The organism is Paenibacillus sp. S-38, assembly GCF_049942825.1.
GTDB lineage: Bacteria > Bacillota > Bacilli > Paenibacillales > NBRC-103111 > Paenibacillus_G.
The window spans coordinates 3,492,764-3,550,434 of the sequence record NZ_CP187970.1 but is presented as its reverse complement, the minus strand read 5'-3'; the positions used below and the strand labels follow the sequence as shown (position 1 = coordinate 3,550,434).

26 protein-coding genes and 1 riboswitch (2 of these 27 running past the window's edge) are annotated in these 57,671 nt (G+C 59.8%); of the genes, 5 read left to right on the top strand and 21 right to left on the bottom strand.

All coding sequences use genetic code 11. The features are described 5' to 3' along the window. From ACP26L_RS16300 to fumC, 13 genes are all read right to left on the bottom strand, one after another. A protein-coding gene (locus tag ACP26L_RS16300; RefSeq protein WP_426454054.1) for a CpaF family protein crosses the window boundary here: on the bottom strand, nt 1-200 show its 5' portion. 1,225 nt of this gene lie to the left of the window's left edge; 200 of the gene's 1,425 nt are visible here — the first part of the coding sequence; it begins with the start codon at nt 198-200; its stop codon lies off the left edge, out of view. A gap of 70 nt (nt 201-270) precedes the next feature. Further along, nucleotides 271-1,131 (bottom strand): AAA family ATPase, encoded by an 861-nt coding sequence (locus ACP26L_RS16295; RefSeq protein ID WP_426454052.1) that lies wholly within the window; start codon nt 1,129-1,131, stop codon nt 271-273. A 77-nt stretch (nt 1,132-1,208) separates the two neighbouring features. After that, nucleotides 1,209-1,880, bottom strand: coding sequence for a Flp pilus assembly protein CpaB (gene cpaB, locus ACP26L_RS16290; RefSeq protein ID WP_426454050.1), 672 nt, complete (start codon nt 1,878-1,880; stop codon nt 1,209-1,211). 54 nt (nt 1,881-1,934) lie between these two features. Then, complete coding sequence (locus ACP26L_RS16285; RefSeq protein ID WP_426454048.1) at nt 1,935-2,843, bottom strand: pilus assembly protein TadG-related protein; 909 nt, start codon at nt 2,841-2,843, stop codon at nt 1,935-1,937. A gap of 29 nt (nt 2,844-2,872) precedes the next feature. After that, nucleotides 2,873-3,226, bottom strand: coding sequence for a TadE/TadG family type IV pilus assembly protein (locus tag ACP26L_RS16280; RefSeq protein WP_426454046.1), 354 nt, complete (start codon nt 3,224-3,226; stop codon nt 2,873-2,875). Nucleotides 3,227-3,330: 104 nt separating this feature from the next. Next, the gene (locus ACP26L_RS16275; RefSeq protein WP_426454044.1) at nt 3,331-3,855 is read right to left on the bottom strand and encodes an A24 family peptidase; all 525 of its coding nucleotides are present in this window, start codon (nt 3,853-3,855) and stop codon (nt 3,331-3,333) included. Nucleotides 3,856-3,955: 100 nt separating this feature from the next. Then, nucleotides 3,956-4,138 carry a Flp family type IVb pilin gene (locus tag ACP26L_RS16270; protein WP_426454042.1) on the bottom strand — a complete coding sequence of 61 codons (183 nt, stop codon included), beginning with the start codon at nt 4,136-4,138 and terminating at the stop codon, nt 3,956-3,958. Between the two features lie 91 nt (nt 4,139-4,229). After that, complete coding sequence (locus ACP26L_RS16265) at nt 4,230-4,412, bottom strand: Flp family type IVb pilin (RefSeq protein WP_426454040.1); 183 nt, start codon at nt 4,410-4,412, stop codon at nt 4,230-4,232. A gap of 92 nt (nt 4,413-4,504) precedes the next feature. After that, nucleotides 4,505-4,687, bottom strand: coding sequence for a Flp family type IVb pilin (locus ACP26L_RS16260; RefSeq protein WP_013916754.1), 183 nt, complete (start codon nt 4,685-4,687; stop codon nt 4,505-4,507). 92 nt (nt 4,688-4,779) lie between these two features. Then, entirely contained in the window at nt 4,780-4,962 is a 183-nt protein-coding gene (locus tag ACP26L_RS16255) for a Flp family type IVb pilin (RefSeq protein WP_426454040.1), read from the bottom strand. A 157-nt stretch (nt 4,963-5,119) separates the two neighbouring features. Beyond that, complete coding sequence (locus ACP26L_RS16250; protein WP_426454038.1) at nt 5,120-5,302, bottom strand: Flp family type IVb pilin; 183 nt, start codon at nt 5,300-5,302, stop codon at nt 5,120-5,122. Between the two features lie 57 nt (nt 5,303-5,359). After that, on the bottom strand, nt 5,360-5,701 hold the full coding sequence (locus tag ACP26L_RS16245; RefSeq protein WP_426454036.1) for a DUF192 domain-containing protein: 342 nt from the start codon (nt 5,699-5,701) through the stop codon (nt 5,360-5,362). A gap of 86 nt (nt 5,702-5,787) precedes the next feature. Further along, a riboswitch (cyclic di-GMP riboswitch) is annotated at nt 5,788-5,876 on the bottom strand. Between the two features lie 616 nt (nt 5,877-6,492). Beyond that, a complete protein-coding gene (gene fumC, locus ACP26L_RS16240; RefSeq protein ID WP_426454034.1) occupies nt 6,493-7,887 on the bottom strand; it encodes a class II fumarate hydratase in 1,395 nt (464 codons plus the stop codon). Nucleotides 7,888-8,135: 248 nt separating this feature from the next. Between fumC and ACP26L_RS16235 the strand changes: the two genes are divergently transcribed. Genes ACP26L_RS16235 through ACP26L_RS16220 form a run of 4 tightly spaced genes read left to right on the top strand, consistent with a single transcriptional unit; the run spans nt 8,136 to nt 9,375 of the window. After that, a complete protein-coding gene (locus tag ACP26L_RS16235) occupies nt 8,136-8,333 on the top strand; it encodes a helix-turn-helix transcriptional regulator (protein ID WP_426454032.1) in 198 nt (65 codons plus the stop codon). A gap of 11 nt (nt 8,334-8,344) precedes the next feature. Then, nucleotides 8,345-8,779 carry a hypothetical protein gene (locus tag ACP26L_RS16230; protein ID WP_426454031.1) on the top strand — a complete coding sequence of 145 codons (435 nt, stop codon included), beginning with the start codon at nt 8,345-8,347 and terminating at the stop codon, nt 8,777-8,779. Beyond that, the gene (locus tag ACP26L_RS16225) at nt 8,776-8,931 is read left to right on the top strand and encodes a hypothetical protein (RefSeq protein ID WP_426454029.1); all 156 of its coding nucleotides are present in this window, start codon (nt 8,776-8,778) and stop codon (nt 8,929-8,931) included. Before ACP26L_RS16230 ends, ACP26L_RS16225 begins: the two co-directional genes overlap by 4 nt. 51 nt (nt 8,932-8,982) lie before the next feature. Continuing rightward, on the top strand, nt 8,983-9,375 hold the full coding sequence (locus ACP26L_RS16220) for a hypothetical protein (protein ID WP_426454027.1): 393 nt from the start codon (nt 8,983-8,985) through the stop codon (nt 9,373-9,375). Between the two features lie 1,563 nt (nt 9,376-10,938). Here ACP26L_RS16220 and ACP26L_RS16215 read toward each other — a convergent pair. Continuing rightward, nucleotides 10,939-11,394, bottom strand: a complete 456-nt coding sequence (locus tag ACP26L_RS16215) for an Lrp/AsnC family transcriptional regulator (protein ID WP_426454025.1) — start codon at nt 11,392-11,394, stop codon at nt 10,939-10,941. A gap of 265 nt (nt 11,395-11,659) precedes the next feature. Between ACP26L_RS16215 and ACP26L_RS16210 the strand changes: the two genes are divergently transcribed. Next, nucleotides 11,660-13,828 carry a HelD family protein gene (locus ACP26L_RS16210; protein ID WP_426454024.1) on the top strand — a complete coding sequence of 723 codons (2,169 nt, stop codon included), beginning with the start codon at nt 11,660-11,662 and terminating at the stop codon, nt 13,826-13,828. Nucleotides 13,829-13,975: 147 nt separating this feature from the next. Here the strand turns inward: ACP26L_RS16210 and ACP26L_RS16205 are convergent, their stop codons facing one another. From ACP26L_RS16205 to ACP26L_RS16175, 7 genes are all read right to left on the bottom strand, one after another. After that, a complete protein-coding gene (locus tag ACP26L_RS16205) occupies nt 13,976-14,143 on the bottom strand; it encodes a hypothetical protein (RefSeq protein ID WP_426454022.1) in 168 nt (55 codons plus the stop codon). 189 nt (nt 14,144-14,332) lie between these two features. Continuing rightward, on the bottom strand, nt 14,333-14,887 hold the full coding sequence (locus tag ACP26L_RS16200; RefSeq protein ID WP_426454021.1) for a TetR/AcrR family transcriptional regulator: 555 nt from the start codon (nt 14,885-14,887) through the stop codon (nt 14,333-14,335). Nucleotides 14,888-15,073: 186 nt separating this feature from the next. After that, nucleotides 15,074-16,135 carry a sensor histidine kinase gene (locus tag ACP26L_RS16195; protein ID WP_426454019.1) on the bottom strand — a complete coding sequence of 354 codons (1,062 nt, stop codon included), beginning with the start codon at nt 16,133-16,135 and terminating at the stop codon, nt 15,074-15,076. Further along, nucleotides 16,132-16,809 carry a response regulator transcription factor gene (locus ACP26L_RS16190; protein WP_426454017.1) on the bottom strand — a complete coding sequence of 226 codons (678 nt, stop codon included), beginning with the start codon at nt 16,807-16,809 and terminating at the stop codon, nt 16,132-16,134. Before ACP26L_RS16190 ends, ACP26L_RS16195 begins: the two co-directional genes overlap by 4 nt. A gap of 240 nt (nt 16,810-17,049) precedes the next feature. After that, a complete protein-coding gene (locus ACP26L_RS16185; RefSeq protein ID WP_426454015.1) occupies nt 17,050-29,745 on the bottom strand; it encodes an amino acid adenylation domain-containing protein in 12,696 nt (4,231 codons plus the stop codon). Nucleotides 29,746-29,850: 105 nt separating this feature from the next. Beyond that, complete coding sequence (locus tag ACP26L_RS16180) at nt 29,851-42,936, bottom strand: amino acid adenylation domain-containing protein (RefSeq protein ID WP_426454014.1); 13,086 nt, start codon at nt 42,934-42,936, stop codon at nt 29,851-29,853. 192 nt (nt 42,937-43,128) lie between these two features. Beyond that, nucleotides 43,129-57,671, bottom strand: the 3' portion of a protein-coding gene (locus ACP26L_RS16175) for a non-ribosomal peptide synthase/polyketide synthase (RefSeq protein ID WP_426454011.1). It continues 5,656 nt past the right edge of the window; only the last 14,543 of its 20,199 coding nucleotides appear in the window; its start codon lies beyond the right edge, outside the window; its stop codon occupies nt 43,129-43,131.

Here is a 57,671-nt window from a genome sequence, read left to right as displayed (position 1 = left end):
TTCTTGAGCTCCTGGTGCTTGGTCGGCTGCGACCGCTGTTCGCGGCTCTGGCTGCTTTCACCCGGCCGGCGGGTCTCGCGGAATGCCGCAATGGGATCTTTCCTCGGCGGCTTTGGCGGCTGCGGCTCGAGAAGCTCCTCCGGGGCCCCTTCCCCCTGGACCTGCGACGCCTTGGCCTGTATCCGGTCCATCAAACTCATCACACAGCCTCCTTATCATGGATATAATAGGTATACCGATTGATTTTTTTGAAGAAACATCTATTTATGCTCAAAAGAAAGACGCCGGTCCTTTCGTTTTCTGCAGCAGCGACTGGAGCAGCGACTGCGGCTTCGGCTTGAAATGCGCGATCTCACGCCGGGCGATGAGCTGCTCGGCCATTTTGTATACCGCCTTGGCCAGCTCGCTCTTGGTCTGGTTCAGGACGAACGGAATCCCTAGATTAAGCGACTGGGATACCATGCCGAAGTCATTGGGCACATAGTATGCCGTCTCCACCCCGAGAATGTCCGGCACGTCCCCGGCCTTGATTACACTCTCCATCGTCGCCCGGTTAACGACGACCTGCACCTTGTCGCGCAGCCCCAGTACCTCCATCGTCTCGAGCATCAGCCTCGTATTCTTGATCGCCACCATCTCGAGCGTCGTCAGGACGAACACTTGATCCGCCCTCTCCATCAGCTGAAGGGTCTGCTCCTGCAGGCCCACTCCTGTGTCCACGAGCAGGTAATCGTGCTGCGCGGCCAGCATCCCGCAGATCCGCTCGACCGCCTCCGGCGTGACGAGGTCCGCCTGCTCCGGCCGCTCCGGCGCAGCCATGACGCGCACTCCGCTGCCGTGCCGGCTGAGGTAGCTGGCGAGCGTGAAGCCGTCCATCGTAGCCAGCCCCTCCGCCACATCCTTGATCGTGAAGGTCGGCTGCAGGTCCATCGCCAGTCCCACATCCCCGAACTGCAGATCCCCATCCAATACGGCCACCTGCAGCCGGGTATTCTTTGCCAGAGCCGCGGCGAGGTTCACCGTCATGACCGTCCGTCCGATGCCCCCTTTGGCTCCGGCCACGGCGATGATCTCTCCCCGCTTCGTTACCGGTGCCGGGTCCGCAGCAGACCCGTTTTCCCGCTGTTCCATCCTTACTCCCCCTTCCAATTACCCTTCCATCCTTCTATCGTGTAGGACACCGGGACATGCCCGGTGTCCCGGCTTTCTTATGGCGTGGCAGCCTTCACGGCCCGGCTCCGCAGGACCAGCGATACCGTTCCGAGCTCATCGGCATTGACCAGCTTGACCGTATCCTCCGCCTTGACTTCCAGTGTCACCGCGCTGTATTCCGCATAAGGCGTTTCCTTGTCGGCCTCGACCATCCGACGGCCCACCGCCAGCACGCGCACATTCTCGAGGAGCGTGACGGAGACCGCCGGGCCCGTGCCTTTGTCTGCCGGCGTGAATACGACGTCCACCAGGTCTTCCGGCTCGATGAGGTTCGAGACCGACTGGACGAAGTTCACACCGACCGAAACCCCGCGGTAGCCGTCCTGCACCTTGCGGGAGACGAACAGCGATTCTTCCCTTCCCCCGGTCAGATGATGCGTCAGCAGCACTTCTCCTGCGGCCAGCTCTCCTCCGGCCAGCTTTCCTTCCGCTTCAGCGATGGACCGCACCGCCTGCGGATGCAGTCCGAGCTCCGGCACCTGCACGAGCTGCAGCACCGATGCATCCAGCACCTGGTTCTTTTTGACGGCGGTCTTGGCGGCCACCACCTCGACCATGGAAGCCTGAACGGCGGAGGCGGTATCGTATTTCTTCATATAATTAAAAAACAAGAATGTGGTACACAGTCCCATGACGAGTGCTGCGGCCATGATCAGTTTGGATCTCATGTTGTCTGTCCTCTCCTCTGTCTGTTCGATTCATGCCGACCGCAGCCGGACTGCTTATTCCGTCAAGCGGATCGCATAGGCTCCCTTGGATACGGCTCCCGGTCTTACAATGCCTGTCCCGGTCCGCTGGATGAAGATCCCGTCAATATAGGTGTCCTTCGAAGCCATCGGTTTCGTGATATAAAAGTATGCGAATCCCTTGATTTCCACCCTTTTCAACTGGTTGGAGGACTGGGCGTAGGGCTTATACACCGGGATTAAGATGATCCGGGTGCAGTCCCGGTGGGAGTAATCCCCTTCCGGGTAGGGACAGCTGTCGATTCGCTCGTTGACGCCGTTTCGTGTTTTGTCCGCGATATTGCCTGTCTGGGTCTCAATGATATCCCCGACCTTGAGCACATTCTTATAGCCGTGCTTCAGATTGTCTTCATAGGTCGCCGCCCCTGTGCCTCCAAGCGCCAGCACCCCGAAATTGCCGTAGCTCACTTCCGTTTGGTCCACCTTCAGCCGGTACTGCCTTCCGAATTCGAGCGGAATGCTCTCATCGATCCCGAGCGGCGCGGCGCCGGCCGCCTCTCCCATCGTCAGGATCTCGGCTGCCGCCCGGGCTTCCACAGGGGCGGCAGCTCTGCCGAACAGCCCGGAGAAGCCGAGCTTCACCTCCCGGCTGAGCGTCACCGTTACTTTGCGGCCGGGCTCCACCTGTGCCGCCACCAGGGACTGCTCCTCCCCATGCCGGAGCAGCACCTCCTGCACTACACCGATCACCTTGTTGTGGTCGGCGGTCAGCTCCTGAGCCCCCGACAGCGCCGCCGCATTGGCGGCTTTCTGCAGCCGGCTCTTCTGTACGTAGACCGTCCCCCCGTCGATGACCAAGCCCGCTGCGCTGAGCAGCACGGCGAGCATCACGGCTGCGAGGATCAGGGCGCTGCCCTGCTGCTCCCCGAGGAAACGTCTTCCCATGACTCTTCCCCCTTTCCGTCGCTGTTTTCTCACTCTACCCTTATGGTCGAATCCGCCGCCACAACCGGCGCCGGCAGCAGCCCTCCCACCAGCGGTGTAATGTACCCTACCGGATACCGCAATGTTACCTTGACATACTCGCCGGACTTGCGCCGGGCCTCCAGAGGATCGATCGTCACCACGAGCGACTCCGCCTTGCCCAGATGCACGTAATTGCGGGCGAATGCGGTAATGTCCGCATCGCTGCGTCCCAGCCCTCCGAGGCGGACCGTTTCCTGCGCCGCCAGATTCAGGTGCAGGTACGCATACAGCACGCGGCCGAAGTCTACGATGCCGCAGACCAGAAACAGCAGCAGAGGCAGCATCAGCGCTAACTCCGTCAAGGACTGTCCTTTCTCCTCACGGAGCAGCCGAATCCTTCGTCGCAAGGAGGAGGTACCCGGCTGACCCGCCGCTCCCCCGTGCCCCTTCCTATCTTCTATCCGTCTCATCCCATTCCCCATCCTTTCGCCAGGTAGCAGAGGAGGCAGCCGCCCGCGATCGCCGGACCGTAAGGGTACGTGAGCGGTGCCGTTCCCCCCTGTGACGGTAGTGCGGTGGGCAGTCCGAGTCCGGACCGCACCGAGCCAACGGCAAGATAGAGGCTGCGCACCCTTTCCTTCCAGCCCGGGCGGAGCAGCAGCACGAAGAGTGCCATCGCCCCGCCCACCAGGGCCATGTAGACGGCGGCCATGCCGACGAAGGCCGCTCCCTTGAAGGCGCCCACCAGCGCAAGGAGCTTGACGTCGCCGGCGCCCATGCCGCCGAGGAGGTAAGGAATGAGCAGAATGCCGAGGCCGGCGGCGAAGCCTGCGCCTGCAGCGAGGATTCCTCCCCAGCCGCCCTCCGCTGCCTGCAGCACCAGTGCGGCGAGCAGGCCGGGACCGATGACTTTGTTGTAAATTTTCCGGGATCGAATATCCGTAACTACGCATACCACCAGAATGGCGAGCAGCGCGGCGTCAATCAGCATGAAACTCCCCTCTTTCTTTATGTATGGTCGGAAGTGAATCCGGTAAGGCCGGAGCCTGCGGCTTAGCTTCAAACCGCAAGCTTCCGTGCCGCTGCCCCAATTAAGGCGTAGTGCTGCGGCTTTGAACGGTGTTCAGCGCGTCGGTGAAAATGTTCGTGATCTCCGTACGCAGCATGACCAGCGTAGCTACTACCGCTACGGCGATCAGTCCGAGGACCAGTCCATACTCCGTCATTCCTTGCCCCTGTTCTTCGGTTACGAGTGCTCTCAGTTTGTTCATCATGCTGTGTCTCTCTCCTTTGGGTTGTTGGGCTTTGGTTGATGTTTGGAGGGAGCCGCCGGCTCCACTCCACAAGCTGCAGTCGATTGTTCGATTATGGCGTGTTAGTGCGGCTCTGTACCGTATTGAGCGCGTCGGTGAAAATGTTCGTGATCTCCGTACGCAGCATGACCAGCGTAGCTACCACCGCTACGGCGATCAGTCCGAGGACCAGACCGTACTCCGTCATTCCTTGTCCTTGTTCTTCGGTTACGAGTGCTCTCAGTTTGTTCATCATACTGTGTCTCTCTCCTTTGAGTTGTTGGGCTTTGGTTGATGTTTGGAAGGAACCTCCGGGCTCCACTCCACAAGCTGCAGTCGATTGTACGATTATGGCGTTGTATTGCGGCTTTGTACCGTATTAAGCGCATCGGTGAAAATGTTCGTGATTTCCGTACGCAGCATGACCAGCGTGGCTACCACCGCTACGGCGATCAGCCCGAGGACCAGACCGTACTCCGTCATTCCTTGTCCCTGTTCTTCGGTTACGAGTGCTCTCAGTTTGTTCATCATGCTGTGTCTCTCTCCTTTGAGTTGTTGGGCTTTGGTTGATGTTTGGAAGGAACCTCCGGGCTCCACTCCACAAGCTGCAGTCGATTGTTCGATTATGGCGTGTTAGTGCGGCTTTGTACCGTATTAAGCGCATCGGTGAAAATGTTCGTGATTTCCGTACGCAGCATGACCAGCGTGGCTACCACCGCTACGGCGATCAGCCCGAGGACCAGACCGTACTCCGTCATTCCTTGTCCTTGTTCTTCGGTTACGAGTGCTCTCAGTTTGTTCATCATGCTGTGTCTCTCTCCTTTGAGTGGATAGGGTTGGATTTATGCGATTCATGGGGCCTGCCGGCCGTTTTGTTTGAATATTCGGTTAATTACTGGTGCGTTGATGCTTAAGCGAAGCGGGATTCCCATGAGGCTGCCTCATGTACACTCCGGCTGCGATTTATGGCGTTGAATTGCGGCTTTGTACCGTATTCAGTGCATCTGTGAAAATGTTCGTGATCTCCGTACGCAGCATGACCAGCGTGGCTACCACCGCTACGGCGATCAGTCCGAGGACCAGACCGTACTCCGTCATTCCTTGTCCCTGTTCTTCGGTTACGAGTGCTCTCAGTTTGTTCATCATGCTGTGTCTCTCTCCTTTGAGTGGTTGGGCTTGGGTTTGTGAATATCGAATCCTGCTTTACAAAAATACTACGGCTTGTCCATCCTTCGTCTGCGTCAGGCTGAGACTTCCCGCAGGAAGCTCGACGACCGATACGGCGCGGGGGACCAGCGGGCCGACCCGGCCTGGGGGCAGCTTCTCCTGCATGCCCACAATGGTATGGTTCTCGTCCAGATACAGTACATCGATCGCATAACGCATGAAGAAAGTGTGGATTGAGCGGCAGGGACGGATGTGAAGTCCGGTGCCTTGCGGCAGCTCCTTGGAGAACATCAGGCCGCGCAGCCGCTCCAAGAAGGTCTTCGCGGTATGCAGGTCCGATGCAAGGGTTTCTCCCGTATTCAGATTCACCAGCTTCATTCTGGATTTCGCCTCCTTGTTCATACAAAATATCCCTGCTTCAGCCGAAAGGAGGGATGGGAACACATCTATGTACCCCGTCATCTTTCGGTAGCTGGCTGGCTTAGCGGATCTTATCGCGGTAGCCCCTGTAGCTTTGCGTCGCTGGTTTTCACCAGGTTTGCCTTTATCGAGATTCGGCGAATTTTGTCGTCGAACTCGTTTGATAGCCATATCTTATCGGGATTTTGATGAGTTTCCATGTGCTTTTAGAACTATGTTTTTTATGCTTGACAGCTTATTTAATAGGCATTAACTCCTTGTTTATTTAGAACATAAAGAACCATACCCATGAAGCCTAAAAGAGGCTAACGACGCAGGAAACGGTGCACCCCCCCCTGCTTCCGGGAGGAAACCCTCGCCTCATCCCCCGCCTGGTAAATTGATCCTGCCTGGAGGTAGGCTGGAAGTAAGAGAGACTCCCTGCGCGAAGTCCCGGGAAAAACGGAGACGTTCTGCCGGGCCCTATGCCCTACCGTTGGTCAGAGGACACACCCTGCGCAGGCTTTCTCCAGTCCCTTCCAACCCCTGGACGCTGTATTCCGGGGCCAAGGCCGGATGTTCGCAGCATCTAAACATACGAAAGAGCGCTCCAAAGATAACCGGCTTCGTCTTTTCCAGATAAGGACGGTACGCGTCAATCAGGCTGGTTCCAAGGTGAAGTGACACTGCTGCATTCCTATCTACAGAAAAAACCGGAGCCCCGCTGATCGGACTCCGGTGTGGAAGTGTATTTTATAGAGCAAGGGGGCCTACGATTCCCAGGGATGAATCATATCCTCGGGCCGCACGATGCTGTCGAACTGCTCCGCCGTCAAATAACCGCTGCGCATCGCCGCTTCCTTGAGGGTTAGGCCCTCCTTGTGGGCCGTCTTCGCGATGGAAGCCGCCTTCTCGTACCCGATATGCGGATTAAGCGCCGTCACGAGCATCAGCGACTGTTCCAGATAGCGCTGGATGACCGCACGGTCCGGCTCAATGCCTACCGCACAGTTGCGGTTGAACGACTCCATGCTGTCGGCCAGTAGCCGGACGGACTGCAGGAAATTGTGAATGATCACCGGCTTGAACACGTTCAGCTCAAAGTTCCCCTGAGAGGCGGCGAATCCGATCGCCGCGTCGTTGCCCATCACCTGGCAGACGACCATCGTGAGCGCTTCGCTCTGCGTCGGGTTCACCTTGCCCGGCATGATCGAGCTTCCCGGCTCGTTCTCCGGGATCCGGATCTCGCCGATGCCGCAGCGCGGACCGCTGGCCAGCCACCTTACATCGTTGGCGATCTTCATGAGATCCGCCGCGAGCGCCTTGATCGCTCCATGCGTGTAGACGATCTGGTCGTGGCTCGTCAGGCCGTGGAACTTGTTGTCCGAGGACACGAACGGGATGCCCGTTTCCTTCGAGATCTCCTCGGCCGCGGTCTCCCCGAACCTCGGATGGGCGTTGAGCCCTGTGCCGACGGCCGTCCCGCCGATCGCCAGCTCGCGCATCGTCTCCACACTCCGGCGGATCATCGCGCCGCTCTTCTCGAGCATCGCCCACCAGCCGCTGATCTCCTGGCCGAGAGTCAGCGGTGTGGCGTCCTGCAGATGCGTCCGGCCGATTTTGACAATGTCGCTGAACTCGTCCATCTTCGCCTTCAGCGTACCCTGCAGCTCGGCAAGGGCCGGCAGCAGGCGCTTCTCCACGGCAAGCACCCCGGCGATATGCATCGCCGTCGGGAACGTATCGTTGGAGCTCTGCGAGCGGTTCACATCGTCATTCGGGTGGATGCGCACCGTCTTGCCGCTCTCCTCCAGCCGCTTGGTGGCCAGGTGGGCGATGACCTCGTTCGCGTTCATATTGGACTGCGTGCCGCTGCCGGTCTGCCAGACGACGAGCGGGAACTCGTTGTCCCACCTGCCCTGGATGATCTCCGTCGCCGCTGCGGAGATCGCCTCGGCCTTCTCCGGCTCCAGCTTGCCGAGCCGCTCGTTGGCCCGGGCCGCCGCCTTCTTGAGGATCGCGAAGGCATGCACCACCTCCAGCGGCATCCGCTCGGTGCCGATCCGGAAGTTCTCGCTGCTGCGCTGCGTCTGCGCGCCCCACAGCTTATCCGCCGGCACCTTGATTTCGCCCATCGTATCGCGTTCGATTCTGAACCCTTCCATTGCTTCGTCACTCTCCTTGGCTTGGTCTCATCCTCCTATATTACCCCGTTTCCTGCTCCTTCCATTCCGGAGGCGAACTTCATCGGTAATCGACTCCTCTCTGCCCCCATACTCCTTCACTTTTTAATACGATATGTCAGCCAAAATCCCTTCCAATCCATTCTTATAACAGGAATTATTTGACATACAATACTTCTGCACTCTACAATAGTGTCAAACATATTTGACAACCTTGAGGGAGTTCCACCATGAAAAACGACATCAAAGACCGCCGCAAAGCCCACGGCCTGTCGCAGGACGATCTCGCCAAAGCCTGTGCGGTGTCCCGCCAGACCATCAATGCCATCGAGAACAACAAATACGATCCGAGTCTCTCCCTCGCTTTTCAGCTTGCCCGCGTCCTGGGGGTGACGGTTGACGAATTGTTCCTTGGCGGCGGCTCCTGAGTCTGATGGTGATGAAGCGAGCGATCATGAAGTTAAACATCACGCAGCAATGGAAGCCAGGAATGACTCAGATAAGATGGAGTGAACGTTCATCGCCATCGTTCGCCGACGACCGGCGGCCCGGTCTCTTCCGGATGTCAAAGATAAGACGCTTCGAGTGTTCAGCCCCTTCGAAAGGAAATGATCCGATGATGCAAAGAAAGCTAAAGCGGCCCGCCCTTCCACTGATCCGCCGAACCGTCGCAGTTGTCGCTGTTCTCATTGTTCTCGGCCTCAACGCCGCGAAACTGCTCCAAGGCAGACCGCTGACCGAAAGCGACCTGATCTCACTCCCCATCGTGCTGATCCCCCTGTTTCATGTATTCGCCTGGAACTCGCACGTGGAGGAAAGGGATGAGATGGGCGTTTCCATTTCGGCCAAGAGTCCTCGCTCAGTTACCATGTGATGCTTGCGGTGCTGCTTCTGCTGTTCCTTGTCGGAGAATGGACGGGGCCGGAGGACGGAACCATCGATAACGTACCGATGTTCGCCGCCTTGTGCGCTGCCCTGGTACTGCAGCCCCTCATCGAATGGTGGACCGTCCGCAAATACCGCTAAGACGTGAAAGTCAATCTGCGGTTGATACCCGAGGAAAGGAACGATTCCTGTATGCCTTCACCGCTTCAACTGTTCCGCCGCGCCGCTGCCTCCGCCGCCGTGCTCTGTATACTCGGCTTGACTATCACGAAGCTGTATGAAGGCCAACCGCTCGGTACGATGGAACTGTTCCTTCTTTCCTTGGTGCTTCCCACACTCTTGAATGCGTTCGCTTGGAAGTCTATGGAGGAAGAACGGGAACGGGGAAAAGCCATCGCAACCGAGAGTGCGGCGTTCAGCTACTATGTCCTGCTGGTGCTGCTGCTGTTGATGGTCATGCTCGACTTATGGACGGAAAGCCGTGGAGGAGATCATGTGAGCAGTATGCCGCTGGTCGTCGTGCTGCTCATTGCCTCTATCCTTCAATCTGCCGTCGAATGGTGGAAGATCCGCAAGCGGCGGTAACACCGGCCCGTGCCTTGGCAGCAGCCAAACCGCTCCGGTCGGTATCGCGCGAATGACGTAAGATTTGAGATATCGATTGAAGAGATAACTATTGAAGCGATAACTATTGAAGCGATAACTATTGAAGCGATAACTATTGAAGCGATATCGCTTGAAAAGGCTGGCCTGAGCTGTGGTACACCCTAAGCGTAAAATGCCCCGGACGAAGCAGCGGCAGCCAGCATTGAACCGTCCGAGTATATCCGGCGTCCGACGCTTAGGTTCACAGAGGCGTGAGAGCTTCGCAGCGTCCGTTTCCTGTGAGGTGGACGGTTGAGCTATACCGCCATATGGGGGACCCGCTCCAACAAGGGGGACGCGTAACGCTGGATTCCGGGCGGAGCCAGCAGAGCGTGCCATTGTCCCATGTGGTCCGCTCCGGTCGGTGGGACTTGTATCGCCGGTTTTCGGCCGAACTGGCCGGACGTGCCATTGTCCATGTAGTCCGCTCCGGTCGGTGGGACTCGTAAGGCCGATTTTCGGCTGAACTGGCCGGACGTTACGGAGAGATTTGCTGACCAGGCGAGCGATGGTTTCATATGTCCACTCCAGTGGAAACCTCCGCAGCGTCCCTTTTCCGGGCCGAACTAGCCGGAACTGCCATCGCCATATAGGTGCATTCCTGCAGAGGGAGTTCCAGCACCGTCTGTTTCCGTGCAGACATGGCCAAAGGTGCTATCGCCATATAGGTTCGCTCCTGCTGGGGAATTCGAGCACCATCCATTTCCGCGCTGATCCGGCCGTCGAGCCTTATCGCCCAATGTGCGGCATTCCCCAATGAGCAGCCAGGCCTACCGGACTAAAAAAGTAAATAAGGGAACTGAAATGCGCTATATCCCCCGCCAATAGGGCCATTTTGCAAATAAAGGAACTGAGGTTCGCTATTTCGTTGCCCGAGCCAGCTTTTCGATGAAAAAGGAGACTATAAGGCATCTGAGTTCCGCTAAATGCCGGGAAATGATGGGAAATATTCAAATAAGACATCTGAGTTCCCTTATTTGAATTTCTCCCTTCGGATGACTTCCTAATGCCAAATAAACTTCCAAGTGAAGGCTTGGCCATGACTTGACTCTACTTGGGGGCTGCCTCGGAGCATGGTACCCGGCTCGCCGCTGACTCGTCTATGGATTGGCCTCGGCTCGGTCTGGCCAGACTCCGGATTAGTCACAGTCTTGGCCCCGTGCCCGCCCCTCCGGCCTCGGCCACGTGCCTTTCCCTTCGGCCTTGTCCTGCCGGCCCTGGCCCTTCGGCTTTGTCCCTCCGGCCTTGGCCACGTGCCTTTCCCTTCGGCCTTGTCCCTACGGCCTCTGGCCCCCGTGCATGGCCTTCGGCCTTGTCCCTACGGCCTCTGGCCCCCGTGCATGGCCTTCGGCCTTGTCCCTCCGGCCTCTGGCCCCCTTGCCCGGCCCTTCAGCCTTGTCCCTCCGGCCTCTGGCCCGTGCCTGGCCCTTCGGCCTTATCGCCGCGCTCACCACAAGGCGATGAACGGCTTTAAGAACCGTCCTGTGCCCCAGGACGGTTCTTTCACTTGATCGCGCCGAGTGAGAGCTGCACCCGGTAATTGCCGTACTCGAGCAGCCGGTCGAGCAGATCATTCAGTTCTTCCTGTGTGGCTGTCTGCGCTTTGAACTGATAGCAGCCCTCCCCGGAGATCCGGTGGGCTTCGGTGATCTGCTCCTCCGAGGTGACGAATTCACGGAACCGGCCGTGGTGGGACGCCGACTTCAGGAACACGGTCACCAGCGCCGTGACCGCTCTTCCCGTGCGATCCGGGTCGGTCCTTACGGTGTATCCGCGGATGACTCCGAGGTCCTCCATCCGCCGGATGCGGCCCCCGACCGCCTGACCGGTCAGATGCACCTCGCGGCCGATCTCCTTCCACTGCAGCCGGCTGTTCCCCTGCAGCAGCCGGAGGATATGAAGGTCGGTCTCATCGAGCCCGCCTCCCCCATCCGTTTTTCTCGCTTCGCGCTGTTCCATCTCGACTCTTCCTCTCCTTCGGTCTCTCTAAGGTCCGGGCCTGCCGCCGATCCTCTTTTTTCCATCATAGAGGGGCGGAGCCCCCGTGTCCAGACGGCCTCCCCGAAGTTTTCGTGTTCTGTAATCCATGCTGCATCCCGCGCCGAAAAGCAGTTGCAGCCGATAGGGCCATATGCTATAGTATTACTCCTGTCAAAACAAGGAAACGTATTCAGAACGAGACGAAAACATAATCCGAGCACATTCGAACGGAGGGTGACACGACTTGGAATCCGGTCTGCAGCAAGCTTACAGCGAAGAACTTGAACGCCTCGAGAGCACGATCCATGAGATGGAGGAGCAGCTCAACTACCTGCAGGGTATCCCTGTATACACAGGTCCCGACTTGACCGAGCAGGTGCTGGAGTCCATCCGCGACAACAAGCGGCGCAGTCTCACCCAGGCCGGGCCCGAGCCTTACTTCGGACGGCTGGATTTTCAGGAAGCCGGCAAGGAGGCGCCGCAGCCCTTGTACATAGGCAAATTCGGTGTGGAAAAAGCGGACTCTCCCGAGCTGCTCGTCGTCGACTGGCGGGCGCCGGTCGCCAGCCTCTTCTATTCCTTCACGGGAGGCACCGAGAGCGCACAGTACGAATCGCCGGACGGCACGATCGAAGGGCTCGTCTACCTCAAGCGCAACCTCGTCATCCGCAAGCAGATCCTGCAGCGGGTCGTCGATACGTTCGACCGGGAAGGCGACGATCCGGCCGTCACGGACGAGTTCCTGCTCTACCGGCTTGGCGAGAACAAGGACAACAAGCTGCGCGACATCGTATCCACGATCCAGGCTGAGCAGGATGCGATCATCCGGGCGGGCAAGAACCATGCGCTCGTCATCCAGGGTGTGGCCGGAAGCGGGAAGACGACCGTGGCCCTGCACCGTCTCGCCTACCTTCTCTACCATTACAGGGACCAGGTCAAGGCGGAGAAAATGATTATTTTCGCCCCGAGCCGCATGTTCCTCGATTATATCTCGGGCGTGCTGCCGGAGCTCGGCGTCGGGCATATCCAGCAGACGACCTTCGCCGACTGGGCGCTCGACCTTCTGGATCAGGAGGTTGCCCTGGCCGATCCGGCGGAGCGGCTGCGCTACTGGTTCGGCGCCGGGAAGAACCGCCCCGTGATCGACGAGAACGCTCCCGGCCGGTTCAAGGGCTCCATCCGCTATATGCAGTGGCTGGACCGGCAGCTGGACGCGTATGAAGCATCGGCGGTGCCGCAGGCCGACTTCACCCCATGGGAAGGTGCCCGGCTGCCCCGCCGGCAGATCAAGACATGGTACGAAGTGGAGAACAAGCACGAGCCGCTGATGAAACGGCGGGAGCGCGTGCTGGCGCGGATCAAGCGCTGGACCGAGATGGAGCTTGAGAAGGTGTGGGAGGTCCACCTCAAGAAGGATTACAAGAAGCGCTCCTCCGCCAAGCTGCGCGAGTTCGGCAAGCAGTGGAAGGACTATACCCCGTTCAGCTTTTATAAGGAGCTGTTCGACGATACACCTCCCGCTTATGCGGCTGGGGGTGACGATGCGCCGCAGGCTTTCCTGCCGGAAAGCCTGCGGACGGAGACCTTCAAGCTCGCCAAGAAGAAAAAAGTACAGCCGGAGGACCTCCCGGCGCTTATGTATATCCGCCAGCGGTTCTACGGCATACATGGCGACCTGAGGTTCGACCATACGGTGATCGACGAAGCGCAGGATTTCTCGCCGTTCCAGATTGCGCTGCTGTCGCTGCATACGAAGAACGGGTCTTTCTCGATCCTCGGCGATCTGTCCCAGGGCATCCACGCCTACCAGGGTGTGCATGATTGGCAGGAGCTCCTGTCGCTATTTCCGGAAGAGAACCGCGCCTACTATTCGCTGAACCGCAGCTACCGCTCGACGATGGAGATCATCTACTTCGCCAATGAGGTGCTGAAGCGCGGTATCGCCTCCCCGGCCTCCCTGGCCGTCCCGGTGTTCCGCAGCGGCGAGCCGGTGGAGCTGCTGCACACGCAGGAAGCCGAGCTGCCCGCAAAGCTCGCTGCGGCCATCGAAGCCCACCGCTCCCGCGAAGGAGCCGGGACGCTGGCCGTGCTCGCCCGCACCGAAGAGCGGTGCCGCGAGCTGCACCGTGCCCTGGAGGCCGGCGGCTGCAGCGGCGTGAACCTGATCGTGCCCGGCCAGCAGCAGTACGAGGGCGGCGTCTCGATCGTGCCCGTCTACATGGCCAAAGGCCTCGAATTCGACTCCGTGCTCCTCACGGATGTCGACCCGCTCCACTACGCGGCCACTCCGCAGGATGCGAAGCTGCTCTACGTGGGCTGCACCCGGGCGCTGCATGAGCTGAAGCTCCTCTACGGCGGCGAGCCTTCCCCGCTGATCGCAGGCGTCGAGGGCGACTTTGTACGGCAGACTTAAGCACCGAAAGATATCGGGCAAGGTGGCGGATTTAAGCTGCAGCAAGAAGCTGCAGGAAAAAGCGGAGTCTCCTGAGGGGGACTCCGCCATTTTTATGCCTTTTTCTTTTCACGTTATAGTACAGCTTCGGTAAATAGCCGCAGCCCTTTACCGATGGGAGCTCCACCGTTTCACCAGGAACACCAGAAGATAGCCGGCCAGTACGATCCCAACGGACAGCAGCGGAACGGTGAAGTTGATGAATCTGCCGAATAAGTAAATCGTTCCGACCCCCATCAGAAAGGTACTGACGAGATTGAAGACCATGTTTCTCATGATTCCATCACCAGCCTCCCTTCCGAGCTGCCCCAACTTACTGGACCGCGGGCGAGTCAAACTAATTATGGAATATTTTACCACAAGCACAGTCATCTGTACATCCGACAGTGCGTACCAGCTCCAGGCTGTCTACCGGCTGGTGCAAATCCTTCTAACGACCCTGCACTCAGGTGATCTCAGCTGTCATTACTGGGTTCCAGCCTTATGCACCGGCTTGATCTCCGGCATCCCCAGCACGGCGGACACATGACAGAGCATCCCGTTCGCCATGAACGTGCTCGTGAGCACTTCGGGATCGGGCAGCCCCGCTTCACGGAACTTGTTCTCCACCTGCGCCCACACTTCCCTCAGGCCGGTCCGCATCGTCTCGCGGATGCCTTCCTCGGGAATCGTCTGGCCGTGGACCTGCAGCACAATCTCCTGATGATGCGTCGTCATCAACCCTTCGTAGGCCGCGATCATCTCCCCGAGCAGCGCTTCCCGCGGGGCCTGCACCCCGTCGAATACACGCCGGATCCGGCCGAAGGCCTGCTGCAGCGCCGCCGTGAAGAGCTCTTCCTTCGTTTTGAAAAACTTGAACACATAGGGCTGCGAGATCCCCGCCTTCTCCGCAACATGAGCGGTGGTCGCCTTATAGTAGCCCCACTGTGCGAAGACGCACACGGCCGCTTCAAGGATCTCCTCCCTGCGGCTGACGGACGCCGCCTCCCCCTCAGCCGTTCTTCCGGATTCCCGGGCCATAGTCAATCCCTCTTTTCGAAAGTGATGATAGTGATAGTGAATCAAAGATGCATCCTGATGCGTCGCTCTAATTAGTGATTGATCAATTACAACACATCCTTAGCTTACCAGATCATACCCGTCTCCGCAAGCTTGGTACCCCCCCCGGGATTTCCGTTGAATCGAAGCACCGGGGGATTGGGCCGGTCATTTCTCTTCAGGGTCACTGGGGGCCAGGAGGCCCGGAGGCGTGGAATAAGCGGAAACAGCGACGGTGTAATCGTCGGACAGCTTATAGAAGGTGACCGTAAACTCCGTATACACCCCTTCTTCGCTTGAAGCATTGAGTCCAATGCGCAGGCGGTCGGCCATTTTCTTCGCGTAATACAGCCCCATTCCGGTGGATTTCGTCCCAAGTCTGCCGTTCTTGCCGGTAAAGCCTTTATCAAAAATCCGGGGCAGATCCTCGCGCGGAATCCCGATTCCGTTATCCCGAATGCGCACAGCATAAGTGCGATCCGTCTCTTGGGCGGTGATGATCAACCGGCCGCCCGGAGCCGTATATTTGCTGCAGTTGTTGAGAATTTGACAGAAGATATCAAATACCCATTTTTTGTCGCTGATGACCGCAAATGGCTTCAGGTCCGTCTCAATCTCGATATTTTTATGAATGAAGAACAGGGAGTTTTCTTTAATGGCACGCCTCAGTTCCTGACGGATGTCAACCTCCTCCGCCGTCATATCTTCCCGGTAATGGTTCGCTCTTGTCATTTGAAGCACCTGATTGATCCGGAACTTGATCTGCTCAACCTGGGCGCGAAGCTCATGGCCGTTCTCTACCTCGCCGAGCAGCAAATCGCACACGGCCAGATTCACTTTGATGTCGTGCGCCCACTGGGTCATGTACTCCTGGGTATCGTTCATGCTTCTCTTATAGCTTTCCTCCGCGATCCGGTACTGCTGCTTGTGATCCCCCAGCAGCCTCGTCATCGTGTCGAAATAGATATCACCGGCAGGCACGGTTCCCCTTCCCTTACGCTGCGGCCCGAAATGGTCCAGGAATGCGGCATAAGCCCTTCTTTGCCGGATATAGCCGTAACCGAACAGGCCAAGCTGTGCCGATAGGATCAGCACGTCCATATACACGAGGTCCGCCGTCTCCTGAGCGAGCGCCGGGCTGCTGAACAGCACTCCGTTCATCAGAAGCAGCAGCATCAGATTGCCGGTGAGCCACAGCTTGTTCATCTTTACATAATCGCGCAGTCTCATGGAATCAGGTATCCCATTCCTTTTTTCGTTTGTATCCAATCTCCGACCCCGATCTCTTCGAGCCTTTTCCTTAAACGGTTCATGTTCACCGTGAGCGTGTTCTCGTTTACGTACAGGTCATCATTCCAGAGCTGCTTCATCAAGCTTTCCCGCGTGACGACCCGGCCTCGGTTCTCCATCAGCGTACGCAGCATCCGGAACTCGTTCTTCGTAAGCTCCAGGCTCTCTTCCCCGTAATACAGCTTGGTATCGTTCAAGTTCAGAATGACCTGACTGCATTCGATGAGCTGCGTCTCCGCCGTCCTGTATTCATACGTGCGCCGAATGATGGCCTGCAGCTTCGCCACGAGAACATGCGCGTCAAACGGCTTCTGGATATAATCGTCCCCCCCGCTGTTCATTGCCATGACGATATCCATTGAGCTGTCACGGGAGGAAACAAACACGATCGGAACGCTGGACACTTCTCTGATTTTGCGGCACCAGTAGAACCCGTCGAATGCAGGGATGTTAATGTCGAGCAGCACGATATGAGGCTCGGCCGCTTCGAACGGCTTCCAGATCTGTTCGAACTCTTCGCAGATGACACTGGCTTGATACCCCCAATTGACAAGCAGCTTCCGCATCGCTTCCGCCATATCCTTGTCATCTTCGATGATGAGTACGTTGTACATCCATTTTCCAACCTCTTCCTCAATATCTAGTTTTATATAAAAATAGTACCATGCTATGGAGCGATCTTCAAACTTCGGGGGATACGGATCGAACCCTGGTGAGATACACATTCTTACATATCCAAAAAGGATGAGCGCCGTGGGAATCTCCCTGCGGACGCTCATCCTTATTGGATCATTTATTTTGTTACCGCTCAAGCTGAGGCCTTCACTTTATACGATACTTTGATATTAAAAAATTTAAAAAACTTCGATTTTGCTCGTTTGTTTCAAAATCTCCCGAAGCACGGCCGCATTGGAGAGTAGGTTCGCCCCCGCAATCATTTCCCCATGCGTTCCAAAACCGGAATAACGCTTGTAGCCCTTGGTCGTAAAATAGCTCCAATCCAGTGGGACAGCTGTGGCATTCGTGCTGTTCGGAGCCTCCCCTTGCTTCTCGGATTCGACCAGATGGATACGGGCCCGTACGACCTCTTCATTGCTCATGCTGTTCAGATAGTCGGAATAAATGCGGATGCGCTCCACCAGCTTCAAGCGGAAGGACTCGTTGTCCAGCAGCGCTTTGTAATACGGGTGGGCCGCGGCCTCTTCCATCAGCTCGTCGTGCAGGCGGCGCTGATCGCCGTCCTGGATTTGGACGGCCGTGCTGTCGAATTTGCCGCTGTCCAGCATGATCACATCCGAGACCTCCAGGCCCCGCCGGTTCAATTCCACCGCCACTTCGAACGCCAGATTGCCTCCCGCCGAATAACCGAACAGCACGTACGGCCCTTCCGGCTGCACATCCGTGATCAGCTTCACATACCGCTCGATGCGGTCCTCGCTTTCGATAAAATCAAACGAGTAGAAGGAATGCGAATCGAGACTCCGGGCCAACTCGCTGTACACGATGCCGAGTCCCGCAATCGGAGGAAAGGCAAAGAGATGCACATCCCGTTTCTCGTTCAATAAGGCCAGACCGTCTTCCTCCAGCCTGCTTCTCAGCTCTTCATGCAGGAGGAACGGCGAGAGAAGCTTGATCGTCGGATATTTGTACAGGCTGGTTAGCGGCAGACTGACATGGAACTCATCCTTGATCATCGACGATAACTTCACAAGGCTCAGTGAGCTGCCGCCCGCTTCGAAGAAATGATCCTGGATCCCGATGCCCGGGATCCCCAGCACCTCTTCCCAGATCGCAGCCAGCCGGGCTTCCGTCGGGTTCCCCGGCGCTTCATATACTCTGCCCTCCAGCTCGTCCGCCGGAAGATTCGCCAAGGCCCGCTTGTCCACCTTGCCGTTCGGCGTCAGCGGAAGACCATCGAGTGCTTTCAAGTGAGCCGGCACCATGTAGTCCGGCAGGCTTTCCTTCAGATAGGCGATGATGCCGGCCTTGTCGAAGACACCGCTGACCGTGACATAAGCGGACAGATATTTGCCCCGACGCCCGTTTTCTTTGGCTATCACGGCCGCCTCGGTAATGGCCGGATGGCCGGCCAGCCTGCGCTCAATTTCATCGAGCTCGATCCGGAAGCCGCGGATCTTCACCTGATGGTCCGCCCGGCCTACATACTCGATGCTGCCGTCCGGAAGCCACCTGGCCAGGTCGCCGCTGCGGTACATCCGTTCGCCGGGCAGGAACGGGCTCATGACGAACTTCTCAGCCGTGAGGTCCGGCCGGTTCCAATACCCCCGCGCCAGGCCTTCCCCCGCGATGCACAGTTCGCCGACCACCCCGACCGGCTGAGGCTGCAGGTCCGCGTCGACCATGTAAATCCGGTGATTGGCGATCGGACGGCCGATCGGCACGGACTTCAGCCCGCTGACTCCCGCCGAAGCCTCCCAGACCGTCGTGCAGATGGAATCCTCGGTCGGGCCGTAGGCGTTGAAATAGCGGACCCGGCTCTGCCACTGGCGGACCAGCTCCATGGAGGAGGCGGAGCCGGCAGTAATCAGCTTGGTCATGCCCGGCAGCCGCTCCGGTTTCAAATAAGCGGCATAGGCCGGCGGCAGGGTAGCCGTGGTGATGGCATGCTCGTTCATGAACCGCTCGAAAGCCGGATAGTCGAGAAGCGTTTCCTTGGACGGAATATACAGGGCTGCGCCAAAGAATAAGGCTTGGCACACTTCCCACGTGGCCGCATCAAAGGACAGACTGGCGAACTGAACGACACGGTCCTCTTGCGTCATGCGCAGGACCTCGGCGAACACCCGCTTCAAGCTGCATAACCCGCGGTGCTCCAGCATCACCCCTTTGGGTCTGCCTGTTGTCCCTGACGTATAGATGATGTAAGCGAGATGGCTTGGGCCGGGCACCGGCGGAAGGTTGGAGCTGTCTTCACCGGCGTACAGGGATTCGTCATCGACCGGCACCACCGTGCCTGTAAAATCGATTCGTTCCTGCAAACGGCTCTGCAGCAGCAGAAGCCCCGTGCCGGAATCCTCCAGCATATAACGGATCCGCTCCTCCGGGTATTTCGGATCGATCGGCACGTAGGCGCCTCCGGCCTTCAAGACCGCGAGCAGCCCGACGACCATCTCCAGGGAACGCTCCAGCATCAATCCGACCGGCTGGTCCGGCTGTACCCCGAGCGCTCTCAGCCTGCGTGCGAGCCGGTTGGCGCGTTGGTTCAGCTCACTATACGTCAGCCGCCGGCCTTCGCACACGACAGCCGTGCCATCCGGCGTCCGCTCCGCCTGCTCCTCGATAAGCTCATGAATCGTTTTGCCGGACTCATAGTCCGCGGCGGTATCGTTGAATTCCCGGTACAGCTGCTTCTGCTCCGCAGACGTCAGGATGCCCAGCGCGGCAATCGGCGTATCCTGTCCGCCAGCAATGGCCGTAAGCAGCTGTCTGAAGTGCACCGCAAAGCGTTCGATGGTTTCCTTCGCATACAGCGCTGCAGCATATTCGATCCGGCAGGCCAGCCCTTCGCTGCTCTCCGTTACATCCAGGGTCAAGTCAAAGCGGGCCACCGTGTTTTGGTTCGGATAGGCGGCAAGCTGCAGTCCTTCCAGCTCCAGTGCCCTGTTCTCCGTGTTCTGCAGGACAAACATCACGTCAAACAACGGATTGCGGCTCAAATCCCGGGACACCTGCAGCTTCTCAACCAGCTCCTCGAACGGATAGCTTTGATGCTCATAAGCCCCCAGTGTCGCTTCCCTCACTTCCTGCAGATACGACCGGAAGCTCTTGGTTCTCGCCGGATAGCTGCGGATGGCAAGCGTGTTGACGAACATCCCGACCAGCGGCTGCACGTCCGGGTGGGTTCTGCCGGCAACCGGCGTTCCGACGATCAGGTCCTCCTGCCCGGTGTATTTATGAAGAAGGATGGCGTACGCCGCAAACAGTACCATATACAGGGTCGCTCCGTTGTCCGCGGCCAGCCGTTTCAGCTTCCCGCCAAGCTGCGCATCCATATGGAAAGAATAGGTGCTGCCTTCAAACCTTCGCACAGCAGGACGGTCATAGTCCGTCGGCATTTGCAGTACGGGCAGCTCCCCTTGGAACTGCTGCAGCCAGTACGCTTCATGGCCGGCCGCCAGCGCTTGCTGCTCCGCCGACTGCTGCCAAACGGCATAATCTTTATATTGAATGGACAGCGGAGGGAGCCCCTCACCGAAATACAAGCGCCCGAACTCTTCGGTCAGAATGTCCATCGACACCCCGTCGGAGATGATGTGATGCAGATCCAGCATCAGAAGATGCCGCTGCTTCGACAGCTCGATCAATCCTACGCGAAGCAGGGGCGGCTGCGTCAGTTCAAACTTGCGGACAAAGCGGCGTACGATGTCATGCGCTTCTTCCTCGTCCGCCTGCATGAATTCCACAGCGAACTTCACCTCCGGCTCGATCAGCTGAACAAGTTCGCCTTCCACCAGCTCAAAGCCGGTGCGCAGCGCTTCATGCCGGGCGATCAGCTTGCGGAATGCTTCCTCGAACCGGGTCCGGTCCAGCTCTCCGTCCAGCACGAGCACGCCTGTCATGTTGTAACTGATCTCCGCGCCTTCCAGCTGCTGCAGGATGTACAGACGTTTTTGCGCCGACGAGACCGGATAATAGGCGCTTGGAGCCGCAGCCGGAATATTCGCATACGCCACCTTCTCCATTCCTGCAATGGCCTCCGCCATGTCTTCGACGGTCGGGCAGCGGAACACCTCGCGCAGCGGAAGCTCGACGTTCAGCTCTTTGTGCACTCGATTCACAAGCTGAGCCGCCTTCAGGGAGTGTCCTCCCAGCTCGAAGAAATGGTCGCTGACTCCGACCTTCTCTACTCCCAGCACCTCCTGCCAGATCCCGGCGAGCTTCTCCTCCAGCGGGGTCCGCGGACGGATATATTCCGCACCGAGGTGGAGTTTGCCGTCCGGAGCAGGCAGGGCCTTGCGGTCCAGCTTCCCGTTAGGCGTGAGGGGCATCTTCTCCAGCTGCACGAAGAAGGATGGGATCATGTACCCGGGCAGGTCCTGCGCCAGCTGTCTTCTGAGCTCGCTCGCCGGCAGGGAATGCTCCGCAGTAAAGTAAGCGCATAGCTGCATCTGCCCCGCAGCGTCCTTCCGGCCGATGACGACCGCTTCCTGGATACCCGGGAGGCCGAGCAATCGCGCCTCGATCTCGCCGAGTTCGATCCGGTACCCGCGGATCTTGACCTGATTGTCAATCCGCCCGATAAAATCCACATTGCCGTCCGGCATCCAGCGCGCCAAATCGCCCGTCCGGTACAGCCTCTCGCCCGGCACGTACGGATTCGCAACGAACTTCTCCTCCGTAAGCTCGAGCCGGTTCAGGTACCCCCGTGCGACCCCGGCACCGCCTATGCACAGTTCCCCGGGCACACCGACGGGTACCGGCCGCAGCCGGGCATCCAGAATATAGAACCGGGCGTTAAGCCAAGGCCTGCCGATCGGAACATTGCCGGCTTCCGGGAGATTGCACAGCGGCTCGTCGTAATAGCCGGAATCAATCGCGGCTTCGGTCACGCCATAGGCGTTGATCAGCCGGAACCGTGAGCCGAACCGCTCCTGCATGAAGCGGTAGTCCGCTACGCTGCAGCTGTCGGAGCTGGTAATCAGCAGCTCCATGGAGCTCAGCTCGAGCCCGTTGTCGGCCAGGTAGTGCAGGAACGGGACGATCAGCGCCGGCGTCGATTCGAACACGGTAAGCTGGTATTCACGAATCCAGCCGTACATCCGCGCCGGATCGATGCGGTCGTCCTTCGGGCAGATGACCATCATCCCGCCGTTATACAGCGTCCGGGCGATATCCCCGACGAATACGTCGAAGGAGAAGCTGGCCAGCTGCAGCAGCCGGACCGGGATTCGGTCCAGCCGGTAATCGCGGCGGTAAGCGGCGGCCGTGTTCACGAGTGCGCGGTGTTCGATCATCACCCCCTTGGGCAGTCCTGTCGTTCCCGAGGTGTAGATGATGTAGGCCAAGTCTCCCGGCTCGTTTATCAGCGGCAGATTCGAAGCATCCTCCGCATAAGATGCCGCATCATCCAGACAGAGCACCGTGCGAAGGGCCGGGCTCTCTCCCAGCGCATCCGCCAGCGGACCGCCGGTGAGGCTCCTCTCGGTAAGCAGCACGGCAGCGCCGCTGTCCCGCAGCATATAGCTGATGCGGTCGGACGGATAGTCCGGGTCCAGCGGAACATACGCGCCGCCGGCTTTCCACACGGCGAGGACGGCCACGAGCAGATGGACGGATCGGTCCGCCAGAATGCCGACGACCGATTCGCGGCCGATCCCGGCTTCCCGCAGCTTACGCGCCAGCCGGTTGGCCTGCCCGTTCAGCTCCCGGTACGTCAGCCGCTCTTCCATGTACACGACAGCCGTTTCATCCGGTGTCCGGATGGCCTGCTCTTCCACATGCGGATGGAACGTCTCCTCAGGGGCATAGCCTTCCCCCACGCCGACGCCCGCGAATTCCTCCAGCAGCGTTACCCGTTCCTGCGGTGTGATCATCTCGATGTCGGCAAGACTCTCCTCCAGCAGATTCGGAAGGTCGGCAGCGAGCTGGAGATAGTGGCTGCCCAGCCGGCGGACCGTCTCTTCCCGGAACAGCCGGGTACTGTATTCGAAGCTGATCTCCAGCGAGCCCGGTCTCTCCAGCACATTCACGCTCAGGTCAAACTTGGAGATGCTGCTGTCGAATCGAACGGGGTCCAGAACAAGTCCGTCCTGTCCTGCCGCCGTTTCCCCGGAAGCCAGCCCTTCTTCCGTGTTCAAAGCGAACATGACATCGAACAGCGGATTGCGGCTGATGTCCCGGACGACGTTAATCTGCTCAAGCAGTTCCTCGAGCGGATAGCTTTGGTACTCGTACGCCTTCAGGGAATGTTCTTTGACTTCGCGCAGAAACTCGGCATACGTTTTGGCGGCGGCAGGTCGTGCCCTTAGCGCCAGCGTATTGACGAACATCCCTACGACCCCGGCGAGATCCGGGTGGTTCCGGCCCGCCACCGGCGTACCGACAATGATATCCTCCTGCTCGCTGTACTTGGCCAGCAGAATATACAGGGCCGAGAGCAGCACCATGTTCAGCGTGCTTCCCGTCTGTTTGGCGAGCGACCGCAGCCGCTCCGTTCCGGCCTCGCCGAGGGACAGGCGCAGCGTGCTGCCTTCAAAGCTCTGCACGGCAGGCCGCTCGTAATCATACGGCATATTGAGCACGGGCAGCTCGTCCTGGAACAGGCTGACCCAATACTTCCTCTGCTCATTCATATGCTCCGAACGAAGGCCCCCATTCTGCCATTCGGAGTAATCCGGATATTGAATCCGCAGCGGATCCAGCATTTCTCCCCTGTACAGCCCGGCAAACTCCTCCGCCAGAATCCCCATGGATACGCCGTCGGAGATAATGTGGTGCATATCGAGCAGCAGATACGTCGCATCACCGACGCGAGCCAGTTCCGCCCGGAACAAAGGTGCTTGGGCCAAATCGAATATCCGGATAAACCGGTGGATCGCACTCGCAAGGTCATCCGCGCTCCCCGCTCCTTCGCTAACCTGCACATGGAAAGCGATGTCCGGGTGCACGATCTGCACGACTTCTCCATCCCTTGTCTCAAAGGAGGTGCGGAACGCGTCATGCCGCTTCACCAGCCCCTGCAGCGTGCGCTCGATCTTCGCCTTGTCGATCGTACCGCTCAATCGGAATACGGCGGGAATGTTATAGGCCGTGCTCTCTTGTTCAAGCTGCTGCAGGGTATACATCCTCTTCTGTGCGGAGGACGCCGGATACACCGGCTTGGCTTCGGCTTTGGGAATGCCTTCATGCACCCCGGCAGCAGCTTGCTCCAAGTACCCGCTCAGGCTTTTAATCGTCGGGCATTCAAAGAACGTCCGCAGAGGAACCGCTTTATGAAGCTCCTTGTGAATTAGGCCGATCGCTGCCATCGCTTTCAGCGAATGTCCCCCAAGATCGAAGAAATGATCCTCGATTCCGATCCTCCGCACACCGAGCACGTCCTGCCAAATCTCAACGAGCTTCTCTTCCGCAGCGTTCCGCGGCGCTTCGTAAGTGCCTTCCGCAAGCTCTTCCGGCGAAATGCCGGGCAGCGCCCGTTGGTCCACTTTGCCGTTGGTCGTCAGCGGCAGCTGGTCCAGCACCTTCATATAGGAAGGGACCATGTAGTCCGGCAAGCTTTCCTTGAGATACGACCGCACGGCGGCTCGCTCGAAACCGCCTTCCGTCGTGAGGTAAGCACATAAAACCTTGCCCTGTTCTTCGGTTTCCCGAACCGTGACGAACGCCTCTTTGACCGACGGATGCCCGGTCAGCCTGTGGCGGATTTCTTCGAGCTCAATGCGGAAGCCGCGAATTTTCACCTGGGTATCCGCTCGGCCCTTATACTCGATATTACCGTCCGCCAGCCACCTGACCACATCGCCGCTCCGGTACAGCCGCTCCCCGGGGACGAACGGGCTCGGCACGAATTTATCCGCCGTCTGCTCAGGAAGATTCAAATACCCCCGGGTTATGCCGTCCCCTCCCAGTACCAGCTCTCCGAATATGCCTTTGGGCAGCAGTTCTCCCCTCTTCCCTACGACATAAGCCGTTGTATTGCTGATCGGCCTGCCGATGGGAATATTCGTACTAAAGTCCCTTTGGATGGGGTAGCTCGTTGAGAATGTGGTGTTCTCCGTAGGACCATACCCGTTGGAAATCTGCAGATCCGGACAGGCTCTTCTCACCAGATTGATATGCTTCGGAGACAGGGCTTCGCCGCCCACGAGCATAAAGCGCACGGGCCGGAACATCTCCGGCTTCTCCTGAGCCAGCTGGTTGAACAGAGCTGCGGACAGCCACAGAATGGTGATCCGGTTGTCCTCCAGCGCCCGTCCAAGCTTGTCCGCCGACAGGATCGTGTCCTGCGGAACCAGAACCAGCGTCAGCCCGTTCAGCAGCGCGCCCCAGATCTCGAATGTCGCGGCGTCGAAGACCAGCGCCCCGGTAGGCAGGATGCGGTCGTCCTCGCGGAACTCGACATAGTTGGTGTTCTTCACCAGGCGTACCACGTTACGGTGCTCTGCGAGGATCCCCTTCGGCTGCCCGGTACTGCCGGACGAATACACGACGTAAGCCAAATGCGAGACCTGCGTACCGGTATCCGGATCAGGCTCCTCCAAGCTTGCTCCCTCCGACACGGCTGCGATATCGAATGTGATGCCCGCAAACGCAAATCGTTGGCTTGCCCCTCCGGAAGTCAGCAGTATGCCCGCTTCGCAGTCGTTCAGCATATATTCAATCCGCTCATTCGGATAATCCGGATCGATCGGCAGATAAGCCCCGCCGGCTTTCAGAATGCCGAGAACACCGATCAGCATCTCGATCGAACGTTCGACCATGATCGCCACGACGGTATCCGCCCGGACCCCCTCGCTTCTCAGCACGCGCGCCAGCCGGTTAGCCCTGGCGTTCAGCTCGCGGTAAGTAACGCTCCTGCCGTCGTACACGGCGGCTGTCCGCTCCGGCGTTCTCCGAACCTGCTCCTCAAAGAGCGCATGAATCGTCAAGTCGCGCGGGTATTCCGTACGTGTGTCGTTCAACTGCTCCAGGATCTCGCGTTTCTCTTCCTCGGTGATGAGGTCGATGTCGGCAAGCAGCGTCTCCCGGTTCCCGCCGATCTGCCTGATGATGTGCTTGTAGTGGAGGGCCATTCTCTCCACGGTGTCCGCCTCGAATAATGCCCGGCTGTACTCCAGTCCGCATTCGATGGTGCGCTTGTTCTCGCTGGCATGAAGCGTCAGATCAAACTTCGACAGACCGCTCTCGCGCTTCACCTGGTTCAGCCGGAAGCCCTCCAGGACCTCCTCGGACTCCTCTTCGTCATGGCTCATATTGAACATCACGTCGAACAGCGGATTGCGGCCCGGATCGCGCTCCACCTGAATGGCATCGACCAGCGATTCGAACGGGTAGCCGTCATTCTCGTAAGCTTCCAGCGCATGCCGCTTCACTTCCGCCAAAAATTCGGAATACCGCTTCGCCCCTGCAGCCTGATTGCGCAGCGCCAGCGTATGGACGAACATCCCCACAATGTTCTGCAGATCCGCATGCGGTCTGCCCGCGGCTGCGGTGCCGATGACGATGTCTTCCTGGCCGCTGTATTTCGCCAGCAGGATATAATAAGCCGACAGCAGCACCATCTGGGTCGTGCTCCCCGTCTCCCGCGCAATGCTCCGGACAAGGTCCGCCTCGGATTCATCCAGCGAGAACCCGACCCGTCCGCCTGCGAAGCTCTGCATGACGGGACGTATGCGGTCATACGGCAGGGTCAAGACCGGAATCTCGCCCTCGAACCGTCCCTTCCAATAGGCCTCCTGCCGGCTCATCGCTTCCGATTGGAGCAAGCGGCTCTGCCAGGCGGCATAATCCTTGTACTGGATGCGCAGAGGCTCCGGCTCGCCGCCGCGGTACAGCTCAGCGAACTCCCGCATGAGCAGCTGAGCCGACACCCCGTCACTGACGATATGATGCATGTCGGTCATGAGATAGGTCCGCCCGCCGGTTTCGGCCAACTCTGCCCGAAACAGCGGCGCCTTGGACAGATCGAAGGGCCGTACGAAGGACTGCATCAGCGAAGCGGGATCTTCACCGTCCGCCTGCCTTAGTGCAAGCCGGAATGGGATGCCCTCGGGATGAACCTGCTGCAGGATCACGCCGTCCCGGTCCTCAAAGGAGGTGCGGAGCGACTCGTGTCGGTCGATCAGCCCCCGGAACACGGCCTCCATGCGCTGCCTGTCGAACACTCCCTCCACTTCGCAGATCAGCGGCATATTGTACGCGGTTCCCTTCTCGAGCTGCTGGATGAGATACATCCGTTTCTGGGAGGTGGAGGTCTCGTACCATTCCTGCGGTGGGCAAGGTTCGATCTGGTCATAGGGGCTGGATGCCCCTTCCGCCCCCGTATCGATCAAGCCGGCCATCTCCCGAAGGGTCGGATGCCCGAACAACTCCTTCAGCGTCAGCTTGACCTTCATCTGTTTGTGAAGCTTGCTGAGCAGCGAGGTGGCCTTGAGCGAATGGCCGCCGAGATCGAAGAAGTTGTCGTGAACACCGACGCGCTCCGCTCCCAGCACTTCGCTCCAGAGCTGAGCCAGACGCTGCTCGGTCCCGGTCTGCGGGGCTTGGTAGAAGCCTGCTCCCGCACGCTCGAAGTCCGGCTCCGGCAGGGCCCGCCGGTCGATCTTGCCGTTCGTGGTCAGCGGCATGCGGTCCAAGGGGATAAAATAAGCAGGCACCATATAGGCGGGCAGATGCTCCTTCAAATAAGCTTTGACTGCGGCCGGATCCGCCTGCGGGGTCCCTACGAGATAGGCCGTAAGATACGGCTCTTTCTGCGGGCTCATCTTGACCAGAACGACGGCTTCTTTAAGCTCCGGGTGGCCCAGCAGCCGGTTCTCAATCTCCTTGAGCTCAATACGGACTCCTCTGATTTTCACCTGATTGTCGCTTCTGCCGAGAAATTCAATCGTACCGTCCGGCAGCCACTTGGCCAAATCGCCGGTTTTGTAGATCATCCCGCCCGGCTCAAAGGGACTCGGGATGAAGCTGCGGGCCGTCAGGTCGTCCCTGTTCAGATAGCCGCGGGCCAGCCGCTCACCGCCGATGCACAGCTCCCCCGGTACGCCGACCGGGACGAGCGCATGATGCCGGTCCACAATGAATACTTTCGTGTTCGCCACGGGCCTTCCGATCGGAACGCTTCCGCCCGGTCGCTGCCCCACGCCAACCCCTCTCATGATCGTCGTATCTACCGTATTCTCCGACGGTCCGTACCGGTTCACAATCTCGGTCTGCGGATTGAGCTGACGGGTATACTCGATGGCTTTCAGCGGCAGTTCTTCCCCTACGAAGGTCGCGATCTGCAGGTCGCTGACATCCTCCGCCTCCAAAAACTCGATCAAGGTCAGATAGATGGAAGGCACGCTGATGTAGTGGGTGACCGGAAGCCGCTTCACATATTCGCTGATGGCATCCGGCTTCGTCATCTCCTCGCCGCTGACCAGAATCACGCCGCTTCCTGAGATGAGCGGTGCGAAGATCGACGTGATAAACCCGTCAAACGCATGGTTGATAATGGGCAGCGAAAGATGACGCTCGCCATAACCGTATTCCTGACCCTCCCAAAGGAGTGTCAGGCTTAACGTGCGGTGCTCGACCATGACGCCTTTGGGATTGCCCGTGGTTCCCGAAGTATAGATGACGTAGGCCAGGTCGTGAAGCCCGGCTGAAGGCTCAACAGGAGCGGTATCCCCTGCAAACAGCCTGGAATCGGCGGCATCCAGCAGCTCGCCGGCGTAGTCCAATTCGGCGGCAAGCGCGGGAATCGAAAGCAGCAGCTTCACTCCCGCTTCCTGAAGAATGTATTCCTTCCTGGCCTTCGGATGGCCCGGATCCAGCGGCAGGTAAGCGGCTCCCGACTTCAGGATACCCAGTATGCCGACGATCAGCTCCACCGAACGCTCCAGCAGAATGCCGACAACCGACTCCGGCTTCACGCCCTGGGCTTGGAGCAGCCTGGCCAGCGCATTGGACTGTTCTTCGATGTCCCGGAACGTGTACGGCTTGTCCTGGAACCATACGGCCGTCCTGTCCGGCGACCTCATAGCTTGTGCCGTGAACAGCTCCGGCAAGGTCAGCTGGCTCTCCGCATAGGCCCAGTCGGTACGGTTAAACTCGTTCAGAATTTGGGACCGCTCACGCTCCGATGCGATCGAGATCCCCGCAATGACTTGGTTCGGCTGCGCCAGCATTTGCCCGAGCACTTCGAAGAAGGCGCCGGCGAACCGTTCGATCGTCTCCCGCTGAAACCATCCCGCGTTATACACGAACACGGCTTCGAGCGAGCCGTCTTCCCCTTTATTCAAAGCCAGGGTCATTTCGCTGCTGCTGGAATTCGTTATGTATTCGATATCGCTTGCGCTGTGCAGGGTATTGAGGCTTGCACGGATCGGGAACAGCTCCTGCAGGGACCCGCACACGTTCGCCTGCTGAAGATGGGCCTCCACATCCACATACTGATGCTCGTACGCATCCAGCGTTTTTTGCTGTATGTCTTTGAGCAGCTGCTTGACGCTCCATTCACCGGATACGCCGGTTTTGAGCGGCAGCACCTTGTTCGGCACCGCACGGCTTTTCTGCCCGCCGGGCGCATACGCCGGAATCCCGATAATCCGCTCCTCGCGCCCCGTATACTTCATGAGTCCGATCGAGAGTGCAGACAGGAAGACGACATACAGCAGCATATCGTTGTTTTTGGTAATGGTTGTGACGTTCCCGGTAAGCTCAGCCGGCAGAGGATAAGCGATACGCTCCTGCCGAAATGCTGATCTGTCGAAGGAATCGAAGCTCAGGCCGTTTCGTTCCACTTCATCGAGCCCGAGACTTGTCCAATACTTCATGGAAGGGGTGGGGTCCTCATGCAAAATGCCCGCCGGGGTTTCTTTGTTCATGATAAACCTCCATTCTAGTGTACAAAGCCCGTCCGCCCGTGCCGGTCCGGGGCATGCCGGTACGGCAATGCCCCTCGGACCGGCTCCGAGCGAACATCAGCTTAGTTAAAAGTCGAAGTCACTGCCTCTCAGGCTCAATACGGCTTCTTTCTCCTGCATGACCTGCGTGCGGTCCTCATCGCTTAACAGCTCGATATCCTGAAGCCGCTTCTCGCTGTCACTCGTGACTTCGTCGACAATCCGTCTGAAGTCTCCGATCAACCGCTCCATCGTCTGCCGCTTGAACAGCCTGCTTGCATAGGTGAGGGTCAGCTCAATGTCATCCCTGGACTCGAAGCCGGACAAGCTGATATCCACGCGGGAGCCCTTCGTTTCGAGCGGAATGGCTTTAAACCAAAGTCCATCTTCGTCTCCCGCCTGCTCATAGTCCACATTGTTCAAGTTAAATACCGCATCGAACAGCGGGTTGCGGCTGAGATCGCGGCGGATGCCCAGCCTCTCGGCCAGCTGTTCCAGCGGGTAGCTCTGATGGTCGTACGCCTGCAGCGAGCTCGTCTTGATCTCCTGCAGATACGCCCGGTACGTCTTCCCGCCCGCCGGACGGCTTCGCAGCGCCAGCGTATTGACGAACATTCCGACCATCTCCTGCAGGTCCGCGTGCGGTCTTCCCGCCACCGGCGTCCCTACCACGATGTCCTCCTGCCCGCTGTACTTCGACAGCAGGATCGTGAACACCGACATCAGCACCATCGGCATCGTCGCTTCCTGCTCCTTGGCCAGCGCCCTCAGCCCCTGCGTCGCCTCTCCGCCCAGCGTGAAGTGCAGACGCTCGCCTTCGAAGCTTTGCAGCGCCGGGCGTTCGTAATCGTACGGCAGCCTCAGCACCGGCACGCCGTCCGCGAACTGCCTCGTCCAGTACGCTTCCTGCTTCGCCAGCTCGCCTTCGCTCAGCCGCTTGTTGTGCCATGCCGCATAATCCTTGTACTGGATCCGCAGCGGCTCCAGCGCTTCCCCGTTGTACAGCCGGACGAAGTCCTTCACCAGAATTCCCATCGACATGCCGTCCGAGATGATATGGTGCATGTCCAGCAGCAGGTACTTCCGGCCTCCGGCTGCCGCCAGCTCCGCCCGGAACAGCGGCGCCCGCTCCAGCTCGAACGGCTTCACGAACTCCGCGGCGATCGCCTCAATCGGCTTCTCCCCGTAGGAGCGTGCCGGCACGTGGAAGGCCGCATCCCGCTCGATGCGCTGCACGATCTCGCCGTCTTCCGCCGCGAACGACGTCCTCAGCGCTTCATGGCGCTGCACCAGACCCTTCAGCGCCTGCTCCAGCCGGCCCGCGTCCACCCGGCCTTCCAGCTCATACACGCCCGGCATATTGTACGCCGTGCTCTGCGGATCCAGCTGCTGCAGCGCGTACATCCGCTTCTGCGCGGACGACGCTTCGTACCACGCCTGCTCCGCCACCGGCTCGATCGCCTCGTACGCCCGGGTGCCGGCCGTCTCGATATAGCCCGCCAGCTCACGGATCGTCGGCCGCCGGAACAGCTCCTGCAGCGGCACCTCTACCTGCAGCTTCTGGTGGATTCCGCTCATCAGCAGCGTCGCCTTCAGCGAGTGGCCGCCGAGGTCGAAGAAGCTGTCGTGCACGCCGACCTGCTCCACGCCCAGCACCCGGCTCCAGATCGCCGCCAGCGTCTCTTCGACCGCGGTCTGCGGCGCTTCGTAGCCGCTGGTCACCAGCGCGCTCTCGTCGGGCGCCGGCAGCGCCTTGCGGTTCACCTTCCCGTTGCTCGTCAGCGGGATCTCTTCGAGCTGAACGAAGTAGGCCGGAATCATGTACTCCGGCAGGCCGGCTTTCAGGTGCCCTTTCAGCTCGCCCTTCTCCACGGGAGATGCCCCACTGTGGCCGACAAAGTACGCGCACAGGTACGCCTGTCCGCTCTCGTCCGTCCGCGCCGTCACCACCGCTTCCTTCACAGCGGCATGGCCCGCGAGCCGGTGCTCGATCTCTCCGAGCTCAATCCGGTACCCGCGGATCTTCACCTGGTTGTCCATCCGACCGAGGAATTCAATCTCTCCGCTTGGCAGCCAGCGGGCGAGGTCCCCGGTTTTATACATCCGGGTGCCAGGGATGAACGGATTGTCCACGAACTTCTCCGCCGTGAGCTCCGGACGGCCCAAGTACCCGCGCGTGACCCCGTCGCCCGCGATGCACATGTGGCCCGGCACGCCGACCGGCGTGAGCCCATCGTGCGCATCGACCATGTAGATCTGCGTGTTGCCGATCGGCTTCCCGATGGTGAGGCGCGCCGCCCCTTGCTCCATCCGCTTCACGGTCGACCAGATCGTCGTCTCCGTCGGCCCGTACACGTTGTAAACCGCCAGGCGGTCATACGCCTGCAGCCGCTCCCACAGGGCGGCGGGCAGCTCTTCGCCTCCGATCAGGAGGCGCTGCATGCCGCCCAGCGCTTCACGGAACGCCGCATGCTCCAGCAGCAGCTTCAGGCGCGACGGCGTGCTCTGCATCGCTTCGATGCCAAAGCGGCGGATCAGCGCCGCCAGCTTCGTGCCGTCGCTGCCTTCCTCCTCGCTGCCGACAATCACCTGCATCCCGTGCGCCAGCGGCACGAGCGTCTCCAGGCCGAAGATATCGAAGGAGATCGTCGTCAGGCACAGGATCGAGGTGCTGCGCGTCAGCTCCGTGGCCTCCACGATCGCCGTGATGAAATTGCTCACCTGCCGGTGCTCGACCATGACGCCCTTCGGGTTGCCCGTCGAGCCGGACGTATACAACACGTAAGCGAGGTCGCGGCTTGTGTTCACTGGCTCAAGATTGGCGTCGGCGCCCTGGTACAGGCTGTCGGCTGTGATATCCAGCAGCACTCCACCGAAGTGCAGCTCCCCGGCCAGTCCGGCCAGTCCGCCGGAGGTCAGCAGGAGGCGGACCTGCGCATCCCCCAGCATGTAGCCGATCCGATCCTTCGGATGGCTCGGGTCCAGCGGCAGGTACGCCCCGCCGGCCTTCAGGATGCCGAGGATGCCGACGAGCATCTCCAGCGACCTTGGCACCATGAGACCCACGACCGTATCGGGGCCTACTCCTTCGCGCCGCAGGACGCGCGCCAGCTGATTGGCTCTCGCATTTAGCTCACGATATGTGAGCGACTGCCCGCCGAAGTGCACGGCGGCCCGCTCCGGCGTCCGCCCGACCTGCTCCTCGATCAGTCCGTGCACCGTATGCTCCCGTGCGAACTCGAGGGCCGTATCGTTGAACTCCTCCGTCAGCTGCCGCTTCTCCGCCTCGGTCAACATATCGATGCGCGATGTGCTCACCTCGCGGCTCCCCGCCACCGTTTCCATAATCTGCAGCAATTGGTCCTTCAACCTCTGCACCTGCTGCGGATCATATACCGCTACATTATAAGAAAGCATGAACGTCAGCTCGTCGTTCGGGAACACCATGACGTCCAGATCATAGTTGGTTTGTTCGTGAACGGTGATGTCGCTCATCGTAAAGCCCAGCTCCCCGTCCGGGGCCTTAACCAATTCATCGATCGCATTGTTCTGGAAAATCAGAATGTGATTCACCAGATTGTCCTTCACTTCCGACAAGGACTGAATCTCCGCGAGCGGGTAGTAATCGTACTTCGCGGCTTCCAGCGCATCCTGCTGCAGACGTCCCAGCAGATCTACAAAGCGGATGTGCTCCTCCGTACGGACCCGGATCGGAATCGTATTGATGAACAGACCGACCATCTGCTCGATCCCGTCCACCTCCGCATTGCGGCCCGAAACCACCGATCCGAAGACGACATCGTCCGAGTTCGTGTATCTTTGCAGCAGGAGGCCCCACACAGCCTGGATCACCGTATTCAGCGTGACCTGCGCTTCCTTCCCGATCTCAGTCAAGGCCGCGGTCAGCTCCCGGCCAACCGTAAAGCTCAAGTGGCCCGGCTGGAACTGCCCGTCCCCCGCTTCGCTATATCCGGGAATCCGGGCGACCGTCTCGTACCCTTCCACCTGTGACGCCCAGAACTGCCGGGCCTTCCTGGAACTCCGGCTCTGCAGCCACTGAATGTAGTCGGCGAATCGGGGAGGCTGGCTCAGTACCGGCGTGCGGCCATTCTTCATCGCTCCGTAAATGACAAACAGATCTCCGATAATGATGCCGCTGCACCAACCGTCCATGAGGATATGATGTGAGCTCCACACGACCTTGTGGCGCGCTTCACCGAGCTTTAATACCGAGAGGCGGAGCAGGCTGTCCGCCGCAAGGTCGAAGCCCCGGCGCCGGTCCGCTTCTTCCCATTCGGCCACATAGTCAGCTTGCCGCTGCGGATCCAATCCGCTGATATCCTCGTAATGGAACTCCGCCGGCCGGCCCCCGAGAATAAGCTGCTTAGGCGTCTTGAGCTCCTCGTGCACAACAGCCGTTCTTAGAATCTCATAGTGCTCTACCAAACGACGGAAGCTTTGCTCCAGCAGGCCTGTATCCAGCTCGCCGCCGGCAATGAACGATTTTTGCTCCACATACGTGCCCGATCCTTGATTCAGCAGCGAATGGAACAGCATCCCTTCCTGCATTGGAGTCAGAGAGTACACATCCTCGATCCGGTACCCTTTCTCCCCCTCAACCTTCGCTTTGAGCCCCTCCAGCTCTTGAAGATCCAGGTCCGGAGCCGCCGGGTAGTCGGAAGGCGTCGTTTCGCTGTGGGCCCGATTCCTGCAGTGCTCGATAACCGTCAGCAGACCTGCTTGATACCAGGCCGCAACCTGCTCCATCGTCTCTTCGTCAAAGAGGAGGCCGTTGTAAGAGAGGACGATCTCCAGGCACCCGTCCGTAATGGTGCCGACAATCTCGAGATCGTACGCTTTGTCTCCGTGAGGACTGATGTCCTGTCCGGCGGACAAAGGCGATAGCCCGAACAGCCCGTGATCGATGTCGCCGTCGAACTGGCCCAAGTAATTGAATTTGATCTGCGGCTTCACTTCACGAAGGTCCGGGTGATCCCCCAGGAACGCCAGCATGCCGTACCCAATGCCTTTGTGCGGAACCCGGCGGAGCGTTTCCTTCACTTCTTTGATAAGCGTGCTTACTCGGTCAGCCCCCTGTAAAGGAAGCAGCACCGGATAATGCGTCGTGAACCAGCCGACGGTTCGGGAGATATCGATATCGCCCTCCAGGTTCTCCCTTCCGTGGCCTTCGAGCGTGACCAGCACCTGATCGGCTGCCGTCCACTTCCGGACCGCAAGACCCAGCGCCGCCAACAGAAGATCGTTGATTTCCGTACGGTATGCCCGGCTCGTCTGCTTCAGTAATGCTTCCGTTTCCTCCCGGCTCAGTGAGAGCGCAGCCTTCCGGTAGTGCTTCAGCTGCCTGCCGGGGTGCTCATCCGGCGTGCGACCGACCGGCAGCGCCGAGGCCGCCGCTTCCTTCAGCCGCTCCCAATACGGCAGCTCCGCCTGCAGAAGCTCGCCGGCCGCCTGCTCCTGCAGGGATGCCGCCCATTCCCGGAACGAATTCGTTTTGGATTGGAACACAACCGGCTGACCCTGCAGAGCCTGGCTGTACCCCGTTGAGAAGTCTTCGAACAGGATTCTCCACGATACCCCGTCCACGACCAGATGATGAATGGCAATCAGCAAATGATCGCCCTCGTCTGTGCGGAACAAGCCCAATTGGACCAGCGGACCGTTCTGCAGATCGATACTGCCCTGGATCCGGCTGCACTGCTCCTCCACCGCTTCATTGACGCTGCCTTGACCTCTGTAATCCAGAACAGTCAAATCAAACAGCGGCTCCTCTACGCCCCGATTCAACTGGAGGATTCGTGCATCCTCCACACGGTACACCATCCGCAGCGCATCGTGATGCTCAGCGATATGCCGGAACACCCGCCGGACCGCCTGCTCGTCGAAGCCCTCCCGGCTGTACAGCATCACCGCTTGGTTCCAGTGATGCGGATCCTTCCGGTTCTGTTCGAAGAACATCGCCTGAATCGGGGTGAGCGCCGTTTCCCCGGTGACGGCCGCCTGACTCACAACGCGCCGGCTTGTCGTTACTTTCGCGCTCAATTCCTGAATCGTGACGCGCTGGAACAGCTCCTTCATATCCAGCCGGTACCCGTACTTCTGCAGCTTGGAGACGATGCGGATCGCCTTGATCGAATCGCCGCCGAGATCGAAGAAGTTGTCGCGAATGCTCACACGCCCCGCGCCGAGCACTTCACTCCATACCTCCGCGAGCCGGGTTTCGATTTCCGTTCTCGGTGCTGCGTATTCGCCGGCGCCCCCGCGGAGGTCCGGCTCAGGCAGCGCCCGGCGGTCCACCTTACCGTTGCCGGTCAGCGGCATCCGCTCCAGCAGGGTGAACGAGGAAGGCACCATATAATGCGGCAGAGTTTGCATGAGCTCGTCCCGGATACCCGCTAGTTCCGATCGCTTCGGGCCGACCAGATAGGCTGCGAGCAGTGCATCCTGCCCGCCGCTCTTCCAAGGGAGCACCACCGCTTCCTGAACCGCAGGGAGGCTCAGCAGCTTCGCTTCGATCTCCCCGGGTTCGATGCGGTAGCCGCGGATCTTCACCTGATTATCGATCCGTCCGATATACTCAATCTGGCCGTCGGCCCGCCACTTGGCGAGATCTCCCGTCCGGTATAACCGTTCCCCGGGAGCAAAAGGATTCTCCATAAATTTCTCGGCGGTTAATTCCGGGCGGCCCAAGTAACCGCGTGCAACGCCGGCCCCGGCCACCCACAGTTCCCCGGGCACGCCGGCCGGTGCGAGATGGCCCTGCCGGTCCGCGATATAGATCCGGCCCCCCGCAAGCGGCCGGCCGATCACACCGGCGAACGATTCGATTCCTTCCCGTGGAAGAAGCCCGGCCGCACAGCCGATCGTGCTCTCCGTCGGCCCGTAATGGTTCATGAACCGGACCCGGCCCTCCCGGTCCATTTCATAAAACTGCTCGAGATGCTTCGAATTGAACGGCTCCCCGCCCAGGATGATCAGGCGCAGGCGGCTCGTCTTCACGATCCGCTCCAGGTCCTCCCCGAGCAGCAAAAGCTGGAACAGCGACGGCGTCATTTTCAAATACGTGCAGTGCCCCAGGGCAAACCGGACGAGGGCGTCAGGATCCTTGTATGTATCTTCAGGGGGCAGATGCAGGGTGATGCCGCCGGCCAGCGCCGTGTACACAGCGGTATAGCCGAGATCGAACGCATAGGAAGAAAGCAGCGCCGTGGCGTCTTCATCGGTAATGCCGGCTTTCTCGATCATGGCATCCACATAATTCGCAAGACCCGAATGGGTTACCATCACACCCTTCGACTGCCCGGTAGTGCCCGACGTATAGATCACGTAGGCCAGACTGCCGCTCGTGTGGACCCGCGACGGATTGCCGGCTGCTTCGCTGTGCAGCCCGCTTTCGTTCACAGCAAGTCCGCCGTCGGTAAGATCCAGGACGAGTCCTTGAAAGTCCTTCAGCTTATAGCTCCATTGTCCGCTTGTGCCGGCTCCGCTGCCGGCGGTGATCACGATCTGTACACCCGCATCGCCAAGCACATGGCGGATCCGCTCCTCCGGATGCCCGGGGTCCATCGGCACATAGGCTCCTCCGGCCTTCAGAATCCCCAGCATGCCGACGACCATCTCGACGGAGGGCTCTGCAAGCAATCCGACAAGCGTATCCGCCCCGACTCCGTGACCTTGCAGCACATGGGCCAGGCGGTTCGACCTCTCGTTCAGCTCGCGGTACGTAAGCTGCCGATGCCCTGCCGCCACCGCCGGGTGCTCCGGTCTTCTCACAGCCTGGGCCTCAAAGCGCTCCACGATTGTGGTCGTATCCGCAGAATCAGGGGACGCCGCACGGTTAAAGTCGTATACAATCTGCCGCTTCTCTTCCGGCGTGATCAGCTCGATGCCCGATACCGGAATGTCCGCCTGGGCGATGACGGTTTGGATGATCTGCAGCAGATGGCGGCGAATCCCGTCTACAGCCGCCGGATCATACACCTGTTCGTTGTAGGAGATGACGAAATTGATCTCATCCCCCGGAATGACCATGACCGCCAGATCGTAGTTGTTCTGCTCGTGGATCGACGCGTCCGTCACGCGCAGCTCCAAGCTCGAAGGAAGACGGTTCAGCGATTCGTCCACATAATAATTCTGGAAGGTCACCAGGTGGTTGACCAGCTTCTGCTTGACCCCGGTTAAAGCCTGGATGTCCGCCAGCGCATAATAATCGTAGGGTGCCGACTCCAGCGCCTGCCGCTGCATGCTCTGCAGCAGATCGGTGAAGCGGCTGGTCCCATCAGATTTGACGCGTACAGGGACCGTGTTGATGAAGAGACCGACCATTTCCTCGATCCGTTCCACTTCGGCATTGCGTCCCGACACGACGGCTCCGAACACGACGTCCTCGCTGTTTACATAGTTTTGCAGCAGGATTCCCCAGATGGCCCCGATCACCGTATTCAGCGTCACCTGCGCCTGCCTGCCGACCGCAGTCAGCGCTTCGCTCGAAGCTTGGCTCAGCGCAAACTGGAGTTTGGCCTTCTGGTACGCCTGCCCGTCTCCCGCCGAGCTGCCGGGAATCTGCGCGACCGTCTCGTATCCTTCCAGATAACGCGCCCAGTAACGTCCGGCCTCGCTTTTGGACTGCCGCTGCAGCCAGTGGACGTAATCCGAATACGGGGCAGGCTCACGCCAATCCCGGTCCGGAGCTTCCTCACCGGAAGCAAGCGACGCGTACAGCCGGAACAAATCCTGCAGGACGATGCCGCCGCACCAGCCGTCCATCAGGATATGGTGCCAGCTCCACACGATCCGGAACCGCTCTCCTCCGAGACGGAACACGGTGAGACGGTTCAAAGGATCCTCGCTAAGCTGGAATCGCTGCGACCTGTCCACGGTTTCGAAGTCGCGGACATGCAGCGTCCGCTCGCTCTCCGTCCATGCGCTGAGATCCTCATAGCGGAAGCTCCCACGCCGTCCTTCCACAATGAGCTGCTTCGGCGATGGCAGACCTTCATGAACGACTGCCGATTTTAGAATCTCGTATCGGTCCAGCAGCCGATGGAAGCTTTCCTCGAACCGAGCCACATCAAGCCGCCCTTCCACCGTGAAGGCTCTCTGCTCCACATAAGCGCCGGATGGGTCACCCAGCAGCGAATGGAACAGCATTCCTTCCTGCATCGGCGTCAGCGGATAAATTTCTTTGATCCGTAAGCCCTGGCCCTTCTCGTACCTCGATTTCAAGGCTTCGAGTTCTTCAAGCTCCAGATCGCCTGCCAGGTAGTCCGACGGCGTCCGTTCGACGTCCGGCTTGCTCACGCAGTGGCTGATGATCGCCAGCAGATGGCGCTTGTAGGAAGCGGCCAGGTCTGTCATGGTCGATTCCTCATAGCTGTGCCTGCTGTACGCCAGGGTAAGGGCCAGCCGATGCCCTGAGATGTCCCCTACGATATCCAGATCGTACAGAGGCTCGCCGTCAGGACTGACGGAAGGGCCGCCGGACAGCTTCGAGAGCTCGAACAGACCGCCTTGGAGCGCCTCGTCGAACTGGCCCAAATAGTTAAAGGAGATTTGGGGACTGGCTTTCCAGGCTTTTCCTTCGCCGAGATGCTTCAAGATGCCATAGCCGATGCCTTTGCCCGGAATGCGCTTCAGCGTTTCTTTTACCCGCTTGATCGAATCACCAAGCCGGCCCTCGTCCCCCATCTTGAGCAGCACCGGAAAATGGGTCGTGAACCAGCCTACCGTACGGCTGATGTCGAGCGTCCCGTCCAGCGGCTCCCGGCCGTGTCCTTCCAGATTCACGAGCACCTGCGGCTCTTTCGTCCACTCCCGCAGCGCAAGCGCAAGCGCCGTCAGCAGGAGGGCGTTGATATCCGTACCGTACGCCCGGTTCGATCTTTTCAGCAGATCGTCCGTCTCTTCCCGGCTGAACTCGATGCTCACCTGGCGCTGATCCTTCACTTGAGGTCTGCCCGAGGCGGGGCTGAGGCGATGATCCGCCGGCAGCGGCTTCACGTCCGCATTGCCGACGCTCTCCCAGAAGCCCGCTTCCTCCTGAAGCCGTCCGGTGTCCGCGACCTCCTGCAGGTAGGCTCCCCAGGCTTGAAACGAGTCCGTTTTTGCTTGAAGCCTGAGCGCCTCCCCTTGGAGCGCCTGCTCGTAAGCCGCCCCGAAGTCTTCAAGCAGGATTCTCCAGGAAACCCCGTCCACCACCAAGTGGTGAATCGCAAGGAGGAGATGATCTCCTTCACCGGTGCGGAACAGTCCGGCCTTCACGAGCGGCCCCTGCTCCAGCTGCATGCTGCTTTGCAGGCGCTGCCCATGACGGTAGATGGCCTCCTCCACCTCCGCTTCGCCCCGCACGTCGACGGCGGTGAACTCGAACAACCGGTCATCGGCCGGCCGGTTCACTTGGATGACCCGTCCGTTCTCCTGCCGGTACGTCATCCGAAGGGCGTCATGATGGGTCACAAGGCAGGCGAGCACCTTGCGGAGGAGCTCCTCCGAGAAGCCTTCCCTGCGGTACAGCATGACGGACTGGTTCCAATGATGCGCATCGGTCAGGTTCAGCTCAAAGAACATCCGTTGAATCGGCGTCAGCACGGCCGTTCCCGTTACGACTTCCTGCCGGACGGCGCTTTGTCCTGCGGTCACTCTCCGGCCGGCCTCCTGCAGGGTGGCATGGTCGAACAGCTCCCTCACTTTCAGCTGGTAGCCGTACTTCTGCAGCTTGGAGGCGATGCGAATGGCCTTGATGGAGTCCCCGCCGAGATCAAAGAAGTTATCGTGAATGCCGACCTGCTCCACACCCAGCACTTCCGACCAGATCTCCGCCAGCTTTGCCTCCACCTCATCCCGCGGAGCTTCATACAGGGCCCGGCGCGAATGGACGTCGGGCCTAGGCAGTGCCTTCCGGTCCACCTTGCCGTTGCCTGTCAGCGGCATCTGCCCAAGCTGGGTAAAGTAGGACGGCACCATGTACTCGGGCAGATTGATTTTCAGATACGCTTTAATCTCCGCAGTATTAGCCTGAGCCGTTCCCACAAAGTATGCAGACAAATACTTCTCGCCCTGTTCGTTCTCCAAGGCCAGCACGACCGCTTCCTTCACATCCGGGTGGCCGAGCAGCCTCGCTTCGATCTCGCCGAGTTCAATCCGGAAGCCGCGCAGCTTGACCTGATGGTCCGCCCGGCCGAAAAATTCGATATTGCCGTCCGGCAGCCATCTCGCAATATCGCCGGAACGGTACATTCGCTCGCCGGCGCGAAACGGGTCCGGGACGAATTTTTGGGCCGTCAGCTCCGGCTGTCCCCAATAGCCCCGGGCCAGACCGTCTCCGGCAATCCACAGCTCGCCGACGACGCCGATCGGCGCGAGACGGCGGTCCCCATCCAGAATGTAAATTCGCGTATTGGAGATCGGCTTTCCGATCGGCAGCGTTTTCTCCCACCGCTCCTTCGGCTCATACCGGTAGACGATACAGCCCACGGTGGCTTCCGTCGGTCCGTATTCGTTGATAATGTCCGTATTCCCCCCGAATTTGCGGTACACACTGTCCGTCAGCGGGTAAGACAGCTCCTCGCCTCCGACGATGAACTTCGAGATCGAGATCTCATCGAGAGACAATCCGTTTATGACGCTCAAATGGGCAGGCGTCAGCTTCATGATGTCCAGCTTTTGCTTCACGATGTGCAGGAAGGAGAGTTTGTCGCTCGTGTCGTAGATCGTCAGCTTGTGCCCGCTTAAGAGCGGTACGTACATCGAGGTTACCGTCAAGTCGAAGGAAATCGAAGTGAACAGAGGGAAATCGCCGATCCCGTTCTCCTGATAGGCAGCCCGGCAGTAGGAGAGATAATTGAGCAGGGAACGGTTCTCGATCATCACGCCCTTCGGATTCCCCGTACTGCCGGACGTGTAGATCACATAAGCCAAGCTCCGGGGCGAAGCGGTCGTCTCCAGGTTGCTGTCGTCACCTGCATACAGATGCCCGGCTGTCAAATCCAGGACTTTGCCGTCAAACGCAAGGCCATCCATCAATCCGGGCGTCGTCAATACCAGACGGGCGCCGGAATCGCGCAGCATGTATTCCTTCCGGTCGTCGGGATAGCTGACGTCGATGGGCACGTATGCCCCGCCCGCCTTCCATACCGCCGCCACCGCGATCATCAGCTCCATTGAGCCATGGGCCAGAATTGCGACGAGCTGATCGGGTTCCACGCCTTGATTCCGCAGCAGCCGTGCAAGCTGGTTCGCCTTCGCATTCAGTTCCCGGTAAGTTAACGTTTGGCCGCCGCATTCAACTGCAATATGCTCGGGTGTCGCAGCCGCCTGCGCTTCAAACTGCTCTTTGATCGTGGAATCCAGCGGATAGCCGGCGGACGTGTCGTTAAAATCGTGCAGCAGAAGCTGCCTCTCCTCCGCGGTCACGATCTCGATGCCGGATACCGGCCGCTCCAGATCGGCTGTCAGCTCAAGGAGAATATGTATAAATCGGGCTCCGAAGAGCGCTATCGACTCTTCTTTGAACAGCCTGCTGTTGTATACGAACGAGACCGCAAGGGAGCCGTCCTCCCGTTTGGCCACACATACGGCAAGCTGATTTTGGGGGGAGCGGCAGATCGAGTCGATGTGCCCCGGCGAATGCAGTGTGTTCAGCGAGATGTTGGCGGATGTCAATTCCAGCAGGTCGCCGCAGAGATCCGCGCTTTTCAGCACCTGCTCCACGTCGCAGTATTGGTGGTCATAACAAGCGAGCACCCCTGCCTGGACCGCACGGAGCAGCTCCCTGACCGTGGCTTCTGGAGGAACGCCGACTTTGCAAGGAAGCACTTGGTTTACGAGCGGCTGCTCCCCCTGCTGCCGGCTGCCCCCAAAAGCGGGAATCCCGACCGTGTAGGCCGGCTGCCGGTTGTACTTGGAGAGCTCCACGTACAGCGCCGCCGTCATCAAGACAAACAGCGGCAGATCATGCCCCTGCGTTAAAGCATGCAGCCGATCTTGAAGCGCTTTGCCGAGCGCGAAGGTTTCCGTCCGGCTCTCGTACTTTCCTTCCGAGAAGAAATCATGCGGCACCGCTGCCCGGTCCACCTCAGATAACCCCAGACTCTTCCAATATTCACTGGATTGAGCTATTTTCTCGCCCAGTGAAATCTTTTCCTTCGGGTGGATCATGATGTTCCTCCTCTTTCCCTTAGTTCCGCCGGTGGAGCCGGACGGTCATCGCGGCTTATCGCAGGACCGTCCGGTACAGCGGTCAAGCTCAGGCATCTAAAGCGGGTTTCCTATTGATGATTTCCGTTTATTTCAGATGATTTCAGATGATTTAAGATTATTTAAGTTGATCTCCGTTCCATAATCCCCGGATCAAAAGCTGAATGCCGTGGTTTTCAACTGATTTAGTTCCTCTTCCAGATCCGACAGCTTCGCCTCCTCCGCTTCGCTCAAGACCGTGAGATGCTTCAGCTCAACGTCCGGGTTGCTCAAGATGTCATCGATCAGCCGAAGCAGATGCCCGGCGGTACGCTGCATCGTTTCCTTCTTGAACAATGCGGTGGCATACTCGAAGGTCAGTTCGAGGGCGGACTCCGTTTCAAAGGCTTTCAGTGTCAAATCGAATTTGGAGATCGGGTTCACCACAGGGTATGGATGAAGTGCAGTATCCTCAAGGGCAATCCCGTCTGTCTCCTCCAGACCGGACATATCGAGCATGACGTCGAACAGCGGGTTGCGGCTGAGATCGCGGCGGATGCCCAGCTTCTCGGCCAGCTGCTCCAGCGGGTAGCTCTGATGGTCGTACGCCTGCAGCGAGCTTGTCTTGATCTCCTGCAGATACCCCCGGTACGTCTTCCCGCCCGCCGGACGGCTTCGCAGCGCCAGCGTATTGACGAACATCCCGACCATCTCCTGCAGGTCCGCGTGCGGTCTTCCCGCCACCGGCGTCCCTACCACGATGTCTTCCTGTCCGCTGTACTTCGACAGCAGGATCGTGAACACCGACATCAGCACCATCGGCATCGTCGCTTCCTGCTCCTTGGCCAGCGCCCTCAGCCCCTGCGTCGCCTCCCCGCCCAGCGTGAAGTGCAGACGCTCGCCTTCGAAGCTTTGCAGCGCCGGGCGTTCGTAATCATAAGGCAGCCTCAGCACCGGCACGCCGTCCGCGAACTGCCTCGTCCAGTACGCTTCCTGCTTCGCCAGCTCGCCTTCGCTCAGCCGCTTGTTGTGCCATGCCGCATAATCCTTGTACTGGATCCGCAGCGGCTCCATCGCTTCCCCGTTGTACAGCCGAACGAAGTCCTTCACCAGAATCCCCATCGACATGCCGTCCGAGATGATATGGTGCATGTCCAGCAGCAGGTACTTCCGGCCTCCGGCTGCCGCCAGCTCCGCCCGGAACAGCGGCGCCCGCTCCAGCTCGAACGGCTTCACGAACTCCGCGGCGATCGCCTCAATCGGCTTCTCCCCGTAGGAGCGTGCCGGCACGTGGAAGGCCGCATCCCGCTCGATGCGCTGCACGATCTCGCCGTCTTCCGCCGCGAACGACGTTCTCAGCGCTTCGTGCCGCTGCACCAGACCCTTCAGCGCCTGCTCCAGCCGGCCCGCGTCCACCCGGCCTTCCAGCTCATACACGCCCGGCATATGGTACGCCGTGCTCTGCGGATCCAGCTGCTGCAGCGCGTACATCCGCTTCTGCGCGGACGACGCTTCGTACCACGCCTGCTCCGCCACCGGCTCGATCGCCTCGTACGCCTGCTCGCCGGCCGTCTCGATATAGCCCGCCAGCTCGCGGATCGTCGGCCGCCGGAACAGCTCCTGCAGCGGCACCTCTACCTGCAGCTTCTGGTGGATTCCGCTCATCAGCAGCGTCGCCTTCAGCGAGTGGCCGCCGAGGTCGAAGAAGCTGTCGTGCACGCCGACCTGCTCCACGCCCAGCACCCGGCTCCAGATCGCCGCCAGCGTCTCTTCGACCGCGGTCTGCGGCGCTTCGTAGCCGCTGGTCACCAGCGCGCTCTCGTCGGGCGCCGGCAGCGCCTTGCGGTTCACCTTCCCGTTGCTCGTCAGCGGGATCTCTTCGAGCTGAACGAAGTAGGCCGGAATCATGTACTCCGGCAGGCCGGCTTTCAGGTGCCCTTTCAGCTCGCCCTTCTCCACGGGAGATGCCCCGCTGTGGCCGACAAAGTACGCGCACAGGTACGCCTGTCCGCTCTCGTCCGTCCGCGCCGTCACCACCGCTTCCTTCACAGCGGCATGGCCCGCGAGCCGGTGCTCGATCTCACCGAGCTCAATCCGGTACCCCCGGATCTTCACCTGGTTGTCCATCCGCCCGAGGAATTCAATCTCCCCGCTTGGCAGCCAGCGGGCGAGGTCCCCGGTCTTGTACATCCGGGTGCCAAGGTCGAACGGATTGTCCACGAACTTCTCCGCTGTCAGCTCCGGACGGCCAAAGTACCCGCGCGTGACCCCGTCGCCCGCGATGCACATGTGGCCCGGCACGCCGACCGGCGTGAGCCCATCGTGCGCATCGACCATGTAAATCTGCGTGTTGCCGATCGGCTTCCCGATGGTGAGGCGCGCCGCCCCTTTCTCCATCCGCTTCACGGTCGACCAGATCGTCGTCTCCGTCGGCCCGTACACGTTGTAGACCGCCAGGCGGTCATACGCCTGCAGCCGCTCCCATAGGGCGGCGGGCAGCTCTTCGCCTCCGATCAGGATGCGCTGCATGCCGCCAAGCGCTTCGCGGAACGCCGCATGCTCGAGCAGCAGCTTCAGGCGCGACGGCGTGCTCTGCATCGCTTCGATGCCGAAGCGGCGGATCAGCGCCGCCAGCTTCGTGCCGTCGCTGCCTTCCTCCTCGCTGCCGACGATCACCTGCATCCCGTGCGCCAGCGGCACGAGCGTCTCCAGGCCGAAGATATCGAAAGAGATCGTCGTCAGGCACAGGATCGAATCGCTTTGCGTCAGCTCCGTAGCCTCCACGATCGCCGTGATGAAATTGCTCACCTGCCGGTGCTCGACCATGACGCCTTTCGGGTTACCCGTCGAGCCGGACGTGTACAGCACATATGCTAAGTCACGGCTCGTGTTCACGGGCTCAAGATCGGAATCGCCGCCCTGGTAGATCTCCTCCATCGTGATATCCAGCAGCGCTCCGCCGAAGCTCAGCTCGCCGGCCAGTCCTTCCAGCCCGCCGGAGGTCAGCAGGAGGCGGACCCCCGCATCCCCCAGCATGTAGCCGATCCGGTCCTTCGGATGGCTCGGGTCCAGCGGCAGGTATGCCCCGCCGGCCTTCAGGATGCCGAGGATGCCGACGAGCATCTCCAGCGACCTTGGGACCATGAGGCCCACGACCGTATCGGGGCCGACTCCCTCGCGCCGCAGGACGCGCGCCAGCTGATTGGCTCTCGCATTCAGCTCGCGGTATGTGAGCGACTGCCCGCCGAAGTGCACGGCGGCCCGCTCCGGCGTCCGCCCGGCCTGCTCCTCGATCAGTCCGTGCACCGTTTGCGCCCGTGCGAACTCCAGAGTCGTATCGTTGAACTCCTCGGTCAGCCGCCGCTTCTCCGCTTCGGTCAGCACATCGAGTGCAGAGATGCGTTCGGCCGGATTCGCGCAGAGACGGTTCAGGAGTACCGCAAAATTACGGCCCAGGCGGGCAATCGTATCGGGATGGAACAGCTTCGATGCGTACTCGATCGTATAGCGGATCGTTTCGGCGCTTTCCAGAGCCTCGAGCGTCAGATCGAATTTGGAAATGCCGCTGTCCGTTGGCACAACCTGCAGAGCCGGCCCGTCCTTCGGCACGGCATTCGCATAGCTCATGATGAACATCACGTCGAACAAAGGATTGCGGCCGGTATCCCGCTTCACCTGTACCTTGTCCACCAGCTCTTCGAAGGGATAGCTTTGGTGCTCGTATGCTTCCAGCGCGTGTTCCTTCACCGTCTGCAAAAACTCGCGGTAAGGCTGGTCCGGCTCACTCTGATTCCGCAGGGCCAGCGTGTTGACGAACATCCCCATGATGTTCTGCAAATCGGCATGCGGTCTTCCGGCAACCGGGCTGCCGATCACGATATCATGCTGCCCACTGTACTTCGACAGCAGAATATGGAAGGCCGACAGCAGTACCATGTGCAGGGTGCTTCCGGTTTCACGGGCCAGCCTGCGGAGTCCTTCCACCGTCGGCCGATCAAGCTGGAAGGTTTGAATGCTGCCTTCGAAGCTTTGCACCGCCGGCCGTTCGTAATCGTAGGGCAGCGTCAGAACTGGGATCTCCCCTTCGAACCGTCCCGTCCAGTAACCCACCTGTTCCTTCATCCCGCCGGATTCCATCCACTTGTTCTGCCAAGCGGCATAATCCTTGTATTGAATACGGAGCGGCTCCAGCGGCCTGCCTTGGTACAGGTCGGTGATCTCCCGGGTCAACAGCTGGGATGAGACGCCGTCGCTGATGATATGGTGCCTGTCCACCCACAGATACGTCCTGCCGTCTGTTTGGACAAGCGCGGCCCTCAGCAGTGGAGCTTGGCCCAGGTCAAACGGACGGATGAAGGCTTGGAATTCCGCCTCGAGCTCCGAAGGAGCCACCGTTCGATAGTCCAGCTTAAACGTAAGCTGCTCCTCGATTTTTTGCATGATTCGTCCGTCCACGGAGTGGAAAGACGTTCTTAGAGCTTCGTGCCGGTCCACCAGCGTTTGGAAAATGGCTGCGATCCGTTCCGGTTCGACGGACTTCCCGACCTCGCAGATCACCGGCACGTTGTAAGCGACGCCCCGTTCCAACGCTTGAACCAGGTACATGCGCCTTTGGGCGGAGGACGTTTCGTACACCTCCTGCGGTCCGCAGGGCTCAATCGCGGCAAAATGGGTTTGTCCGCTGTCCTCTGCGTACCTCGCCATAGCTTCGACCGTCGGGCTGCGGAACACTTCCTTGAGCGGCACTTCGATATTCAGCCGCTGATGAATCCTGCTGACCAGCACCGTCGCTTTCAGCGAGTGTCCGCCAAGGTCAAAGAAGTTATCGCGGATGCCCACGTGCCCGGCGCCCAGCACCTCGCTCCATACCTCAGCCAGCTTCTCTTCCATGTCGGTTCTCGGGGCGACATAGTCCCCCTCGGCCGCTGCGCCGAACTCCGGCTGCGGCAGCGCTCTGCGGTCGATTTTGCCGTTGCTCGTCAGCGGCATGGCATCCAGAGGGACCAAGTACGCCGGCACCATGTACGGCGGCAGGCTTTCCTTCAAGTAGCCGCGGACCTCCGCTGCGTCCACCCCTCCGCTGCCCACATAGTAGGCCGTGAGGAAGGTTTCCTTCTCCTCGTTCACCCGGGCAACGACGGCCGCTTCCTTGACTGCAGGATGGCTCAGCAGCTTCGCTTCAACATCCCCGAGCTCGATCCGGAAGCCGCGCACCTTCACCTGGCTGTCCATCCGGCCGATCAGCTCAATCCGTCCGTCCTCCCGCCACTTCGCGAGATCTCCGGTCCGGTACAAGCGCTCGCCGGGGACAAAAGGATTCTCGGTAAACTTCCCGGCGGTCAAGTCCGGACGGTTCAAGTAGCCCCGCGCCACCCCGGCGCCGGCGACCCACAGTTCCCCCGGCACGCCGATCGGACACAGATCACCCAAGTGATCCACAATGTAGATGCGGCTGCCTGGAAGAGGCCGGCCGATCACGCCGGCAGACGAAGAGATTCCTTCCCGCGGAAGCGCAGCGGCCGCGCAGCCGATCGTGCTTTCGGTCGGTCCGTAATGGTTCATGAAGCGGACCCGCCCGCCCCGGTCCATCCGGTAAAACTGCTCCAGGTGGCCTGCGTTGAACGGCTCCCCGCCGAGCAGGATCAGCCGCAGACGGCCGGCTTCCACCATCTCCTCCACGCCCGCTCCCTGCAGCAGAAGCTGGAACAAGGAAGGCGTCATTTTGAGATAAGTGCAGTGCTCCCTTACATAGCGGACCAATACATCCGGGTCTTTATACATGTCTTCGGACAGCAGATGCAGCGTAATCCCGCTCGCCAAGGCGGTATAGAGCGACGTGTAGCCCAGGTCAAACGCGTAGGAGGAGGTCAGAGCTGCAGCGTCTTCATCCGTGATCGAAGCTTTCGCCGCCATCGCCTGGACGTAGTTGGCCAAGCTGGAGTGCTCAATCATGACCCCCTTCGACCTGCCCGTCGTGCCTGACGTATAGATCACATAAGCCAAGCTGTCACGGGCAGGCAGCAGATCGAGCTGTTCGCTGTCTCCGTCATGGCCCATAACCTGACTGCCGTCTACGCTCACGGACAACCCGCCCTCCGCGAGCTCGAGGACGGTGCCGTCATAACCGGCAAGCCGCTCCTTGAGGCCTGCTTCACCGTCCCCGGCTGTGACCACGAGCTTGACGGACGCATCGCCCAGCATAAATTCGATCCGTTCCTGCGGCTGTCCCGGGTCGATCGGCAGATAGGCCCCGCCGGATTTCATGATGCCGAGGATTCCGACGACCAGCTCAGGCGAAGGCTCCGCCAGCAGCCCGACAACCGTATCCGCTTGGACCCCGCGGCTGCGCAGCACACGGGCGAGGCGGCTCGACCTCTCGTTGAGCTCGCGGTACGTAAGCTCGCGCTGCTGGAACACCACCGCCGGGTGATCCGGTCTCCTGCGCGCCTGAGCCTCGAACAGCTCCACAACAGTGCCCGCTTCTTGAGACTCTCCGGTCACCGCATCGGCGCTAAATTCCGTTAAGAGACGCTGTTTCTCTTCCTGAGGAAGCATCCCGATGTGCGGGAGCGGCATCTCCTCGTTTAGCGCCACAGCTTCAAGAATTTGTTCGAAATAACGCTGGTACCGGACGACGCTCGCTCCATCATATACAGCGGCATTGTAAGCAAAGGTGAACTCGAGTTCGTCACCCGGCACGACTTTCATATTAAAATCAAAGCTGGTTTGCTCGAACCCGCCGATATCCGACACGCGGAAGCCAAGCCTTTCCAGGAAATCCCCGCTGCCAAAGCTTTCGTCAACGTAATGATTTTGGAAGGTGATCTTATTATGGATCAGCTTCTCTTTGAGCTCCGACAGCGCCTGAATATCAGCCAGCGGATAATAATCGTACCGCGCGGAATCCAGCGACTGACGCTGCGTCTGTTTCAGCAGATCGACAAACCGGCTGTCCTCCGTCCCCCGCACACGTACCGGAATGGTGTTGATCATCAGTCCCGCCATCTCGTCGATTCCATCCACTTCCGCATTCCGCCCGGATACGACGGAGCCGAAGACGACGTCCGGGGTATGATTCACCTTTTGCAGCAATACTCCCCATGCGGCTTGAATCACCGTATTCATCGTCGTTTGGGTGCGCTGCGCCAGCTTCCTCAGCCGTTCGCTGTGTGCTCTGTCCATGCGGAAGTCGTGACGCGCCAGGACGTAGTCACCGGCAGCGGACTCCCCGAACGGTCCGAAGGCCGGCAGCACCGCAGCGGATTCGTACCCTTCCAGGCAGCTCGCCCAATACGAGCGGGCCTCGGTTTTATTCTGCTTCTCCAGCCACTGAATGTAGCGGGAATAAGGAACTGGCTTGGGCGTATCCGTCGGCTCATGGTTCCGGAGCTTGGCGTATAGGTCGAAGAATTCTTTCATCAGGATGCCTGTGCTCCAAGCGTCGGTCAGAATATGGTGGGAGCTCCAAATCACCCGGTACTCCCGGTCTCCAAGCTTCAAGACGGACAGCCTGATCAACAGATCCCGGCTCAGGTCGAACCGCATCGCACGGTCCGTCCGCTCGAACTCCTCCAAGTAAGCCTTCTGCTGCTGCTCATCCAGACCGGTCAAATCTTCAAAGATCACGTCCGCTCTGCGCTCGGCCAGCACGACCTGCCGCGGACGCTCCACATATTTATGGGCGATCACCGATCTCAGAATCTCATGGCGTTCCAGCAGCTTGTTGAAGCTCTCGTTGACGAGTTCCAGATCCAGAGGCCCGTGTGACGTATAAGTCGTCTGCTCAAAATAAGCGGCGGACTCAGGATCCAGCAGCGCGTGGAACAGCATCCCTTCCTGCATCGGGGAGAGCGGATAAACATCGGCGATCTTGTAGCGGCCGCCGGCTTCGTACTGCTCCTTCAAGCGGTCGAGCTCCTCCAGCGTCAAGCTCGGGTCGGAGAAATCGGATGGCGTTGTCTCCGGAGCTTCGAGCGCCAGGCAGTGCTCCATGATGGCCTGAACATGACGCTTGAAGCCGTCCGCCACCTCCCGGATCGTCTCTTCCCGGTGCCGCTTCGTATGGTAGGCGAAGGTAAAGCTCAGCTTCCGGTCCACGACCATGCCGTTGATATCCAGCGCGAAGCTCATCTTGTTCTCCGGACCGATGTTCTCTCCTGGTGATAAGCGGGACATCTCAAACAGGTCGCTTTCCAGCTCCCCGTCGAATTGCCCCAAGTAGTTGAAGCTGATCTCCGGCGTATTCCGGTTCCACTCCGTCTTATCGCCCAGATACTTCAAGATCCCATACCCGATGCCCTTATTCGGTACATGGCGCAGCGTCTCTTTGACCCGCTTAATCGCTTGAGCCAGCGCCGAGGCTCCCAGCTCCAGCAGCACAGGATACTCCGCCGTAAACCAGCCTACCGTCCTGCTGATCTCGATGCCGCCTTCCAGGAGCTGTCTGCCGTGGCCTTCCAGCTGGATGAGGACCTGGTCTTGTCCGGTCCACTCCCTCACGGATAAGCCCAGCGCCGTTAACAAAATATCCTGCACATCCGTACGGTAGGCCCGGTGGACCTGCTTGAGCAGCCGGTCGGTCTCCTCCAGGCTGAACTCCACGCGAAGCTCCTTCGCATCTTCGAGCCTGCTGTCCTCCCCGCCGCTGTTCCCATCGACAGGCAGAGGCTCGATCGCCGCCTGCTGGATCCGGTCCCAGTAGCCGTATTCCTCCTGCAGAGCGCCGCTCTCCAATTGCTTTTGCAAGTAGGCGCCCCAGTCCCGGAAGGAGTTGGTCTTCGCCGGGAACCGGATCGCAGTCCCCTCCTGTGCCTGACGGTACCCCTCCGTGAAATCTTCGAGCAAAATTCTCCACGAGACGCCGTCGATGACCAGATGGTGAACCGCAATCATAAGATGATCGCCTTCGTCCATTCGGAACAATCCGATTTGGATCAGCGGCCCCTGCTCCAGATCCATGCTGCTCTGCAGCTCGCTGCTGCGTGCTCTGACTTCCTCTGCGCATTCGCCCCGTCCTGTATAATCGAACGCAGTCAGCGTGAACAGCTCGCGGGACGCTTCGACTCCGCGGTTCACCTGGACGATGCGGCCGCCTTCCTCGCGGTATACCATCCGAAGGGCGTCATGGTGCGATACGATCTCCTCGAACACTTTGCTGACGAGCTCCCCATCGAACCGTTCGGCGCGGAACAGCATCGCCGATTGATTATAATGGTGCGGCTGGGTCAGATGCTGCTCGAAGAAGGCTCTCTGTACCGGCGTCAACGCCGCTTCCCCGGTCACCGCCTCCTGACGGACGGCCGATTCCCGCCGCTTCAAGTGGCCCGCGATCGATTTCAGCGCTCCGTCACCAAAAATATACTTCACTTCCAGGCTGTAGCCATACTTTTGCAGCTTGGAGATGATGCGGATCGCCTTGATCGAATCCCCGCCGAGATCGAAGAAGTTGGCCTGGATTCCCACCGGCTCCCCGCCCAATACCTCACTGCACACTTCCACAAGCTTCGCTTCCGCATCCGTGCGGGGAGCTTCATAGGCGGAGGCTTTCATAGCTCCAAAATCCGGTTCAGGCAGTGCTTTCCGGTCGACTTTGCCATTGGCCGTCAGCGGCAGATGAGCCAGCTGGATGAAATACGACGGCACCATGTAGCTTGGCAGCTCCTGGGCAAGCCGGCTGCGCAGCAGGTCCGCATCGAGCTCCCGGTCGCTTGTGACGTAAGCGCACAGCACCTTCTGCCGGGCCGCATCGTCACGCACGACGACCACCGCTGCCCGGACCTCTTCGGCCTTGAGCAGCACCGTCTCGATTTCTCCGGTTTCGACGCGGTATCCGCGGATTTTGGCCTGATGATCGATCCGTCCTATAAAATCAACGTTGCCGTCCGGCATCCAGCGGGCCAGATCGCCCGTTCGGTACAGCCGTTCGCCTGCGGCAAACGGACTGTCCACGAACTTCTCCGCCGTCAGCTCCGGCCGGTTCCAATACCCGCGCGCCACACCGGGACCGCCGATGCAGAGCTCGCCGAGCACTCCTACCGGTACGGGGTTCAGGAAGGCGTCCACGATGTAGAACTTCGCGTTCAGATACGCCCGACCGATCGGCACACTGCCCCCTGCCGGCAGCTTGTCCAAAGGCTCGTCGTAGAAGCTCGAATCAATCGTCGCTTCCGTCACGCCATAAGCGTTAATGATTCGGAACTGGGAGCCAAAGCGCTCCTGCAGCAGCCGGTAATCCTTGACGCTGCAGCTGTCCGAGCTGGTAATCAGCAGCTCCATAGCGCTCATGTCAAGCCCCTGCTCCGCCACATACTCCATGAACGGCACGATCAGGGCAGGCGTCGATTCGAAGATGGTGATCCCGTCTTGTCGAATCCGCTCGTACAGCCGGACCGGATCAATGCGGTCGTCCTTCGGGCAGATGAACATCGTGCCGCCGTTATACAGCGCCCGGGCGATGTCGCCGACGAATACGTCGAAGGAAAAGCTGGCCAGCTGCATCAGCCGCACAGGGAACTCGCCCAGCCGGTACTCCCGGCGGTAGGCTGACGCCGTGTTCATCAAGCTGCGGTGTTCGATCATCACGCCCTTCGGCCGGCCGGTGGTGCCGGACGTATAGATCACATACGCCAGGTCCTGCGGCTTGCTCACAGGAACGAGATTCGCCGTCTCTTCCGCATAAGAGTCTTCGTCGTCCAGGCAAAGCACCGTCTGCAGAAGACGGTTGTCACTGAGCCAGCCTTCGGCGCGCTCTCGGAGTCCCGTCTGGGTCAGCAGCACCCGGGCGGCACTGTCCTGGAGCATAAAGTCGATGCGATCGGACGGGTAATCCGGATCAATCGGCACATAGGCGGCCCCCGCTTTCCACACGCCCATCACGCCGACCAGCAGATCTACCGAACGGTCCGCCAGGATGCCCACCAGCTGGTTCGGCTGTACGCCTACCCCTTTCAAGCTGCGGGCAAGACGATTCGCCCTTGCATTGAGCTCCCGGTAAGTGAGCCGCTGATCCTCGTAGACCACGGCCGTCCGGTCCGGGGTCAGGTCCGCCTGCTCCTCGAACCATTCGTGGAACAGCCGCTCCATCGGCTCATCCGCCGCCACATCATTGAAGCGGTGAATCAGCACTTCTCTCTCTTCCGGGAGAAGCATGTCGATGTCCGAAAGCTTCTTGTTGCTGGATCCGCTCAGGGCGATATCCTCCAGAATCCGGGTGTAATGCGAGGCCATCCTTTCGATGGTTTCCCGGTAGAACAGCCTGGCGGCATAGTCGATGCTGAGCTCCAAGGCGCCGTCTTGTTCCAGCACGTTGAATTCGATGTCGAATTTGGCCATGCCCCGGTCTACGCTCCGAGGTTCGAGAGTCAGCCCGCCGGACTCAGCCCCCGGACTCCTTCTTCCCGGAGCCTCAACAGTATACGTATCGAACATGACGTCGAACAGCGGATTTCGGCTGAAATCTCTCGCTAGTGCCAACCGTTCTACAAGACGGTCGAACGGATAGCTGTCGTTGTCGTAAGCCTCCAGGGTATACTCCCGTACTTCGTTCAAATAGTCGAGGTACGCCTTATCCCCGCTGGGCCTGCTGCGGAGTGCAAGGGTATTGACGAACATCCCCATCATGGACCCGAGCTCCGCGCGGGAACGTCCTGCGACCGGCACGCCCACGACAAGATCGTCCTGACCGCTGTACCTGGATAACAGGAGCTGGAAGGCGGACAGCAGGACCATGTGCAGGGTGCAGCCACGCTCCTGGGCCAACCTGCGAAGCCGCTCGGTCGTCCCCCGGGCAACAGGGAGGCTGACCGTACCGCCCTCGAAGCTTTGGACCGCCGGGCGCTCCAAATCATAAGGGAGATGGAGCTGAGGCACTTCGTCCTGGAATTGGTTCACCCAGAACCGTTCCTGCTTCTTCAGCTCGTCCGACTGCAGGAACCGGTTATGCCATACGGCATAATCCTTATACTGAATGCGCAGCGGCTCCAGTACCGCGCCCTCATACAGCGCGAGCAGCTCGTCCAGGAACAGCCGTACCGATAACCCGTCCGTCACAATATGATGCATGTCGAGCAGAAGGTACCGCTTATCTCCGCTCCGAACGAGCTCAGCCCGGAACAGGGGAGCTTGGTCCAGGGAGAACGGACGCACAAACCGGCGTGCGACCACAGCCGGATCGGATTCGCTTTCCTGCCGGACTACCAGCTTGAACCGGATGTCATCCGCGATCCGCTGCACAATCTCCCCCTCCGCCGTCTCAAACGAAGTCCGCAGCGCCTCATGCCGGCGGATCAACGCTTGAAGTGCCGACTCGAGGCGATCTTCCTGCACGTCCGGCCCCAGTTCGAAGCAGCCGGGCATATTGTAAGCCGTGCTGTCCAGCTCTCGCTGCTGTACCGCATACAGCCGCTTCTGTGCCGAAGACGTCTCGTAAATCTCGCTGATCCCGCATGGCTCGATCTCTTCAAAGCTTAGTTCTAGGCTTGGCTTGGCATCCCCCGCCCCGCTCCGTTCGAGATAGGCGCCGATTTCCCGCACCGTTGGGTGCAGAAGCAGTTCCTTCAGCGGAAGCCTGATGTGGAATACGCGTCCGATCTCGCTGACCACGGCCGTCGCTTTGAGGGAATGCCCGCCGAGCTCAAAGAAGTTATCGTCCACGCCTACCCGCTCCACGTCCAGCACCGCCTGCCAGATCGCCGCCAGCTTCCGCTCCGCTTCGGTTCGCGGAGCTTCGTAGGACGCGGCAGCCAAGCTGCTGACCGCCGGTTCCGGAAGCGCTTTGCGGTTCACTTTGCCGTTGCCGGTCAGCGGGAACTCCTCCAGCCTGACGAAGAACGCCGGAACCATATATTCAGGCAGGCTCCGCTTGAGATAGGCTTTCAGGTCGGCCTGTGTCAGCTCCCGGCGGCTTACGTAATAAGCGCACAGATACATTTGACGCTGCTTGTCTTCCTTGGCCAGAACAACCGCATCCTCGATCTCCTCGTGGCCAAGCAGACGGTTCTCGATCTCGCCGAGCTCGATCCGGTAGCCTCTGATCTTAACCTGATGATCAATCCGCCCCAAATACTCCAGTTCGCCGTTTGGCAAAAGCCGCACCAAATCACCCGACCGGTAGATTCGCTCGCCTTCCCGATGCGGATTCGGCAGGAAGCGCTCCTGCGTCAGCTCCTCGCGGTTCAAGTACCCCCTCGCCACCCCGTCACCGCCGACGCACAGCTCGCCTGCCACTCCTAACGGAAGCAGGTTGAGATGCTCGTCCATGACGTACGTGGTCAGCGTCGGAATCGCCCGGCCGATATTGCTGATGCCGCTGGCGATCTCCTGCAGCCCGATCTCTTTGAACGTCACGTGTACGGTCGTTTCGGTAATCCCGTACATATTGATGAGCCGGGTGTCCGGGTAGGTCCGTTTCCAGTCCTGCAGCAGGGCCGGCTTAAGCGCCTCGCCGCCAAAGATGACATACCGCAGGCTGAGCGGCTGACCCTGCCCGCCATCCTGGCGGGCGTCTTGAACGGCCAGATTCATGAGCAGGTAGAAGGCGCCCGGCGTTTGATTCAGCACCGTGACGCGCTCCTTTTTCAGGAGGGCCAGATAGCTTTCGAAGTCCTTCGTCGTTTCCTCCGGTACAACGACCAGCTTGCCTCCATACAGCAGGGCACCGTACATTTCCCAGACGGAGAAGTCGAAGCAGTTCGAATGGAACATCGTCCATACATCGTTCTCCGTAAAATCAAACGGCATCCTGTCGTTCACCATAAGCCGAACGACCTGGTTATGCTCGACCATGACTCCCTTGGGCTGGCCCGTGGTACCCGATGTGTAGATGATGTAGGCAAGGTTCCGGCTCGTGCTGACCTCCTCCGGCGCCTCCACCGGTCCCGTGCGGACCCGCTCCTGCCTGATATCGATGCGGGTTCCGGCGAACACGACCGCCTGATCTACGGCATCCGCAGTAATCAAATAGCCGATCCCGGAATCCTTGATGATGTAGTCGATCCTCTCCTGCGGCAGCTTGATATCGATCGGCACATAAGCGCCCCCGGCTTTGAGCGTTCCGAGCATCGCCACGATCATGTCAACCGAACGCTCGAGCATCACCCCGACAAGCGTCTCCGCACCGACCCCCTGTTCACGGAGCCAGACGGCAAGCCGGTTGGACTGCTCGTCCAGCTGACGATAGGTCAGCTGCCGATCTTCATACACGACAGCAGTGCGGTCCGGCGTACGCTGCGCCTGCTCGGCGAACAGCTCATGGATCGTCTTCCCGCGCGGATAATCGGCTGCAGCAGCATCCATCATCTCCAGCAGATCCGCCTTCTCCGCCGGGGTCAGCAGCTCCAGCTCGCCGATCCGGGCTTCCGGCCGGCCCGCGAACTGCTCCAGCAGGCGAACCAGGTGCCCGCGGACCCGTTCCACGCCTTCCCGGTCATACACTTCGCCGTTATATTCCAACCGCAGCGTGAGTTCCTCTCCGGGCAGAACAATGACATTAAAGTCATAATTGGTCTGTTCCTCGGCTTGGAATCCGCTGAGCGCAAACCCCTTCTCCTCTTGGAACTGTCCTAAACGCTGGTCCATCGGATAGTTCTCAAACACGACAAGATGGCGGATCAGATCCTGCTTTTGCCCGCTCAACGATTGAATTTCATAAAGTGGGTGCGTATCGTACGCCGCTGAGAGAAGCGACTGCTCCTGAACGCTTCTCAGCAGTCCGGCCACCG

Bases quoted from the DNA above. Each gene is read 5' to 3' on its own strand.
- ACP26L_RS16295 (WP_426454052.1), bottom strand. From the start codon at position 1,131: ATGGAACAGCGGGAAAACGGGTCTGCTGCGGACCCGGCACCGGTAACG.
- cpaB (WP_426454050.1), bottom strand. From the start codon at position 1,880: ATGAGATCCAAACTGATCATGGCCGCAGCACTCGTCATGGGACTGTGT.
- ACP26L_RS16285 (WP_426454048.1), bottom strand. From the start codon at position 2,843: ATGGGAAGACGTTTCCTCGGGGAGCAGCAGGGCAGCGCCCTGATCCTC.
- ACP26L_RS16275 (WP_426454044.1), bottom strand. From the start codon at position 3,855: ATGCTGATTGACGCCGCGCTGCTCGCCATTCTGGTGGTATGCGTAGTT.
- ACP26L_RS16270 (WP_426454042.1), bottom strand. From the start codon at position 4,138: ATGATGAACAAACTGAGAGCACTCGTAACCGAAGAACAGGGGCAAGGA.
- ACP26L_RS16265 (WP_426454040.1), bottom strand. From the start codon at position 4,412: ATGATGAACAAACTGAGAGCACTCGTAACCGAAGAACAAGGACAAGGA.
- ACP26L_RS16260 (WP_013916754.1), bottom strand. From the start codon at position 4,687: ATGATGAACAAACTGAGAGCACTCGTAACCGAAGAACAGGGACAAGGA.
- ACP26L_RS16255 (WP_426454040.1), bottom strand. From the start codon at position 4,962: ATGATGAACAAACTGAGAGCACTCGTAACCGAAGAACAAGGACAAGGA.
- ACP26L_RS16250 (WP_426454038.1), bottom strand. From the start codon at position 5,302: ATGATGAACAAACTGAGAGCACTCGTAACCGAAGAACAGGGACAAGGA.
- ACP26L_RS16245 (WP_426454036.1), bottom strand. From the start codon at position 5,701: ATGAAGCTGGTGAATCTGAATACGGGAGAAACCCTTGCATCGGACCTG.
- fumC (WP_426454034.1), bottom strand. From the start codon at position 7,887: ATGGAAGGGTTCAGAATCGAACGCGATACGATGGGCGAAATCAAGGTG.
- ACP26L_RS16235 (WP_426454032.1), top strand. From the start codon at position 8,136: ATGAAAAACGACATCAAAGACCGCCGCAAAGCCCACGGCCTGTCGCAG.
- ACP26L_RS16230 (WP_426454031.1), top strand. From the start codon at position 8,345: ATGAAGCGAGCGATCATGAAGTTAAACATCACGCAGCAATGGAAGCCA.
- ACP26L_RS16220 (WP_426454027.1), top strand. From the start codon at position 8,983: ATGCCTTCACCGCTTCAACTGTTCCGCCGCGCCGCTGCCTCCGCCGCC.
- ACP26L_RS16215 (WP_426454025.1), bottom strand. From the start codon at position 11,394: ATGGAACAGCGCGAAGCGAGAAAAACGGATGGGGGAGGCGGGCTCGAT.
- ACP26L_RS16205 (WP_426454022.1), bottom strand. From the start codon at position 14,143: ATGAGAAACATGGTCTTCAATCTCGTCAGTACCTTTCTGATGGGGGTC.
- ACP26L_RS16200 (WP_426454021.1), bottom strand. From the start codon at position 14,887: ATGGCCCGGGAATCCGGAAGAACGGCTGAGGGGGAGGCGGCGTCCGTC.
- ACP26L_RS16195 (WP_426454019.1), bottom strand. From the start codon at position 16,135: ATGAGACTGCGCGATTATGTAAAGATGAACAAGCTGTGGCTCACCGGC.
- ACP26L_RS16190 (WP_426454017.1), bottom strand. From the start codon at position 16,809: ATGTACAACGTACTCATCATCGAAGATGACAAGGATATGGCGGAAGCG.
- ACP26L_RS16185 (WP_426454015.1), bottom strand. From the start codon at position 29,745: ATGAACAAAGAAACCCCGGCGGGCATTTTGCATGAGGACCCCACCCCT.
- ACP26L_RS16180 (WP_426454014.1), bottom strand. From the start codon at position 42,936: ATGATCCACCCGAAGGAAAAGATTTCACTGGGCGAGAAAATAGCTCAA.